General features: G+C 65.0%; 35 protein-coding genes and 1 tRNA gene. 14 read left to right on the top strand and 22 right to left on the bottom strand.

Features of this window, described 5'->3' with window-relative positions:
* Positions 1-171 precede the first annotated feature (171 nt).
* Positions 172-768 (top strand): MarC family protein, encoded by a 597-nt coding sequence (locus Q8R75_RS03495; protein WP_305615434.1) that lies wholly within the window; start codon positions 172-174, stop codon positions 766-768.
* A 13-nt stretch (positions 769-781) separates the two neighbouring features.
* On the opposite strand, the gene ybaL is transcribed toward Q8R75_RS03495, so the two are convergent.
* The 3 genes from ybaL to Q8R75_RS03510 form a co-directional block, all read right to left on the bottom strand.
* Positions 782-2,440 carry a YbaL family putative K(+) efflux transporter gene (gene ybaL / locus Q8R75_RS03500; protein ID WP_305615432.1) on the bottom strand — a complete coding sequence of 553 codons (1,659 nt, stop codon included), beginning with the start codon at positions 2,438-2,440 and terminating at the stop codon, positions 782-784.
* Positions 2,441-2,589: 149 nt separating this feature from the next.
* Positions 2,590-3,990, bottom strand: coding sequence for a FecR family protein (locus Q8R75_RS03505; RefSeq protein WP_305615430.1), 1,401 nt, complete (start codon positions 3,988-3,990; stop codon positions 2,590-2,592).
* A 9-nt stretch (positions 3,991-3,999) separates the two neighbouring features.
* A complete protein-coding gene (locus tag Q8R75_RS03510) occupies positions 4,000-5,373 on the bottom strand; it encodes a tetratricopeptide repeat protein (protein WP_305615428.1) in 1,374 nt (457 codons plus the stop codon).
* A 197-nt stretch (positions 5,374-5,570) separates the two neighbouring features.
* On the opposite strand from Q8R75_RS03510, the gene Q8R75_RS03515 reads away from it, so the two are divergent.
* A complete protein-coding gene (locus Q8R75_RS03515; RefSeq protein WP_305615426.1) occupies positions 5,571-6,155 on the top strand; it encodes a chalcone isomerase family protein in 585 nt (194 codons plus the stop codon).
* The gene (locus Q8R75_RS03520) at positions 6,152-6,697 is read left to right on the top strand and encodes a methylated-DNA--[protein]-cysteine S-methyltransferase (RefSeq protein ID WP_305615424.1); all 546 of its coding nucleotides are present in this window, start codon (positions 6,152-6,154) and stop codon (positions 6,695-6,697) included. Before Q8R75_RS03515 ends, Q8R75_RS03520 begins: the two co-directional genes overlap by 4 nt.
* Here Q8R75_RS03520 and Q8R75_RS03525 read toward each other — a convergent pair.
* On the bottom strand, positions 6,636-6,995 hold the full coding sequence (locus Q8R75_RS03525) for a dihydroneopterin aldolase (RefSeq protein WP_069039234.1): 360 nt from the start codon (positions 6,993-6,995) through the stop codon (positions 6,636-6,638). The genes Q8R75_RS03520 and Q8R75_RS03525 overlap by 62 nt on opposite strands.
* Before the next feature lie 63 nt (positions 6,996-7,058).
* Between Q8R75_RS03525 and plsY the strand changes: the two genes are divergently transcribed.
* Complete coding sequence (gene plsY, locus Q8R75_RS03530; RefSeq protein WP_305615422.1) at positions 7,059-7,673, top strand: glycerol-3-phosphate 1-O-acyltransferase PlsY; 615 nt, start codon at positions 7,059-7,061, stop codon at positions 7,671-7,673.
* A gap of 20 nt (positions 7,674-7,693) precedes the next feature.
* On the opposite strand, the gene tsaD is transcribed toward plsY, so the two are convergent.
* On the bottom strand, positions 7,694-8,704 hold the full coding sequence (gene tsaD / locus Q8R75_RS03535; RefSeq protein ID WP_305615436.1) for a tRNA (adenosine(37)-N6)-threonylcarbamoyltransferase complex transferase subunit TsaD: 1,011 nt from the start codon (positions 8,702-8,704) through the stop codon (positions 7,694-7,696).
* 129 nt (positions 8,705-8,833) lie between these two features.
* Between tsaD and rpsU the strand changes: the two genes are divergently transcribed.
* From rpsU to Q8R75_RS03560, 5 genes are all read left to right on the top strand, one after another.
* Positions 8,834-9,046, top strand: coding sequence for a 30S ribosomal protein S21 (gene rpsU, locus Q8R75_RS03540; RefSeq protein WP_008061479.1), 213 nt, complete (start codon positions 8,834-8,836; stop codon positions 9,044-9,046).
* Between the two features lie 118 nt (positions 9,047-9,164).
* Complete coding sequence (locus Q8R75_RS03545) at positions 9,165-9,620, top strand: GatB/YqeY domain-containing protein (RefSeq protein ID WP_305615420.1); 456 nt, start codon at positions 9,165-9,167, stop codon at positions 9,618-9,620.
* Positions 9,621-9,632: 12 nt separating this feature from the next.
* A complete protein-coding gene (gene dnaG, locus Q8R75_RS03550; RefSeq protein ID WP_305615418.1) occupies positions 9,633-11,399 on the top strand; it encodes a DNA primase in 1,767 nt (588 codons plus the stop codon).
* Between the two features lie 259 nt (positions 11,400-11,658).
* Positions 11,659-13,710, top strand: coding sequence for an RNA polymerase sigma factor RpoD (gene rpoD / locus Q8R75_RS03555; RefSeq protein WP_305615416.1), 2,052 nt, complete (start codon positions 11,659-11,661; stop codon positions 13,708-13,710).
* Between the two features lie 53 nt (positions 13,711-13,763).
* Entirely contained in the window at positions 13,764-14,195 is a 432-nt protein-coding gene (locus tag Q8R75_RS03560; protein ID WP_305615414.1) for a CBS domain-containing protein, read from the top strand.
* Here Q8R75_RS03560 and Q8R75_RS03565 read toward each other — a convergent pair.
* A complete protein-coding gene (locus Q8R75_RS03565; protein ID WP_305615412.1) occupies positions 14,180-15,349 on the bottom strand; it encodes an alkaline phosphatase family protein in 1,170 nt (389 codons plus the stop codon). The two genes, Q8R75_RS03560 and Q8R75_RS03565, sit on opposite strands and share 16 nt — an antisense overlap.
* 79 nt (positions 15,350-15,428) lie before the next feature.
* On the opposite strand from Q8R75_RS03565, the gene Q8R75_RS03570 reads away from it, so the two are divergent.
* Positions 15,429-15,507, top strand: a tRNA-Ile gene (locus Q8R75_RS03570).
* 446 nt (positions 15,508-15,953) lie between these two features.
* Positions 15,954-16,724 carry an MBL fold metallo-hydrolase gene (locus Q8R75_RS03575; protein ID WP_305615410.1) on the top strand — a complete coding sequence of 257 codons (771 nt, stop codon included), beginning with the start codon at positions 15,954-15,956 and terminating at the stop codon, positions 16,722-16,724.
* Here the strand turns inward: Q8R75_RS03575 and Q8R75_RS03580 are convergent.
* The 4 genes from Q8R75_RS03580 to Q8R75_RS03595 all read right to left on the bottom strand — a co-directional run bounded on the left by Q8R75_RS03580 (position 16,709) and on the right by Q8R75_RS03595 (position 20,505).
* Positions 16,709-17,086, bottom strand: coding sequence for a BON domain-containing protein (locus tag Q8R75_RS03580; RefSeq protein ID WP_305663508.1), 378 nt, complete (start codon positions 17,084-17,086; stop codon positions 16,709-16,711). The genes Q8R75_RS03575 and Q8R75_RS03580 overlap by 16 nt on opposite strands.
* A 158-nt stretch (positions 17,087-17,244) precedes the next feature.
* Positions 17,245-18,624, bottom strand: coding sequence for a sigma 54-interacting transcriptional regulator (locus tag Q8R75_RS03585; protein WP_305615406.1), 1,380 nt, complete (start codon positions 18,622-18,624; stop codon positions 17,245-17,247).
* Complete coding sequence (locus Q8R75_RS03590; protein ID WP_305615404.1) at positions 18,621-19,097, bottom strand: hypothetical protein; 477 nt, start codon at positions 19,095-19,097, stop codon at positions 18,621-18,623. The genes Q8R75_RS03585 and Q8R75_RS03590 overlap by 4 nt, the downstream gene beginning before the upstream one ends.
* Positions 19,078-20,505, bottom strand: coding sequence for a HAMP domain-containing sensor histidine kinase (locus tag Q8R75_RS03595; RefSeq protein ID WP_305663509.1), 1,428 nt, complete (start codon positions 20,503-20,505; stop codon positions 19,078-19,080). Before Q8R75_RS03595 ends, Q8R75_RS03590 begins: the two co-directional genes overlap by 20 nt.
* Before the next feature lie 271 nt (positions 20,506-20,776).
* Here Q8R75_RS03595 and Q8R75_RS03600 point away from each other — a divergent pair, with 271 nt between their 5' ends.
* Positions 20,777-21,382, top strand: a complete 606-nt coding sequence (locus Q8R75_RS03600; protein ID WP_305615401.1) for a polymer-forming cytoskeletal protein — start codon at positions 20,777-20,779, stop codon at positions 21,380-21,382.
* 25 nt (positions 21,383-21,407) lie between these two features.
* On the opposite strand, the gene Q8R75_RS03605 is transcribed toward Q8R75_RS03600, so the two are convergent.
* From Q8R75_RS03605 to Q8R75_RS03620, 4 genes are all read right to left on the bottom strand, one after another.
* Positions 21,408-22,847 (bottom strand): efflux transporter outer membrane subunit, encoded by a 1,440-nt coding sequence (locus tag Q8R75_RS03605; RefSeq protein WP_305663510.1) that lies wholly within the window; start codon positions 22,845-22,847, stop codon positions 21,408-21,410.
* Positions 22,844-25,954, bottom strand: coding sequence for a multidrug efflux RND transporter permease subunit (locus tag Q8R75_RS03610; protein WP_305615398.1), 3,111 nt, complete (start codon positions 25,952-25,954; stop codon positions 22,844-22,846). The genes Q8R75_RS03605 and Q8R75_RS03610 overlap by 4 nt, the downstream gene beginning before the upstream one ends.
* A gap of 14 nt (positions 25,955-25,968) precedes the next feature.
* Positions 25,969-27,195: an efflux RND transporter periplasmic adaptor subunit gene (locus Q8R75_RS03615; protein WP_305615396.1), complete on the bottom strand. Its 1,227-nt coding sequence runs from the start codon at positions 27,193-27,195 to the stop codon at positions 25,969-25,971.
* Positions 27,196-27,289: 94 nt separating this feature from the next.
* Positions 27,290-28,699, bottom strand: coding sequence for a TAXI family TRAP transporter solute-binding subunit (locus tag Q8R75_RS03620; RefSeq protein WP_305615394.1), 1,410 nt, complete (start codon positions 28,697-28,699; stop codon positions 27,290-27,292).
* 138 nt (positions 28,700-28,837) lie between these two features.
* Here Q8R75_RS03620 and Q8R75_RS03625 point away from each other — a divergent pair, with 138 nt between their 5' ends.
* Positions 28,838-29,875, top strand: coding sequence for an HD domain-containing phosphohydrolase (locus Q8R75_RS03625; protein ID WP_305615392.1), 1,038 nt, complete (start codon positions 28,838-28,840; stop codon positions 29,873-29,875).
* Between the two features lie 3 nt (positions 29,876-29,878).
* Positions 29,879-32,986, top strand: a complete 3,108-nt coding sequence (locus Q8R75_RS03630; protein ID WP_305615390.1) for a response regulator — start codon at positions 29,879-29,881, stop codon at positions 32,984-32,986.
* Between the two features lie 13 nt (positions 32,987-32,999).
* Here the strand turns inward: Q8R75_RS03630 and gloA are convergent, their stop codons facing one another.
* The 8 genes from gloA to Q8R75_RS03670 form a co-directional block, all read right to left on the bottom strand.
* Complete coding sequence (gene gloA / locus Q8R75_RS03635) at positions 33,000-33,398, bottom strand: lactoylglutathione lyase (RefSeq protein ID WP_305615388.1); 399 nt, start codon at positions 33,396-33,398, stop codon at positions 33,000-33,002.
* A gap of 25 nt (positions 33,399-33,423) precedes the next feature.
* The gene (locus Q8R75_RS03640) at positions 33,424-34,203 is read right to left on the bottom strand and encodes a SprT family zinc-dependent metalloprotease (RefSeq protein WP_305615386.1); all 780 of its coding nucleotides are present in this window, start codon (positions 34,201-34,203) and stop codon (positions 33,424-33,426) included.
* Positions 34,172-34,915 (bottom strand): lysophospholipid acyltransferase family protein, encoded by a 744-nt coding sequence (locus Q8R75_RS03645; protein WP_305615379.1) that lies wholly within the window; start codon positions 34,913-34,915, stop codon positions 34,172-34,174. The genes Q8R75_RS03640 and Q8R75_RS03645 overlap by 32 nt, the downstream gene beginning before the upstream one ends.
* A complete protein-coding gene (gmhB, locus tag Q8R75_RS03650) occupies positions 34,915-35,457 on the bottom strand; it encodes a D-glycero-beta-D-manno-heptose 1,7-bisphosphate 7-phosphatase (RefSeq protein ID WP_305615376.1) in 543 nt (180 codons plus the stop codon). The genes Q8R75_RS03645 and gmhB overlap by 1 nt, the downstream gene beginning before the upstream one ends.
* A gap of 3 nt (positions 35,458-35,460) precedes the next feature.
* The gene (glyS, locus tag Q8R75_RS03655) at positions 35,461-37,566 is read right to left on the bottom strand and encodes a glycine--tRNA ligase subunit beta (RefSeq protein ID WP_305615374.1); all 2,106 of its coding nucleotides are present in this window, start codon (positions 37,564-37,566) and stop codon (positions 35,461-35,463) included.
* A 51-nt stretch (positions 37,567-37,617) separates the two neighbouring features.
* On the bottom strand, positions 37,618-38,568 hold the full coding sequence (gene glyQ / locus Q8R75_RS03660; RefSeq protein WP_305615372.1) for a glycine--tRNA ligase subunit alpha: 951 nt from the start codon (positions 38,566-38,568) through the stop codon (positions 37,618-37,620).
* A 30-nt stretch (positions 38,569-38,598) separates the two neighbouring features.
* A complete protein-coding gene (gene lnt, locus Q8R75_RS03665; RefSeq protein WP_305627332.1) occupies positions 38,599-40,065 on the bottom strand; it encodes an apolipoprotein N-acyltransferase in 1,467 nt (488 codons plus the stop codon).
* The coding region (locus Q8R75_RS03670; RefSeq protein ID WP_305663511.1) for a transporter associated domain-containing protein at positions 40,062-40,611 on the bottom strand (550 nt) is incomplete at its 5' end. The genes Q8R75_RS03670 and lnt, both read right to left, overlap by 4 nt.

The following is a 40,611-nucleotide window of genomic DNA, read 5'->3' on the forward strand; positions in this document are numbered from 1 at the left end:
CGCCGTAGGTTGGGGTGAGCGTAGCGATGCCCGACAGCACCGTGTCACCCGGCATCGCCGTAGGTTGGGGTGAGCGTAGCGTTGCCCGACAGCACCGTCTCACCCGGCATCGCCGTAGGTTGGGGTGAGCGTAGCGATGCCCAACATCCACCCACGCACTGACTCCCGAAAATGTCCGATAGCTTCCTGTCCGCCAGCATCCTGCTCCTGCTGCTGTTCGATCCGTTCGGCAACGCACCGGTGATGACGGTGCTGATGAAGGACGTGCCGCCGGAGCGTCGACGGCGGGTCATCCTGCGCGAGTGCTTCGCGGCCTGGCTGGCGCTGGTGCTGTTCATGTATGCCGGCGAATCGGTCATGCGCGTGCTGCAGCTGTCGGAAACTTCGCTCGGCATCGCCGGAGGCGTGCTGCTGTTCCTGATCGCGCTGCGCATGATCTTTCACCAGCCGGATGGGGTGTTCGGCGAGTGGTCGGGTGGCGAGCCCTTCATCGTGCCGCTGGCGATTCCGCTGATCGCCGGCCCGTCGGCGATGGCCATGGTGATGCTGCTGGTGTCGCGCGAGCCGGAGCGCTTCTACACGTGGCTGGGCGCGATGAGCGCGGCAATGGCCATCACCACGGTCGTGCTGCTGGCCGCAGGTCCGCTGATCCGCCGGCTCGGCGAGCGCGGCACGGCCGCGCTGGAACGTCTGATGGGGCTGCTGCTGTGCGCGATTTCGATCGAAATGCTGCTGGCCGGCATCCGCAACTTCATCGACACTCTTTGAGACGCCCTGCGTCTCAGACCATCGCATCGATCACGCGCTGTGCCATGCCGCGCGCGATTTCGGTTTCACCGATGACAGTGTGGGTCGCGCCGTGCTTTTCGAGGTGCGCCAGTTCTGCGTCGGTGTAGGCACGCGCGATCACCTCGATGTCCGGGTTGATGCGCCGTGCGTGCTCGATGATCTGGCCGGCTTCCAACGCCCCCGGAATGGCCACCAGCAGGAAACGCGCGCTTTCGATGTGCGCCGCCTCCATCATTCCTGGAGCCGCACCATTGCCGTACAGCGCCGGAATGCCGTCACCGTTCAACGCCTCGACCACTTCCGCATGGTCTTCGATGACGACCACCTTGTGCCCGCTTTCCAGAAGCGCCATCACGATGCGGTGACCGACCTTGCCGAAGCCGACCAGCACGACATGACCTTCGATTGCGGTCGCAGCGGGGATGTCCGGCGCGACCGCGCTCGCGGTGCCTTCGCGCGCTTCCAGCCACGGCTTGAGCCTGTCAAGCGCAACGAACAGCAGAGGATTGAGCAGGATGGAGATGATCGCGCCGCCCAGAATCAGGTCGCGCCCGGTTTCCGGCAGCAGTCCGAGTGACAGACCCAGCGTGGCGAGGATGAACGAAAACTCGCCGATCTGGGCCAGACTGGCCGACACGGTCAGCGCCGTGCTCAGCGGATGGCCGAAGGCTCGCACGATGGCCGCCGCGGCAATCGACTTGCCGATGACGATGATGAAAACGGTGGCGAGCACCAGCAGCGGTTCGCGCACGATGATGGACGGATCGAACAGCATGCCGACCGACACGAAGAACAGCACGGCGAACGCGTCGCGCAGCGGTAGCGACTCCTCGGCCGCGCGATGCGACAGTTCGGATTCGCTGAGGATCATGCCGGCAAAGAAGGCTCCGAGCGCGAACGACACGCCGAACACATAGGCCGAGCCAAGTGCGAAGCCAAGTGCAATGGCCAGCACACCGAGCCGGAACAACTCGCGCGAGCCGGTATCGGCGATGCGTTCCAGCGTCCACGGAATCACCCGGCGTCCGACCACCAGCATGACGACGACGAAAGCGACCACCTTGCCCAGCGTGATGACGAGCGTCTTCAGCAGCGCATCGCCGCTCAACGCATCACCCTGGCCGCCGAGCAGGCCACTGAACGCGGGGATCAGCACCAGGGCCAGCACCATCGCGATGTCTTCGACAATGAGCCAGCCAATGGCGATGCGCCCGCGACGTGTGGTTTCGAGCCGACGCTCCTGCAGCGCAGTCAGCAGCACAACCGTGCTGGCGACCGACAGGGCCAGCCCGAACACGATGCCGGCCCCGACGGTCCAGTCCATTGCCCAGGCCAGTGCCATGCCGAGCAGCGTGGCGATGCCGATCTGCGCGATCGCCCCCGGAATGGCGATGCCCTTCACCGACATCAGGTCCTTCAGCGAAAAATGCAGACCGACCCCGAACATCAGCAGGATGACGCCGATTTCCGCCAGCTCCTGCGCCAGCGCCACATCGGCGACAAACCCGGGAGTGAATGGACCGACCGCGATGCCGGCGACGAGGTAGCCGACCAGCGGCGGCATGCGAAAGCGGTGCGCCAGCGAGCCGAAGATGAACGCCAGTACGAGACCTCCGACGATGGTCGTTATCAGCGGGGTGTGATGGGGCATTTTGCGTGGTGTCCGTTGTTTATCTGCCGACGGATCATGACCGCGCTGCGCATGGATCGTTCGCGCAGCGTTGGAACCAAACGCAAAACGCTAAGGCGACGCGACCCGGGTGCGACAGGCCGCCAAAAAAAATGCCGCGATGCGCGCCGTCAGTTGTCGAGCCCCGAACCGCCCCTGGCGAACACCGCGGCGCCCGTCACCTTGTCGATACCGTTGATGGCACTGTCGAAGGTGTACACCACCCCGGCCCGCTCGGCTGCAGGCCCGGCGAAGAAACCATGGAAGCTGCCGTTCGGTGTGCTGCCGCAGCCGCTGCAGCTGTCGAAGGAGCCGGCGAAGGCTGCCGTACCTGAATTGATGGACCCTGAGCCGGAAACATTGAACGTGACCGCGCTGACGGTGACGCCGAGATCCAGATCAGCCGTGTAGCTGGTGAAGTTGGCGAGCAGCGTACCGCTGACCGCGCCACCCGGCGCGCCTCCCGAAGCAGTCGGCGTCGTTGCACCACTGAGGCTGTAGGTCGCGCTGATGCCGCCGAGTGCTGCCAGATCCGGCGTGGCACGACCGGTGACGTAATGCAGGTCGACGATGGTGTCGCCATCGCACGAGAAACCGTCGCATGACGCGCTGGCCCAGCGGCCCCATCCGATGATGCCGTCCTGTGCTGACTGCGCGACGGTACCCGCAGTCAGCACGCCGCCCTCACCGCTGTCGGCTGACTTGAGTGCGCTTCCTTCGATGACCGTGGCGACACCGGTCAGTGTGACCAGGCCGCCATAGCCGCCGTACTGTTCGGTGTATTGCCCATACACGTAATAACCGTCTCCCGACTGCAGGTCGCCCTGCGGATCCAGCCCGTCCAGCGTGACCAGATCACCGTCGTCGTCGCGTTCTTCGCCGACGAGAAACACGTCGTTGCTCACCGGCGGCTCGACGCCGCCCGACGCGTTCGACGGCGGCGCCGGCGGCAGGTCTGTCTTGACCTCGATGATGATCGGCATCGTGTTCTGGTCGGCCACGTAAGCGCTCTGGCCGTCTTCGACCGTCAGGCATCCGGCTCCGTTGCAGACATCGACGGCGCCATCGCCGGTCGTGACATTGATGCTGTTGCCGTAGGCGACGGAGAATTCGGTGCCGCGGATGCCGATGGTGGCTACCGAGGTGGTGAGCTTGTAATTGCTGCGATTCGCCTTGCCGACCAGCCCGGTGATGGTGCGCAGACCGCCCTTGAGCAGATTGAAGAAGCCGCGGTCCTCCTCTGGCTTGCCGGCGAATGCGTACTGGTCGATACGGAACTGTGTCTGCGGCTGCAGCGATACCAGCGCACCGTCGGTGAAGCGCATCTGGGCACGCCCGCTGCCGGTGTCGATGGTGTCGCCGCTGCCCACCTGCGCCCCGCGCGTCAGCGCGCGGCTGCGTCCATCGGCTGCGACCGCGCGGACTTCGCCGGCGGTGAATTCGACGCGCGCCGCACTGTCGGCATTCACGGTGAGCGGAAATGCGGCCGCCATGGCGAGCACCAGCGGGACTGGCCTGAAAATCCGGTTCATGGCGATCTCCTAGAACGTACGGCGCACGGCGAACTGCGCAACGCCGCGGCGATAATCATTGACACTGAAACTGGAATCGTTGCGCATCAGTGTGACCGACGGCGTCAGCAGCCAGCGCTCGGTCAGCGCGTAGGTCGCGCCGAGCGACAGCGTGGTCAAGTTGTCGTCGCGCACGCGCAGGAACAGTGGATCGGCATTCTCGTAATCACGTGCTTCGTGAGCGAGCGCACCGAACAGCAGCCAGCGCGGATCGAGCGTGTGCTGGGCGCCGACCCGGAAGCCGATGACATCATTGCCGGCGATATTGACGCCGGAAGGCAGATCGTTGCGACCGTTCTCGCTGCCCAGATAGAAACTGCCGAACAGCATCGTCTTGCCACCCTGCAGCACATGGGCGTGGCCGACGCCATAGATGTTGCGATTGACGTCGCGCACGTCGTTGCTGTCATCGTAGCGCAGGCGTACATGCTGCATGAATGCGGTCGTCTGGTTGCGCGCATTGTGCGTGTGCTGCCACTGCAGGCTCAGGCCGGTGTAGTCGCGCAGCTTGTCGTTGTCGACCTCGAAGATGCCGCCCTGCAACGCAGCGGTGACGCGGTTGGCGCCACGCGTCCAGGCGACGCCTGCATTGCCGTCGACGGCCGTCGTGTCAAAGCGCGATTCACCACCATTGAATCGACCGGCCCCGGACACGCCACCCACCACCGCCCACTCGCGACCGACCGGAATGCGCGCATTGAAGCCGCCAGCAAGCGACGAGAACCAGGCGTCGCGGCTGCGGCTGTCGCCGGTCAGCGTGAAGTCGCCGATCAGTCCCGGAATCGCGATCGAGCCAGCCGACGTGGCACTGTTGACGTTGGTATCGCGTCCGACTGCCGCTTCGATGAAGCCGGCGAACGACGGCCTGGGCTCGGCCGGCGCGCGGTCGATTGCCGACAGCAGACGGTCGAGCGAGCGGGCGACCTCCGGCGGCACATTCTGTCCGCGCACGGCTTGCAGTTCGCGCCTCGCGCTCGCCGATTCGCCGAGCGCGAGATAGGCGCGGCCGATTTCAGCGCGGGCACGCGCGTTGTCCGGCTGCAGCGCCAGCACGCGTTCGAGTGCGAACACCGCCAGCGTATGACGTCCGGTCTCAACCGCCGCGACGCCGAGCAGCAGATCGAACTGCGGATCGCCGGCACGCTCGCTTTCCTGTGGCGCCAGCAGGGCGTAGGCCGCCGCGTGACGCCCTGCTTCGATGTGTGCCGCCGCTTGCTCGGTCACCGATTGCGCATGCGCCTGGCTACCCAGCCACAACACGACAGCCGGAAGGTACAGCCATCGTCGCAGACCCGAAGCGGACGTCCGACGGGTACGCCACGCTGACCTCTTCGTTGTTCTCATGTGCTCTCCCGGCCGCCGAAACATGCGGCAACTGAATATTCAGGCCCTCGATTTTTGCACCTCATGACAGGAAAAACAATATGTTGCGCATGATTTTTAAGGTTTTTTCCCTAACCGATATGTCATCTTCGCCATTTCAGCGTTGCCATCGCCCGGCTGCGCGGGATAATCGGCTGCTCGCCAAAACGGAGTTCCGCATGCCGTCACGCGTCCTCGCGCTGGTCATTTTCCTGTTGTGCCTGTCTGTTCCGCTGCATGCCGCAGAGCCCGCGACGCAGCGCTTCGAACCGGTCACCCGCGTCGCCGATGCGCCACTGAAGCTCAATGGCGAAGGCATTCGCAGCCTCTATTCGCTCAAGGCCTACGCCATCGGGCTCTACCTGGGCGGACCCGCAGACAGTCTCGACAGTGCCATGGCGGCGCCGGGTGCCAAGCGGATCGAAATCGTGTCGATGGTCGATGTGCCGGCCGAGCATTTCAACAAGCCGCTGATCCGCGGCATCAAGAAAAATCTGCCGCGCGACGAGTACGAAGCGATGCAGCCGCGCATCAAAGCGTTTTCGGAACAGGTGCTGGCGATCGGGTCGGTGAAATCGGGCAGCCGGCTGGCGCTGGACTGGATACCCGGGCGCGGCACGCGCATCGTGGTCGATGGTCAGCCTTCGACCACGCTGATCAAAGGCGAAGATTTCTATCGCGGCCTCCTCGCAGTGTGGATCGGCCCGGTGCCCACGCAGGACGATCTGAAGGTACAGCTTCTGGCGGGCCGTTCCGCACCATGAGCTCGACCGTCGACGACTGGGACGTCATTGTTGGCGCACCCGGCTTCGCACTGGGTGTGCGTCTGGCAGCCGATACAGTCGCCGGCATCGAATTTCTTCCCGCAGGGTCGGCGCGCGGTGCGCGCAGCGCCCTCGGCCGCGAGGCCGATGCCCAGCTCACCGCCTATCTGCGCGATCCGCTGACCCCATTCGATCTGCCGCTCGCCGCCGCCGGCACGGCACACCAGCGCGCGGTATGGCAGCTGATGCGGACGATCGCGCCGGGCTGCACACTGACCTATGGTGAAGTCGCTGCACAGATCGGCAGTTCGCCGCGGGCGATCGGCGGTGCTTGCGGCGCAAACCCGTTTCCCATCGTGATTCCCTGCCACCGCATCGTTGCGACCGGCGGCAGGCTGGGTGGCTTCGCGCATTCGACCGCCGGCTTCCTGCCCGGCATCAAACGCTGGCTTCTTGCGCACGAGGCCGCGGCGGGTGGCTTCAGGCTGTCGGCGAACGGCCCCGCTCAATTGTCACGCCGACCTGACGCACGTCTTTCATGATGCCGGTCTTGGCGATCGATATCTTCACCCATGGAGCCTTGAAGTCTTCGAGCATCATGTGGATGACGAATTCGCCCAGCGTTTCCAGCAGGTTGAAGTGGCGCTGGCCCAGTTCGGCACGGATGCGATTGACCACTTCGGCGTAGTCGATGGTGTCGTTGATGTCGTCGTTTTCGGCCGCGGCATCCGGCACGCCAAAGGTCATGCTGATTTCCAGCTGCTGCGTGTGCGCCTTTTCGCGCGCGTAGATGCCGACCGAAGCGGTCACCTTCATGCCTTCGATGAATATGCAGTCCATGTCTCGCGCGCTGCCCGTGTCGAACTAGAATGGTTGGATTCTACGTCGGGCCCGTCGCATATCGTGAATACCGCTTCAAGCATCGCCCTCGCTCTCGTCATCGGATACGCATTCGGGTGCATCCCCTTCGCCGTCATCACCAGCAGGATTTTCGGACTCGCCGATCCGCGCACCTACGGCTCGGGCAATCCCGGTGCCACCAACGTACTGCGCTCCGGCAACAAGCAAGCGGCAGCCCTCACCCTGCTCGGTGACGCGCTGAAGGGGTGCGTTGCCGTATGGGTGGTGCGCGCGCTGGGCATGGGCGACACCATGGCTCTGCTGGCCGGCGTCGCGGCCTTCGTCGGCCATGTCTTTCCCATCACGCTGGGTTTTCGCGGCGGCAAGGGCGTCGCGACGGCGGCCGGAGTCATGCTGGTAGCCGTACCCCCTGCAGGGCTGATCGCGCTCGGCATCTGGATATCGGTCGTCGCAATTACCCGCTACTCGTCACTCGCCGCACTGCTCGCCGCGTGCAGCGCACCCATCACCGGCCTGCTCTACACAAGCTCGGCCGTGGTGTGCGGTGCATTCGCCGCGATGGCCGGGCTGCTGATCTGGCGCCACGCCGAAAACATCCGTCGCCTGATGAATGGCAGCGAAAGCCGCATCGGTCGGAAGAAAACCGCCGCCGGCTGATGCGATGCGATGCGATGCGATCAGATCGTGTCGAGCGCCCAGCGCGGCCGAACGGCGATTTCGCCGCTCGCTGGGGTTTGCGTGAGGCCGGCTGCCAACCGCAACGCGCCTGCGAAGGCAATCATCGCGCCGTTGTCGGTACATAACTCCAGTTCCGGGTAGAACACGCGGCCGCGACGTTGCGCGAGCTCGACATCGAGCCGGCTGCGCAGGCGCCGGTTTGCACCGACGCCGCCGGCCACGACCAGCTGGTTCAGGCGGGTGTGGCGCAGCGCGGCAAGACATTTTGCGACCAGCACGTCGACCACCGCCTCCTGGAATTCGGCCGCGAGGTCTGCCCGGGCAGCGTCTTCGACACCCTTGTTGACCGTGTTGAGAACCGCTGTCTTCAAGCCTGAAAAGCTGAAATCGAGATCCCCGCTGCCCAGCATCGGACGCGGCAGCTTGATCCGGCCAGCTACCCCTCCTTCAGCCAGTGCAGCGAGTGCCGGACCACCCGGGTAGGGCAGGCCGAGCAGCTTCGCGGTTTTGTCGAACGCCTCACCTGCCGCGTCGTCCAGCGTTTCGCCAAGCAACTCATACGCACCGACACCGGTCACCCGCATCAGCTGCGTATGGCCGCCCGACACCAGCAGTGCAACGAACGGAAACGCCGGCGGGTCGGCCGACAGCAGTGGCGACAGCAGATGTCCTTCAAGGTGATGGATGGGGATCGCGGGCCGCCCGAGCGACAGCGCAAGCGACTCCGCAAATGCCGCACCGACCAGCAATGCCCCGGCCAGTCCCGGTCCGGCGGTGTAGGCCACCGCATCGATGTCACCTGCGGCGATCCCCGCCTCGGCGAGCACCTGACGGTACAGCGGCACAATGCGCCGCACGTGGTCGCGTGACGCCAGTTCGGGCACCACGCCGCCATAGGCCTGATGCAGGTCGATCTGCGAATGCACGGCGTGCGCCGCCAGCCCGCGCACGTCGTGGTAGAGCGCCAGACCGGTTTCGTCGCACGACGATTCGATGCCAAGTATCCACATGACCAATATTGTACGGGGCGTAACGTGGGTCATGCTTGGCACACCGCCAACTAGGCGATATACTCATCGGCTTTCCGTTATGCGTTCGCTTTCATCCAGAGAAGTGGGCGCGCCATTGAGGGCTGTTGCATGCCGGGTATTCGCGTCAAGGAAAACGAACCGTTCGAAGTGGCAATCCGTCGCTTCAAGCGCACCATCGAAAAAGCAGGCACGCTGACCGAACTGCGCTCACGCGAGTTCTACGAGAAGCCCACCGCCGAGCGCAAGCGCAAGCTGGCTGCCGCGGTCAAGCGCCATCACAAGCGGCTGCGCAGCCAGACCCTGCCGCCGAAGTTGTACTGATCGCCGCGCCCTGCAAGGCTGCAGGGCTTGAACCGAAAAGCCGGATGCGCTCCACAGCGCCTTCGGCTTTTTGTGTTTGTTGCGCCCTATCCACCTTTTTTGCCGTGAGCACCCGACCATGAGCCTGAAGGACCTGATCACCGAAGACATGAAATCGGCGATGCGCGCGAAGGAAAGTGCGCGTCTGGGCACGATTCGCCTGCTGCTCGCGGCAATCAAGCAGAAGGAAGTCGATGAACGGATCGTCCTCGACGACGCGCAGGTCACCGCAGTCATCGACAAGATGCTCAAACAGCGACGCGACTCGATCAACCAGTTTGAAAGCGCAGGCCGCCAGGATCTGGTCGACGCGGAAAAGGCCGAGCTCGAAATCCTGACCGCCTACATGCCGCAGCAACTCGGCGCCGACGAGGTTCGCGCAGTCATCGCCGAAGTAATCGCCGCTGTCGGCGCGATCGGTCCGGCAGACATGGGCAAGGTCATGGGTCCGCTGAAGGCGAAGCTCGCCGGCAAAACCGACATGGCCGCTGCGTCGGCGCTCGTGAAAGCCGCACTCGGCGGCGCCGGCGACTGACCGGGCGCGGGCATGATCCCGCAGTCCTTCATCCAGGAACTGCTCAACCGGGTCGACATTGTCGATGTGGTGGAGCGCCATGTGCCGCTGAAGAAGGCTGGTGCCAACTACCAGGCCTGCTGCCCCTTCCACAGCGAAAAGTCGCCGTCATTCACGGTCAGCCCGACCAAGCAGTTCTATCACTGCTTCGGCTGCGGTGCGCACGGCAGTGCCATCGGTTTCCTGATGGAGTATTCCGGCCTGCCCTATCCGGAAGCGATAGAGGAACTGGCGCGCCAGGCCGGCATGGCCGTGCCGCGCGAGGATTTCACCCCGGAGATGGCGCAGCGCCGTCAGCAAGCCGCTTCGCTGACAGAACTGATGTCACGTGCCGCGAATCACTACAAGCAGCAGCTCAAGAAGACGCCGCGCGCCATCGAATACCTGAAGCGACGCGGCCTGTCGGGCGAGGTCGCTGCACGTTTCGGCATCGGTTACGCACCGGATGGCTGGCAAGGTCTGCGCGACGCCTTCGATGATTACGAGGCGCCCGGGCTGAACGAATGCGGTCTGGTCATCGACGCCGAGGCGTCCGACGGTCAGGAAAAGGGACGGCGCTACGACCGCTTCCGCGACCGCATCATGTTTCCCATCTTCGACGCGCGCAACAACGTCATCGGCTTCGGCGGCCGCGTGCTCGACAAGGGGGATCCGAAGTACCTGAATTCCCCGGAAACCCCCCTGTTCTCGAAAGGCCGCGAGTTGTACGGCCTGACGCAGGCGCGCACGGCGATTCGCGACGACGGCTTCGTGCTGGTGGTCGAGGGCTATATGGATGTGGTGGCGCTGGCGCAGTTCGGCGTCGGCAATGCGGTTGCCACGCTCGGTACCGCCACCACAGCCGACCATATCCACAAGCTGTTCCGCCAGACCGATCGCATCGTGTTCTGCTTCGATGGTGATCGCGCCGGTCGCAAGGCCGCCTGGCGTGCGCTCGAATCAGCGCTGACCGAACTCGCCGACGGTCGATCCGCATCCTTTCTGTTCCTGCCGCCGGAGCACGATCCGGACAGCTTCGTGCGCGAACAGGGAGCCGACCGCTTCCGCCAGCTTGCGCTGTCGGCACAGCCGCTGAGCGAATATCTGCTGCACGAACTCGCGGCGCGCTGCGACACGCGCAGCGCCGAAGGACGCGCGCAGCTCGTGACGGAGGCGAAACCGCTGGTGACTCAGGTGCCGGCCGGCGCACTGCGCACCCAGTTGCTCCATCTGCTGGCGCCGGCGGTCGGCCTCTCGGCGGCCGAACTGGCCGAGGCCTGCGGGCTGCGCATGCCGCGCCGCGGTAGCTATCCGGCGCGCGCGCCGGCAGCGGCACCGCGCACCGCGCCGTCGTCGCCCGCCCGCAAGCTGCTGTGCATCGTGATGCAGCGCCCCGACCTGAGCCTTCGGCTGGGCCATCTGGAATTCGCGGAGGACGACGGTTGGTTGCAGGCGGTGCAGGCCGTGGCCGACTGCCTGGAACATGGCGACATCGAATCACCGAATGCCGCTGCACTGATGGAATTTTTCCGGGAGAGCCCGCACGGGGCGCTGATGACCGAAGCCGCAGCCAGCTCGCTGGAAGATATAGCGGATGAAGGCGCACTGCCGCATATGTTCGACGACACCATCCAGCATCTGCGGCGTGCCGGAATATCGAATTCGATCAAGCGCTTGACCGAGCTGAGCCGGCAATCCGGGCTGACCCCCGCACAGCAGGAAGAGCTGCACCGCCTGTTGAAGGAGAAGGCCGGCACTTGAAACAGGCCGATACGCACCCTAAAACACGTATAATGATGGGTTCCCCTATTGAACGTTCGGCCGGCTGCGCTGCTGCCTCTCGGGCACTGCCGAACTCGTCGGACGCAACATACGCGAATCGTAGAACGAATCGTAAAACGTTAGCCGGATGCCTTTGCAGCATTCCGGGCCGCCACATCGCGGGGTGTCACATCGATGCCGGCGGACGGTCTTCCGATAGTCGGAAGGCTGTCGGTAACACGCAGATCTGAGGAATTACATGGTCGCCAAGGACAAGTCGAAGGATACACGCAAGCAGGAAGCGGTCGAAGAAACACCTGTTGCCGCCCCCAACCCGACTGAAGCAGCCGCATCGAAGCCCGCCACAGCACGCGCCAAGCCTACGAAGGCCGCCACGGCCGCCAGCAAGGCGAAGGAGCTTAAAGCTGCCAAGGCAGCCGGCGCCGTCGCAAATGCACTGCCGATGGACGCCGACCAGCGCCGCCTCCGCCTGAAGACGCTGATTGCGCTCGGCAAGGAGCGTGGTTACCTGACCTACGCCGAAATCAACGACCACCTGCCGGACGACATTGTCGACGCCGAGCAGATTGAGTCGATCATTTCGACCTTCAACGACATGGGCATCCGTGTCTTCGACGAAGCCCCCGCATCGGAAGACCTGCTGATGGGCGAGAACGCCCCGGCCGTGGTCGATGCGTCGGAAGTCGAGGAAGAAGCCGAACAGGCGCTGTCTACGGTCGAATCGGAATTCGGCCGCACGACCGACCCGGTGCGCATGTACATGCGCGAAATGGGTACGGTCGAACTGCTGACGCGCGAGGGCGAGATCGAAATCGCCAAGCGCATCGAAGACGGCCTGCGTCACATGATTCAGGCCATCTCCGCCTGCCCGACGACGATTGCCGAAATCCTCGACATGGCCGACAAGGTGGCACGCGAGGAAATGCGCATTGACGAGCTGATCGACGGCCTGATCGACCCGAACGCGGTCGAGGAAGAAGCGGCTGCGGCACCGGAGCCGACTGTTGATGAAGACAGCGACGAAGACGATGAGGAAGAGGAAGACGAAGCCGGTGCGATGAGCGCCTCGCTTATCCAGCTCAAGGCCGACGCGCTCGAACGCTTCGAGAACATCCGCGCCTTCTATACCAAGATGCAGGCGACGCTGGACAAGAAGGGCTCGCAGGACAAGATCTATCTGAAGCTGCAGAAGCAGTTGTCCGACGAGCTGATGAACATCCGCTTCACTGCCCGCATGATCGAAAAGCTGTGCGATTCGGTGCGTGGCATGGTCGAGTCGGCGCGCAAGCACGAACGCAAGATCCTGGAACTGTGCGTGGACAAGGGCAATATGCCGCGTTCGCACTTCATCAAGGTGTTCCCGGGCAACGAGGTGAATATCGACTGGCTCAAGGGAGAGATCACCGCTGCCAAGTCGAATGGCGCGCAGTTGCTGCGCGCTGCGCCTGCCATCATCGAGGAACAGGGCAAGCTGATCGACATCCAGGACCGCATCGGTCTGCCGCTGAAGGAACTGAAGGACATCAACAAGCAGATGTCCACCGGCGAAGCGAAGATGCGCCGTGCCAAGCGCGAAATGACAGAAGCCAACCTGCGTCTGGTCATTTCGATCGCGAAGAAGTACACCAACCGCGGCCTGCAGTTCCTCGATCTGATCCAGGAAGGCAACATCGGCCTGATGAAAGCGGTGGACAAGTTCGAGTATCGTCGCGGCTACAAATTCTCGACCTATGCGACCTGGTGGATCCGTCAGGCCATCACGCGTTCCATCGCCGATCAGGCGCGCACCATCCGCATTCCGGTGCACATGATCGAAACGATCAACAAGATGAACCGCATTTCGCGCCAGATCCTGCAGGAAACCGGCGCCGAGCCGGACCCGGCGACGCTGGCCATCCGCATGGAAATGCCGGAAGAGAAGATCCGGAAAATCCTGAAGATCAGCAAGGAACCGATCTCGATGGAAACGCCGATCGGCGACGACGACGATTCCCATCTGGGCGACTTCATCGAAGACACTGCGACGCTGGCACCGACCGACGCTGCACTCTTCGCCAGCCTGCGCGACATCACGAAGGAAGTGCTGGACAGCCTGACACCGCGCGAAGCCAAGGTACTGCGCATGCGCTTCGGCATCGAAATGAATACCGACCATACTCTGGAAGAGGTTGGCAAGCAGTTCGACGTAACGCGCGAACGCATCCGCCAGATCGAAGCCAAGGCGCTGCGCAAGTTGCGCCATCCGTCGCGTTCGGAGAAGCTGCGCAGCTTCCTCGACACGGAGACCTGATTTCGGGTTGAATCCTCATCCGGAGTCTTGATAGACAACAGGGAGGATGCACCATGAAAACGATAGCCCAGGTACTCGAAGGCAAGACCGCCCCGATCGCAAAGATGGAGGCGGATTGCACAGTGCTGGACGCACTGCGCCTTCTTGCGGAGCACGGCATCGGCGCCGTGCTGGTGACCGATGCCGGCAAGCTTGCCGGCATCTTTTCGGAACGCGACTACGCCAGACGTGTGGTTCTGGAAGGCAAGAGTTCGTCGTCGACACCGCTGCGCGAGGTGATGACAAGCAAGCTCATCCATGTGACGCCGGCCAATACGGTGGATGACGCCATGCAGCTGATGACAGACAAGCGCATCCGCCACCTGCCGGTGCTTGATGAAACCGGCGCACTGGTCGGCGTCGTCTCCATTGGCGACATGGTCAAGGAAACCATCGCCTACCAGCAGTTCCTGATCCGGCAGCTCGAAAGCTATATCACCAGCTGAACCAGCGGCACCCGCATTTCGTCGGCGTGCGTCCCGCCGTGGACGCCGACGAGGCGGTGCCCACGCTCGCCCGGCATCGTATCGCGCAAGGTCCAGTTGTCACGCATTTCCAGCGTGAAGTCGCCAATGCGCGACAGCAGCTTCGGATGCGGCGTGCCTGGTCCGAACCGCCCGGCCGCCTGCAGATCGGCCGATCGCCACACGGTGCAGGCGTGGTCGAGTGTCTGCAACGCCCGCTCGAAATCGCGCACGCGTCCGGGCTTCACGTGACAGAACACCGCCCTTCGCTCGCCGGACAGCGGACCGGCGAGACAATCTGCGAGCAGCGGAAAATCTTCCATTTCGATCAGGCGCTGCGGCGGCCCGTCGATGAAGCCGTGGTCGGCGGTCACCAGCAGCAAGGTGTCGCGTCGTGACTGCGCCTGTACCCAGCAGCCCAGTGCAACATCGGCTGCACGCAGCAGTGCCCGTGCTTCGTCAGACGCCGCGCCTCGCTGATGGGCGCAATGATCGAAATCCGGCCAGTAGCCATAAAGGTAGGACGGCGGGGACGGCGCTCGCAGTGCGCGGCCGATCTGGTCCAGCATGTCAGGCAAACCGTCGTGGCCGATGCGGCGTGCCCCCGCGCTGTGCCGCAGGTTGAACGGCGAATCGACGATGTCGATCGGGGAAACGACGTAACTGTCGCCCGGCAGCGACGCGAACATCGAGGGTGTGCGGCACACCCTTTCCAGCACGTCGTCGGGCGCCAGCGTCAGTTCCGACGCGTCACGCAAACCGCGTGGCGTGACCGGCAGGATGGCCAGCACCCGGCCATCGAGCCCGGGTTCATCGAAACGCACGTGCCAGCCGGTCAATCCATGCACCGCCGGCGCGCGCGCCGTCATGAAGGTGGTGATTGCAGCGGCGGTGGTGGACGGGAAAACCGACGTCAGTACGTGCGCGCAATGGCGCCGCAGAAAACTGTCTTCTGGTAACAGGTCAAGCTGCGCCATGCCGACACCGTCGAGCACCAGAAGCACCACGGTGCGCGCCTCGTGCCAGCCCGACACGTCCACATCGCACAGCCCCGCACCCGCTGCATGCCCGCCACGCGAGCGCAGCACGCTGTCCATCAGATCGACAATCGATCCGCCATCAAAATCCGGCCACATCCCGCGCTGACTCCCCGGCTGACCGGCCGGTCCCGATGACCGAACCGCGCAGTGCTTTGTTATAGTACGCGCCCTTGCCGGGCCTCTAGCTCATGCTTGGTTAGAGCAGCGGACTCATAATCCGTTGGTGCCGAGTTCGACTCTCGGGGGGCCCACCAGAACACAGCCCCAGCCGCCGACGGCTGGGGCTTTTCATGTGGGCAGCGGATAGCAAACCCCGCTTTCGTCTACCCGCATCGACTGCAACCGTCTGCTGCCGGCTGGGCCGCCCGGGCCCATGGGTTTCGTCGACGACTGAGCCCCGATCAGACGCATTCGATGCCAGTGAAGCCCTGGCAAACGCCTCGAACTCTGCCCTGTCTGCCGTCCTGGAACACCCGAATGCCGCCTGCACCGGTCGCGGCAGATTCTTCTTGCGCGGTGTCGACCCGCAATCATTTTCCTGATCCCGCAAGCGCCACGCCGCAGCTAATCGGACCTGTCCGCACGCGGGCGAACGTGACACGATCGTCGTCAGGCTTGTTCGATCAAATGCGAAGCGTTGGTCGCTGTTGCGGCAAAATGGTGGAGCTTCGGATGACGAAGCTCCAGACGAAGGTAACCAATGGCCGTCGAACTCTACAACGATGGAAAGCATGTCTGCCTTGCCTTTTACGACCTGGTCGATGAGGACGCAGACCACGCTGTCCAGTGCAACCAGTTCCTGATCGCGAACAACGGGCACGGTGCGCTGATCGATCCCGGCGGCAACATGACCTACAGCGGCCTGATCATGGCGATGCAGCGCTATTTTCCGTCTAAGGATCTGGATCTCATCCTCGCTTCGCATGCCGACCCGGACATCATTGCGTCGATGAACAAGTGGATGGTCAGCACTTCATGCAAGGTGATGATTTCAAGCATCTGGGCGCGTTTTCTGCCGCACTTCACGAGCGGTCGCGACTATACGTCGCGCATCATTCCGATTCCGGATGCAGGCATGCACATCGCACTCGGCGACTGCAGACTGATCGCGCTGCCAGCGCACTTCCTGCACTCGGAAGGCAACTTCCAGTTCTACGATCCAGTATCGAAAATCCTGTTCTCGGGTGACATGGGCGCCTCGATGCTCGACCATCGCGAGGCGCTGCATGCGGTCAGCGATTTCGACGCGCATGTACCGCATATGGTCGGCTTTCATCGCCGCTACATGGTCGCCAACAAGGTCTGTCGCTACTGGGCGAACATGGTGCGTACATTGGAAATCGACATGATCGTTCCGCAGCACGGGGCGCGCTTCGAGGGGCCAGCCATGGTGAAACGGTTTGTGGACTGGATTGAGGACCTGCCGTGCGGCACCGACCTGATGACGCAGGCCAGCTATCGGGTGCCGTGAACCGAGGCCGACAATATAGATGGATCGCCGACTTCAAGCGCATTGTCGATGTGCCGAACGCCCGACACGGACATCGCCGTCTGCAGCACGCGGGCCAGTTGTACGGCGTCGCGCACGCTCCCCGACAGCGTGACTTGCCCACTGCGCGAAGACACCGCGACGGAGCAGCCGTCCAGTGCCGGGTCAGCACCCAGAGCGGCCCCGATGTCGTTCTGCAGGCTGTGGTCGAGGTCGTTTGCGACCGGCTCGCGCGATTTGGACTGCGCGACGCCGACCAGATTGGCGGCCTGGGTCGGCGAGCAGATGGAATAGGCAATGGCGGTCGTGGTCAACACGGTAACAATGCGCTGTCTGCAAATCATGGGTTGTCTCCTCCGGGTGATCGGGTCGCGCTGGTCAGATTACCTTTGCAGGTGTCGTGCCAGAACGCCTTTTTCTTGATAATCAATAACCTGCTCAAAGTTTCCGCAGGCTGCGTGTCGTGCCGCAGCAACACCCCAGCGGCGAAACGCCGGCCCGGTCAGGTCTGCCGGCTGACTCCCGCATCCGTTGCATCGCCCCTGAACAGCACCGGGTCGAGGCCGCAGCGCTGCAACAGCCGGTAGAACTCGGTACGGTTGCGCCCGGCGATGCGCGCCGCATCGCTCACGTTGCCGGCCGTGAGCTTGAGCAACTGCACGAGATAGTTGCGTTCGAACCGTTGTTTGGCTTCGGCGTAGCCAAGCGCTTCCATCGGCTTCACACGCAACGCCCGGTCGACCAGCGCGCGCGGCACAAGTGCCGTGGTGGTCAGTGCGCACGCCTGTTCGACGACGTTCTGCAGCTGACGCACGTTGCCGGCCCAGCTCGCGGTGGCCAGCGCTTCGAGCGCATCGGGTGCAAAGCCGGTCAGATGCTTGCCGTACTTCTTCGCCAGCGTGCGCAGAAAGTGATCGGCCAGCAGCGGAATGTCTTCCCGACGCTCGTCCAGTGACGGCAGCACAAGGCTGACGACGTTGATGCGGTAATACAGATCTTCGCGGAACTGGCCCCGATCGAGCGCGGTATCGAGGTCGCAATGGGTGGCCGACACGATGCGCACGTCGATCGGCTCGGCCAGCGTGGCGCCGACCGGGCGCACCGCGCGCTCCTGCAACACGCGCAGCAGCTTCACCTGCAGCGCAAGTGGCATGTCGCCGATTTCGTCGAGAAACAGCGTGCCGCCGTGCGCCGCACGGAACAGGCCGGTATGGCGCATGGTTGCGCCGGTGAAGGCGCCCCGCTCGTGGCCGAACAGTTCGGATTCGAGCAGCGCCTCCGGAATCGCGCCACAGTTGATCGCGACGAAGGGCGCGGCCGCACGCGGGCTGGCGCGATGGATGGCGCGTGCCAGCAACTCCTTGCCGGTCCCGCTCTGACCGCGGATCAGCACGCTGGCGTCGGACGCCGCGATCAGACGTGCTTCGTCGAGCAGCGTGTTCATGCGCGCGCTGTGGCTGATCAGATCGGCGCGCCATGCCTCGTCGATGGTAGCGCCCGCGCCGGGCGGCGCCGCATGCTCGAGTGCGCGCGAAATCTGCGCCAGCAGCACCGCGCTGTCGAAAGGTTTGGTCAGATAGCCGGCGACGCCTTGCGAGGTCGCTTCGACCGCATCCGGGATCGTACCGTGCGCGGTCAGCAGGATGACCGGCAGCGCCGGATGCTGCTGGCGGATGTCGCCGAACAGCGACAGGCCATCGCGGTCCGGCAGACGCACATCGCACACCACGAGACTGAAGCGTTCGACCGCCAGCCGCAACAGCGCAGACTCTGCGGTTTCCGCGGAGCTGACCGCGTAGCCGCTGGCCTTGAGCCGCATCGACAACAGCCGCAGCAGATCCGTATCGTCGTCGACCAGCAGCAAGCGGTGCGCGCCGCTCATCGGGCCAGCGCTCGCTTCGGTGTGCGGACCGGCGGCATGCGCTCAATGTCGGCCAGCGCGTCGATCTTGCGCTGCAGCTCGTCGTTGCGCAGCTGGCTGTCCTTCAGCTGCTGGCTCGTGCGCTCCGCCTGCTGGACGAGTCGCTGCCGCTCGTTGATCTGGTCGAGCAGGCTGCGCGCATACGGATGCTGCGCGCGCGACGCATCGTCGGTGGTCGCGAGCAGCGTTTCGAGCAGCGCCTTCGCGCGCGCCACGTTGCCGGTGCGCGGGTGCGCCGCTTTCATGGCCTGCTGCAGCGGAGACGGCTCGACCGGGTTCACGACCACTTCAGGCGATGCCGGCGCCGGGTCGGTTACTTCGGTGATGGGCGGTGACCGTGTCGCCGCACAACCGCCCAGCAGCGCGGCGAGTATCAGCAGGTATGCACATGGAAACGCGGAACCGCGGGCGGGGTCAGACGGCTTGAGGTGCATGAGGCAGTTCTATCCTGAAATGGGCGCCACGTTCGGCCGGCATTACGCGCGCCGTGCCGCCGTGGGCGGCGATGAACTCGCGCACGATGGCCAGGCCGAGGCCGTTGCCCTTGTCCGGTCGCGGTGCGCGGCGGGTGCCGCGGAAAAACGGTTCAAAGATGCGATCGACCTCGTCCGGCGCGACACCCGGCCCTTCATCAATGCAGTCGATGCGGGCGGTCCGTTCATCGGCGCTCAACTCAAGGCGAACCGTACCGCCATGCGGGCTGAACGCGATGCCGTTGCTGACCAGGTTGCTCAGCGCGATGCGCAGCTTGGCGGCGTCGCCGCGCACCGGCGGCGCATAGCCCGACACGTTGATCTGCACGTCCTTCACCTTGGCCTGCAATTTCAGGTCGGCGGTGACGTCGCGCACCAGCGCACGCAATGCGGTTGGCCGCAGGTCGAGGTGCTGCGCATCGAATTGCGTGGCGTTGTAGCCGATCAGCTGCTCGATGCGTTCCTGCAGCGCGCGCGCATTGGTGTCGAGGATGCGGCTCACTTCCAGCTGTTCCACGTTCAGACCGCCGAGTACGCCGTCCTGCATCAGTGCGATGCCCTCGCGCAGCGATGCGAGCGGCGTCTTCAGTTCGTGAGAGACATGGCGCAGTACCCGGTTGCGGTGCGTTTCGAGCTCGGCCATGCGCTGGCGCAGCCATTCCAGCCGGTCTCCGAGCTGACGCAGGTCGGCCGGTCCACCGACCGCCACCGGTAGCGCAAAGCTGCCTTCGCCCAGTCGCGTGATCGCCCGTTCGACGTGTTTGAGCGGTCGCAATATCCACCAGCCGATGGCCAGCGCCAGCAGCACCGCGAGCACCACGGCAGCCAGCACCTGCAGCGCGAGCCGGTCGCGACTGCGTTCCAGCGTATCGAGCAGCGTGGTGTTGCGCTGGTCGATGTGGCTGCGGACTGCGGCCGCCAGCCTGTCGTTGAAGCTGGCCAGATCCGGTTCGGCGTCGACCACGTCCGCAGGGGGGGCCGATAGATTGAATCCGGGTGCGAGCAGGGTGGCACGTTCGCGCCACTGCGTCGTGGCGGCTGCACCCGGCAATTCGGCTTCGATATCGACCAGGGCGATCTGCGCCTGCTCGTAGGCCTCATCGAAGCGTTCGCGCAGCGCCGGTGCCTGCAGCACCGCGTACTGACGCGCACTGCGCTCCATGTCGGCGCTGCGTTCGTCGATCTGCTGCATCGCTGCCGATAGCTTGAGCGCACTGGCACCGGCCTGCCGGCTTGCGAGCGCGAAGTCCTGCAGCATCACCCAACCGCTGCCGGCCGCTGCGCCGAGCGCACCGGCGATCAGCAGTACGGTAATGAGAAGGGTGCTGCGGAAGGAAAGGTGCGGCATGCGCGGGCGGAGTACGGCCAAGATGGAGTCGCGAGTCTAGGGAGGGTGCAAAGTCCGCGCGGTAAGCCGTCGTAAGCAAATGCAAAATAAAGTAAATGTCAAACGCATGGATCGACATCCGGTTCAACACAGGCATGTCGTGCCTGAGCGACATCCGGATGATGGTTCCGGACTTCCGTCATCCATGAATCCTTGCAAGCCAATGAAAGAAAAAGGTTTATAGCTTCGGGCACAAGCATTGCTGAATGCTGTCGGGCACCGCTTCGATGGCCCGATCATTCAAGGAGAACGCATGTTCAACAGCAAACCCGGTCCGTTTCCGAAACCCGCCGAAAACCAGACTGGCCGTACCTTGCGGCCAGGTGGTCAATCTTCCCTCCCAGGTGGCTTGCCGGCCGCGCAACCGCCCAGCACACCACCGGTGTCGCTCTCCGGCGACACACCGCCCTCACTCACCACCACGCCGGCCGCCCGTGATGCGGCGAGTGCGGGTTCGACCGAACAGGGCAGCCGCCTCATCGTGGGACCGGACGTGAAGCTCAAGGGCGCGGAAATTCTCGACTGCGACACGCTGGTGGTGGAAGGCCGCGTCGAGGCAACCATGGACAGCCGGGTCATCCGCATCGCCGAGCATGGCGCGTACTCCGGTACGGTGGGCATCGACATCGCGGAGATCCGCGGTCACTTCGATGGCGAACTGACCGCACGCCAGCGGCTCATCGTCCATGCGACCGGCCGGGTCAGCGGCAAGATCCGCTACGGCTCCATCCTGATCGAGGAGGGCGGAGAGATATCGGGCGACGTGAAGTCGCTGACCGCCGCAGGCAAGGACGCCTCGCGGCCGGCGAAGGAACAGCCGGCGGACGAGCGTCGTGTACTGAGCGCGCTCGCCAGCTGAAACGGCTCGCGGGACTGGCTGGAGATCAGGGCGCGGCCGCTGCGCCCGCGCCCTGCCCCGCAGCCGCGTCGGCCCATCCGCCTCCGAGCGCGACATACAGGTTCACCACTTCGGCCAGCTGCGACTGGCGCGCCCGCACCAGCGCGAGCGAAGCGTCGTTCGCGCCACGCTGCGCGTCGAGCACTTCGAGATAGCGCGAATAGCCCGCGTCGTAGCGCTTCTGGGCCAGTTCGAGGCTGCGTGCGGCGGCGTCGAACTGTGCTTGCAGCGCAACCACGCTCTGCGCGTACTGCTCGCCCGCCACCAGCGCATCGCGCACATCGGTGAAGGCACTGCGCACCGCCGACACATAGCTGGCCAGCGCCTGCTTCTGCTGCGCACTGGCCTGATCGACGCGCGCGCTGCGGCGACCGGCGTCGAACAGCGGCAGATCCAGCCCGACGCCGAGCGACCAGATATTGGCCGGGCCGCTGAACAGGTCGGACAGTTCCCGGCTTTGAGAGCCATAGTTGCCGGTCAGCGAAATCGACGGGTACAGCGCCGCCTTCGCCACGCCGATCTGCGCATTGGCTGCGGCCAGTTCGGCTTCGGCCTGACGGATGTCCGGCCGCGCGTCGAGCAGCGACGACGGCAGTCCGGCCGGCGGCTGCAGCGGCAGGGGCAGCGTGCGCAGGTCACCCGGTGCAATCCTCAGATCGAGCTGACCGCTGAGCAGACCGAGCTGGTTTTCAGCAATCGCACGACTGCGCGTCAGATCGGCGATCTGCGCATCGATGGCCGACACCGCGCCGAGCGCCTGCTGCAGTTCGAGATCATTGGTCAGCCCGCGCTCGGCGCGCGTGCGCAGGATGGCGGCGTTGTCGCGCCGCGTCGTCAGCGTGTCGCGCGACAGCGCGAGCTGGGCATCGAGCGCACGCAGGTTCAGGTAGCTGCCGACCAGCTGGCTCACCAGTGTCAGCTCCACCGTGTCCTTTGCGTAGCGGGTGCCGAGCGCCTGCGCGCGCGCCGCCTCGCTGGCGCGGCGCAGCTTGCCCCAGAAGTCGATTTCGAAAGAGGTCGAGATCGCCGTCTGGAAGTTGTTGCGGTACAGCGGTGCCCCGGCAGGGATCGGTGTCGCCACGCCGCTGATGCGTGAGCGGCTCGCGTTCGCACCCACACCCACGTCGGGAAACAGCGCCGCACCGACTTCGCGCAGCACCGCGTCAGCCTGTTCGATGCGCGCGACAGCACGCTGCACGTCGCTGTTGTCGGTCAGCGCACGGTCGACCAGCGCGTTCAGCGTGTCGTCGTTGAACAGCTTCCACCAGCCGCGCGCCACCGCAACCTGGGACTGACCGTCGGCCGACGCCGCAAAACGCACGGGCAACGGCAGTTCGGGACGTACATAGTCCGGGCCCACCATGCAGCCGGACAGCAGCAACGCTGCGAGCGCAGTCAGGGCCGGCATGCGGAATGCAGGCTTCATTGCGTCGCCTCCGGGGTGACTGTGTTGCGTGTTGCCGCCTTGCGGCCGCTCAGCCAGCTGTAGAACAGTGGAATGAAGATCGTCGCGACGAACGTTGCGGCCAGCATGCCGCCGAACACGCCGGTACCCATCGAACGGCGCGCCGACGCACCGGCGCCCGTGGCGATCACCAGCGGCACCACGCCGAGGATGAAAGCGAGCGCAGTCATGCAGATCGGGCGGAAGCGCAGCCGCGCAGCCTCGAGTGAGGCCTCGATGGCGCTCATGCCCTCGGCCTGCTTCTGCGCAGCGAATTCGACGATCAGGATGGCGTTCTTCGCCGCCAGTCCGACCAGCACCACGAGACCGATCTGGAAGTAGATGTCGTTCGGCATGCCGCGCACCCACACCGCCAGCAGCGCCCCCAGGATGGCGAACGGAATCGCGAGGATGACCGCCAGCGGCAGCGACCAGCGCTCGTACTGCGCAGCGAGGATCAGGAACACCATGATGATGCCGAAGCCCATTGCAATGACCGAGGTCAGGCCGGTGCGCTTTTCCTGATACGCCTGACCGGTCCACTCGAGTGAGTAGCCCGCCGGCAGGACGTCGCGCGCCACCTCTTCGACGATCTGGATCGCCTCGCCCGAACTGCGGCCCGGCGCCGAATTGCCGAGGATCTTGGCGGCGATGAAGCCATTGAAGCGCTCGACCATTTCCGGACCGACGACAGACTTCACGGTGATCACCGCAGACAGCGGGATCATTGCGCCGGTACTCGCCCGCACATACGGTTTGCCCAGATCTTCCGGTTTCATGCGGTAGGCGGCATCGGCGCCGAGCTGCACCTTGTAGGTCTTGCCCGAGCGATTGAAGTCATTCACGTACAGCGTGCCCATCGTCGCCTGCAGCGTCGAATACAGCGCGTCGATCGGAATGCCGAGTGCGATCGCCTTGGCCTCGTCCACCTCGACGCTCAGCTGCGGCGAGGACACGCGAAAGAAGCTGTTCATGCCGGTCAGTTCGGAGCGCGCCTTCAGAGCATCGAGCAACTGCGTGGTGATGGCTGCAAGCTTGCGCGGGTCGGCTTCTTCGCGCGCCTGGACGTAGGCTTCGAAGCCACCCGCCGTACCCAGGCCCTGGATCGGCGGAGGATTGAAGATCAGTCCCATGCCGTCGCTGAGTTTCATGCCTGCTGCGGCAATCTTTTTCTGCAGGTCGTCGGCGGTTTCGGTGCGCTGGTCCCACGGACGCAGCACGACGAACATCATGGCGACGCTCGACCGGTTGTTGCCGGTGATGAAATCGATGCCGCGCACCATGAACAGGTTTTCCACCGCCGGCTCGTCGTTGATCACCTTGCGCAGCTTTTCAAACGACTGTTCGGTGCGCTCGGCCGACGCGCCGTCGGGCAGCGTGACGAAACCGAACAGATAGCCCTGGTCTTCCGACGGCACGAAGGCGCCCGGCACGACGCGGAACATGAACCCCGCGCCGGCGAACAGCAGGCCGACCACCAGCACGCTGATCAGGCCGTGACGCAGCGTTAGCGCCACCGTGCCGGTGTAGACCCGGGTGAGCCAGTCAAAGCCGCGGTTGAACGGCCGGAACAATTTCGATTCACCCTCGTGCGGCTTGAGCATCAGCGCGCACAGGGCAGGCGTCAGCGTCAGCGCGACGATGCCGGAAATGGTGACCGACACCGCCACGGTGGCGGCGAACTGCTGGTAAAGCTTGCCGGCGATGCCGCCCAGGAAGGCGACCGGCACGAATACCGCGACCAGCACCAGCACCATGGCGACCAGCGCGCCGGACACCTCGCGCATCGCTTCCAGTGCTGCGTCCTTCGGCGTACGGCCGAATTCACGCATCTGCCGTTCGACGTTCTCCAGCACCACGATGGCATCGTCCACGACGATGCCGATCGACAGCACCATGGCGAACAGCGTCAGCGTATTGATCGAAAAGCCGAACATCCACAGCCCGGCGAAGGTACCGACCAGCGACACCGGCACCGCAATCAGCGGGATCAGCGTGGCGCGCCAGTTCTGCAGGAAAACGAACACCACCAGCACGACCAGCACGGTGGCTTCGAGCAGCGTCGTCGCCACCGCCTTGATCGATTCGCGGATGAAGCGCGTGGTGTCGTTCGGAATGATGAATTCGAGCCCGTCCGGCAGCCGCACCGACAGTTCGTCCAGCTTGGCGCGCACCATATTCGCCGCCTCCAGTGCATTGGCGCCGGACTGCAGGTAGATGCCCATGCCGGACACCGGCGTGCCATTCACCTTGGTCGTGCGGTCATAGTTTTCCGCGCCCAGCTCGATGCGCGCGACATCCTTCAGCCGCACCACACCGCCCGGGCCATCGGCGCGCAGCAGGATGTTCTCGAACTCCTCGATGCTCAGCAAACGACCCTTGGCACTGACCGTGTAAGTGAGCTGCTGACCGTTGAGCACCGGCTCCTGGCCGATGCGACCGGCCGCGTTCTGCGCGTTCTGCACGCGGATCGCCGCCGCTACATCGGAGGTGGCGATACCCAGCCGCGCCATCACGTCCGGCTTGAGCCACACGCGCATCGCGTACGGCGCGTCGAAGGCGATCGCGTCGCCGACGCCACGCAGGCGACGCAGTTCGTCGAGCACGTTCACCGCGACGTAATTGGTCAGGAACAGGGTATCGCGCTGCCCATCGGTCGACTTCAGCGCAGCGATCATCAATAGATTGTTCGAACGCTTGCGCACCACCAGACCATTGCGCCGCACGTCTTCCGGCAAGCGTGATTCGGCCACCGAAATGCGGTTGTTCACCGCGATCAGCGCGGTGTCGGGGTCGGTGCCGACCTCGAAGGTGAGCGTGATGCTGACCGTGCCATTCGACGTCGACGTCGAGTTGAAGTACAGCAGGCCCTCGACGCCGGATAACTGTTCCTCGATCGGTGCCGCAACCGTGCGCGACAGCGTTTCGGCATTGGCACCCGGATAGGTCGCCGTGACGATGACCGTCGGCGGGGAGATTTCCGGGTATTGCGCGACCGGCAGCGACAGCGACGCCACCAGACCGGCAATCATGATCACGATCGAAATGACGCCCGAAAAGATCGGGCGCGTGATGAAGAAGCGGGCCATGGCTGTGCGCTCCGTCAGGTCTTGGGCTGCGCGGCGGCAACCGGCGGCGCAGTGGCCGGCCCCTCGCCGGGCGCACGCGGGGCAACCGGTGCGCCCGGGCGCAGCTTGATCAGGTTGTCGACGATGACGCGCTCGCCGGACTTCAGTCCGTCGGTGACCACCCAGTTCTTGCCCTGCCAGTCACCCAGCTTGACCGGGCGTGGCTCCACCTTGTCATCGGCCCCCACCAGCATGAGCACCGGACCGTTCTCCGTCTGCGTCACGGCAGCCTGCGGTACCAGGAACACGTTGTCCTGTTCGCCGACGATCACGCGGGCGCGCACGAACTGGCCGGGCAGGATGCGGGCGTCGGCGTTGGCGAACTCGGCGCGCATTTCCATCGTGCCGAGCAACGCATCGATGCGGCTGGCCGAAAAGTTGATCTGCCCGCGCAGCGGGTAGATGCTGCCATCGGGCAGCTGCAGTTCGACGTCGCGCAGGTTGCGTGCGGCGGCGCGGCCACCCGGCAGCTTCTGCAGGTCGCCATCGGACAGGCTGAAGCGGATCCAGATCGGATTGATCTGCGAAATCGAGGTGAGCAGGCTGTCGGTGCCGGCATTGACCAGCGACCCTTCGGAACGCTGCGCCCGGCCGGACATGCCGGACACCGGCGCCGTCACATTCGTATAGGAGAGGTTCAGTTCGGCCTGGCGCACCGCCGCTTCGGCCGATTTCATCGCCGCCTTCGACACCGCACTGGCCGATTTCGTATCGTCGAATTCCTTCTGGCTGATCGCCCGCTCGGCCACCAGGCCCTGCAGACGCTGCAGCTCGCGCGCAGTCTGTTCATCAAGCGCCTGCGCTTCGGCCAGCTGAGCGCGTGCCTGGGCAAGCGCGATTTCGAATGGCGCGCGCTCGATGCGGAACAGCGGCTGACCCGCCTTCACCGCTTCACCTTCGCCATACAGCCGCTTTTCGATGATGCCGGTCACGCGCGCCCTGACTTCAACCTCGCGTGCCCCTTCCGCCTGCGCGACCGATTCGATCAGCAGCGGCGCTCGCGTGCTCTCGGCCACCACGATGGATACCGGCAGCGGTCTGGGTGCGGCGGCCGCGGCGGGCTGATCACCGGAACATGCGCTCAGGAAGGTCGCCGCAATCAGCAGCGGTACGATGAACAGGGAAAAACGCAGGGCGGCGGGAGAACGAGGCAGGAGCGCCGGCGACATGGCGGCGGACGGAACTGCGGGGCGGGCGGGCATCAATGCTCTCCAGATCTCGGCCTGCAATTATATACACGCACGAATGTTTGTAAATTACATGGGGTTGGTCACGCCGCTGGACGGCCCGCAAAGGTCAGGCCTGCAGGGTGGCGGGGTCGCCGGCAGCAGCACCGGAGGTCGACAGGTCTGCCGGCACGACGTTCTCCGCCAGCCCCTGTATGCGACGGCGCACCATGTGGATGTGCGCGCGCAGCTGATAGTGATAGTCGGCGTGCGACAGCGGCACGCCGATGCGCGCGACGGCCGTTTCAATGCGGTCGAGGTCGTGCAGCCATTCGGCGCGCGGGCGTGTGGTGTCTTCCTGCAGCGCCTGGCGTTCCAGATCCTTCAGCTCGCCGTACCAGCGGTACAGCTTGCTGCGCACGCGCCAGACATACAGTTGCGGCAGGATGCGGAACAGCGGCACGGCCAGGGCGAGCAGCGGTACCAGCAGCACGATCATCCGGTCGAGCAGATTGGCGATCGAAAACGGCAGGTAGCGCTGCAGGAAAGGCGGGCCGACCTCGTAGAAGCGCGCCGCGCGCGGATGCAGTTCGAAGTCGCCGCCGTCGGACTGCGGAAACTCGCCTGGATGCTGAAAAACTGTGGCCTCGGCGTGCGCCGGCTTCAGGGCACCCAGCATCAGGTCGATAAGCGCCGGATGCGTGTCCTCGCGCGCCACGACGTAGGCGCGGGTCGCCACCATCGAAATGTCGCGCGACGGAATGTCGCGCACGAAGTCGATCGCACCGCGCGGCAATGTCAATTCATTCAGGTGGGGAAAGCGACGCGCGTAAGCCGGCGCCTGCGCCATGCTCATGAGCGAGATACCGTCGGCGTACAACAGCGACCATACGCTGGCCGAATTGACCGCGCCGACCACGATCAGCGCATCAATCTTGCGCGTCAGCAGCGCGGCCACGCCGGCAGTCCCGCCGAGCGGCTGCAGCAGCTTTGCATCACCGACGAGTGCATGCGCCTCCAGCAATTGCAGCGCCAGATGACGCGTGCCACTGCCCTCGGCGCCGACGCCGATGCGTAGCCCCTTCAACTGATCAAGCCGGTCCAGCCCCGGCCGGCCTCGATAGAACACCCATACCGGCTCGTAATACGCAGCACCGAGCGACAGCAAGCCGGGCGGATGGTCTTCCGCGCTACCACCCTGGACGAAGGCAAAATCAACCGACTGCCCCGCGTCCATCAGCCGCTGCAGGTTCTCGATCGATCCGGCGCTCTGCCGGACAACGACGCGCACGCCGAACGGCTCGATCAGCGGTTTGTAGCGTGCGCAGTAGGTTTCGTAGGCTGAGCCTTCGGCGCCACACGAGACCGTCGTGAAATCAGGTGGTGCAGGCTTGATATAGCGCCCGGCGAACCAGAAGCCGGCGCTGACAATGAGCAGCGCCGGCAGGACGAGCACGAACATGTCCCGGAAGGACAGCTGGCGCAGCCAGTTGCGCAGCGCGGATGCGCGCAAGGTGTAGGGCGGGGGTGGCGAAGTCATGCGGATAGGATCACGGCGAAGGTTGCGGCGGGCTCAAGTGTGCGACGGGTGCGCCCGTTAATCGAACACGTTGAAACATATTGAATGTATGGGCGAGCCGCAAGCTGCCACAAAAGACACTGACCAGAGGTTTGTCCGATGAATGTTGTGGTGATCGACGATGCCCAGGTGAACCTGGTGCTCATGGCCGCGCTGCTGGGCAAGCTGCCCGACTGCACGGCGACCTGCTTCCTGTCGCCCGCCGAGGCGCTCGAGCACTCCATGCGCGAAGATCCCGATCTGGTGATAGTCGATTACATGATGCCTGACATGGATGGCATCGAGTTCATCCGCCGCTTCCGCAGCCACCCTGCCCGCTCGCAAACACCGCTGCTGATGGTGACCGCCGATCACGAACGCGAGGTGCGCTACCGGGCACTCGAATCGGGCGCCAACGATTTTCTGAACAAGCCGCTGGATCGCATCGAATTCACCTCGCGTGTGAAGAACATGCTGTTCCTGCGACGCAGCCAGGTGGCGCTGGCAAACCACGCGCGCACGCTGGCCGACGAGGTGCGCCGCGCCACCGCCGAAATTTACGGGCGCGAGCGCGAAACGCTGAACAAGCTGGCGCGCGCGGCCGAGTTCCGCGACCCGGAAACCGGCGCCCACATCCTGCGCATGGCGCACTACTCGGCACTGATTGCGCGCGCCATGGGGCTGGATGCCGACATGGAAGAATCGCTGTTGATCGCAGCGCCGATGCACGACGTCGGCAAGCTCGGCACACCTGATCACATCCTGCTCAAGCCAGGCCGGCTCGATCCGGACGAACTGGTGATCATGCGCAGGCACGCATCGATCGGCCATGAAATCCTCAAGGATTCGGCATCCCCCTACATGCAGCTCGCGGCGACAATCGCCCTGACCCATCACGAAAAGTTCGACGGCAGCGGCTATCCGAACGGACTGGCCGGGGAGAACATTCCACTGGTCGGCCGCATCGTGGCCGTGGCCGACGTGTTCGACGCGCTGACCTCGCCGCGCCCCTACAAACCAGCCTGGGGCCTTGATCAGGCGCAGGCCTTCCTGGTCGAGGGCCGCAACAGCCATTTCGATTCCGTCTGCGTGGATGCGCTGCTTGGCCAGTGGGATCAGGTACTGGGCATTCGCGCCCGATTTCAGGACGAGCCCTGAGCCGTGGACGACGCTCTGACTCCGGGCGGCGGACGTCTGCTGCAGCGCATCGCCGGGCTGTTCGCGCTGGTGTTCTGCATCAGCGTCGTGGGCAATGCCCTGTACACCGCTTACGAACAGTCCCAACACACACTGGAGCAGTTACACCGCAATGCGCTGGCCGAAACACGCGTGATCGGCGAAAGGATCCATCAGGCCACCCGTCTCGATCAGGACAACCTGCGGCGGCTGCTGCCCGGCGACACCCGCCTGCAGGGCACGGCACTGATCGGCAAGGATGGCACCACGCTGGCGGCATTCCGGCATGACGCCGGACCCGGCTGGGTGCAAACCGCTCCGATCCAGTTCGAAGCGCCACCGGCGACACGGCAACCCGAAGTCCGCACCCTGTCGGTCAGCGGAAGCCGCACCGGTGCTGGCCGCCAGACGCGCGTTGTCAGCTGGGTTCCACTGGCTGGCGAAGGCGGGCTGCGCTGGCTGCGCACGGAAACGGACAACGCTGAAGCACATGAGGTGTGGGAGCATATTCTGGCCGACAGCCTGCTGCACGGCCTGATCGCCATGCTGATCGGCATCGTTGCACTGTACGCGCTGCTGCGCCGCCCGCTGGCCGCATTGCAGCAGTGCACCGACTTTGCCGAGCGACTCGACCGTTCGACGGGTGAAACTCTGCCGACAGGCACGGGTTCGCACGAAACCGACCGGCTGGCACAGGCGCTGAACTGGGCATCGCTGAGCCTGTACGACCAGCGCAGCGCGCTGGCCGAAAGCGAGGCACACACCGGCGCCATCATGAGTGCCGCGATCGACGCGGTGATCACCTTCGACACCTTCGGCAACGTCATCGAGTACAACCCGGCGGCAGAGCGCATGTTCGGCTGGACGGCCGCTGCCGCGATGCAGCGACCTGTGATCGAGCTGCTGGTCAAACGCAGCCAGCGCGATCGCGATGAGACGGACCTGTTGCAGTGGCTGGGTCGGCGCTTCGATGCCGTCATCGGACATCACCTCCAGATTGATCTGTGCCGTAGGGACGGCAGCCAGTTTCCAGCCGAGCTGGCGATCACCGCAACGCAGATGAAGGGGCGCGCGCTGTACACCGCTTTCGTGTGCGACATCAGCGAACGCAAGGCAATCCAGGAACAGATCATGCACGCGCGCGACGCCGCAGAAGCGGCCAACCGCGCCAAAAGCGACTTCCTCGCAAACATGAGCCACGAAATCCGCACGCCGATGAACGCCATCATGGGCATGACGGAACTGGCGCTCGACACCGACCTGACCGCCGAACAGCGGGAATACCTCGGCCTGGTGAAACAGTCCTCGGACGCATTGCTGACGCTGATCGACGACATCCTCGACTTTTCGAAGATCGAAGCCGGCCATCTGGACTTCGAACACATACCGTTCAGCCTGCGCGACGTCATCGGCGGCGTTGTGCGCACGCTGCGACCGAAAGCTGGCAAGCCGGTCGAATTGCGCTGCCATATCGATCCTGCGGTGGCTGACGCCGTGCTGGGCGACCCGATGCGGCTGCGTCAGGTGCTGACCAACCTGCTGTCGAACGCGCTGAAGTTCACCGAACGCGGACACGTAGAGGTCTCCGTCACGCTGGACGAGCTGACGCCCGACGCACAGGGCCTGCGCTTTGCCGTTCGCGACACCGGCATCGGCATTCCTCTCGACAAGCAGACGCTGATATTCGACGTGTTCTCGCAGGCCGATACCTCGACGACACGCCGGTTCGGCGGCACCGGCCTCGGGCTCGCCATCTGCACGCGCCTGGTGCAGTGCATGGATGGAATGATCAGCGTCACGAGCACGCCCGGCGAAGGCTCGACCTTCCATTTCACCGTGCGCTTCCCGCGCGCCGTCGGCAGCGAGCTGGCGCAATCCGACACCCGCTCGCTCGACAACATGGCCGTGCTGGTGATCGAACCGGACGCAGCAGCGCGCGACGATCTGGCGACCAGACTGGCGCACTGGCATGTCGTGCCGAAGCTGTGCGCCGACCTCGACGCCGGCATCGGCGCCATCGTGTCGGCGGAAACCGAGGCGCGCTGCTTCCAGGCACTGCTGGTCGACCTGGACATCGCCCGTCGTGACGAATGGGCGCTGGTGCATACGCTGGGCAGTGAATACAGCCCGGACCTGCCGATCATCGTGCTGCACGACGGCACAGCGCCCGAAGCGAAGACCGTGCCGGCCGGCGTGAGCGGCCTGATCGCGCGGCCGGTTCAGTCCGCGCAGCTGCTCGATGCACTGATGGCCGCGCTCGGCATGCACCCCGATGCGTCCGCAGGATCGCCGTCCGATACGCAGTCCCCGCTGCGCGACAACCGACCGCTGAACATCCTGCTGGCCGAAGACAACCCGATCAACCAGACGCTCGCGCTGCGTCTGCTGGAACGACTCGGCCATCACGTCGAACTGGCCAGCAATGGCATCGAAGCGGTGGCGCTGGCAGCCCGGCAGCGCTTCGACGTGATCCTGATGGATGTGCAGATGCCGCAGATGGGCGGCTTCGAGGCGACGCGGCGCATCCGCGCCCAGGACGGCCAGCGGCACACGCCCATCGTCGCGATGACTGCTCACGCGATGGCCGGCGACCGCGAGAAATGCATCGAGGCGGGCATGGACGGCTATGTATCGAAACCGGTGCAGGTACCGGCGCTGCTGCGCGCACTGGACGAGGCACTCGGTCCGTCCGTCGCCCCGCCGGTCAGCCGCCCGCCCGACACGCCAGCGGTCGAGGCAAGGTTCGACCGCCAGTTCATGCTCGGCAACCTTGGCGGCGACGAGGTGCTGATGCACGACATCATCACACTGTTCCTGCGCGACTACCGCAGCACGCTGGACGCGCTGGTGCAGGCCTTTGCCGGCGGCACGCGGGAAGAACTGGCGACGCAGGCGCACACGCTGAAGGGAATTGTGCGCAACTTCGGCGCCAGCCGGGGCGCCGGCATTGCAGCGCAACTGGAACGCGGGGGCGGCGGTACGCCGACGGAAGACCCGCAGTGCGCCGCCTGGGTGGAGCAGCTGGTCGACGAGACCGAGGCGCTGGCGACCGAGCTGCGTGCCGCGCAGCAGGCAGCGCGCAAGGTCGCGTGAGCGACGCTTGCGGTCAACTGGCGCCCGACGTGCCGCGCTGGATGAATTCGATCTTGTAGCCGTCCGGATCTTCGACGAAAGCAATGACGGTCGTGCCGTGTTTCATCGGACCGGCGTCGCGCACCACGCGACCACCCAGCGCCCGGACCTGATCACAGGTTGCGTAGGCGTCATCGACTTCCAGCGCGATGTGGCCGTAGGCATTGCCCATTTCATAGGCGTCGGTGTCCCAGTTGTGCGTCAGTTCGAGCACGGCGCCTTCCGATTCGTCCTGATAGCCGATGAAAGCGAGCGTGAACTTGCCGTCCGGATAGTCTTGCCGGCGCAGCAGGCGCATCCCGAGTACTTTGGTATAGAACTCGATCGAGCGGTCGAGCTGGCCGACGCGCAGCATGGTGTGCAGGATTCTCACGGTGTGACCTCGCAGTGTGGTGGATTCAGTGGGCGACGATGCGACCCGGATGCTGGGTGCGCAACTCGCGTCGCGCGGCTTCGAAGCCGGGCAGGATCAACGCCACGGTATCCCAGAAGGCGCGCGAGTGATTCAGTTCCTTCAGGTGCGCCAGCTCGTGGGCGATCACATAGTCGATCATCGCCTGCGAGAAGTGGATCAGTCGCCAGTTGAGCCGGATCACGCCCTGCGCAGTGCAGGTGCCCCACAGCGTATTGGCCGAACTGAGCATGACGCGCGACGGCGACACGCCGATACGCTCGCCCAGTTCGGTCGCACGATGCGTGAAGCGCGTGAGCGCCTCGCGCTGCAGGAAGGCGCACACCGCATCGCGCACGCGGTCGTGGTCGGCATCGGCCGGCAGTGGCAGGCGCAGCATGTCATCGTCAATCATCGGCCGCGCGCAGGTGTCGCCGAGCCGCAGCGTCACGTGGCCGCCCAGCCAGGGCAGTCGGGCGCCATCGCGCCAGTCGGTGCGCACCGGCGCACGGCGCGCGCGGACTTCGCCCAGCTTGGTGAAGATCCAGCGCTGCTTCTCGCGCAGCGCCTCCTCGATCTGCGGCAGCGTCACCCAGTGCGGCGCGGTGACGCGCAGCCCTGATTCGCCGATCGAGAAACCGATCGAGCGGCGGCGCGAACGACGCAGCGCGTACTCGACGATCTGCTGCCCAAGCACGATGTGACGCCCGCGCAGCGGCGGCGGCGCGGTGTGTTCCGGCGTATCGAGGGCCAACTCAAGCTGCTGCGGACAGGTGTTCGGCTTCATAGTGATGCGGAAAAAGTCGACGCATTTCACTTTCGATCCAGGCCTGAGCGTGCCCGTTGATCTGTTCGGTCGTCAAGCCCTGTGTCGCAATCGGGGGGCCGATACTCACGACGATCTCGCCCGGATACTTCAGGAAGGCGTTGCGCTTCCAGTAGTCACCTGCGTTGTGCGCGATCGGCACCACGGGCGCACCGGTCACCTGCGCGAGCCGCGCGCCGCCGACCTTGTAGCGTCGCGTCTGCCCGGGTGGCATGCGCGTGCCCTCCGGAAACACGGTCACCCAGAAACCCTGTTCGAGCAATATGCGGCCCTGCTCTTCCACCTGCACCAGCGCGTCCTTCCCGGCCGAACGATCGATCGCGATCATCGGCATGCAGCCCAGTCCCCAGCCGAAGAAAGGAATGCGCAGCAGCTCTTTCTTGAACACGAAGGCGACGCGCGGCAGGATCACCTGCAGGCTCAATGTCTCCCACGCCGACTGGTGCTTGCACAGCACGACCGCACTGTGCGACGGCAGGTTCTCACGGCCGATGACGCGGAAATGCAGGCCGACGATGAAACGCAGCGCGAGCATCGCAAGCCGCGTCCAGACGCCGATGATGCGGTAGCGTACGCGCGGCGGCAGCGGCCGCACGAGAATGGCGATCAGCGAGAACGGCGGCGTGATGACGGCGAGGAACAGGAAGAACAGAACGGAGCGAATGAAGGTCATCAGTCGGAAGTCACCGTAAGTGCGCGCACCATGGCGGCCAGGTTGTCATAGATCCGGGCGCCGCGCGGCAGCGCCGGATCGGCTTCGGTCTTCGCGCCCTTGCCGGTACGCACCAGCACAGGCTGCGCGCCCGCCGCATCGGCCGCCTGCAGGTCGCGCAGACTGTCGCCGACCACCGGCACGTCCGCCAGATCGACGTTGAAGCGACTCGCGATCTCCAGCAGCATGCCCGGCTTGGGCTTGCGGCAGGCGCATTTCGAATCGGCCGCATGCGGACAGAAGAAGATGGCGTCGATGCGCCCGCCGGTCTGGGCAAGCGAGCGGTGCATCTTGTCGTGGATCGCGGCCAGCGTGTCCATGTCGAACAGTCCGCGACCGACGCCCGATTGGTTGGTCGCCACCACGACGCGCCAGCCGAACTGGTTCAGCAGCGCGATCGCTTCGAGCGACCCTTCTATCGGTCGCCACTCCTGCGGCGACTTGATGAACTGGTCGGAGTCGTAATTGATGACGCCGTCGCGGTCGAGGATGATCAGTTTCATCCGTCAGTCTTTCAGTTCGAGCCGCGAAATATCCGCCACGGCATTCATCGCTGCGGCCAGCTGACCAAGCAGCGCCAGCCGGTTGGCACGCACGGCCGCATCGTCGGCGTTCACCATGACGTCGTCGAAAAAGCGATCAACCGGCGCGCGCAGCATGGCAAGAGCGCTCAGTGCGCCGGCATAGTTGCCGCGTTCGATATGCTGATGCGTCATCATGTTTGCGGTGCTCAGCGCGTGGTTCAGTTCGACCTCCGCATCTTCCGCGAACAACGCGGGATCGATGACGTCGCCGACTTCACCCGCCTTCTTCAGGATGTTCACGATGCGCTTGTTGGCCGCAGCAAGCGACTGCGCCTCGGCCAGTTCGGAGAACGCGACCACGGCTGCGAGCTTGGCCGGCACCAGATCGACGCGCACGGGCCCGAGCGCCAGCACGGCGTCGATCGCGCGCGCGTCGGAACCGCCATCCTTCAGCAGGTTGCGCAGGCGCTCCTGCATGAAATCGAGCAGTTGTGCGGCGAACCCTGCGGTTTCGCCGGCACCGATCTGGCCGGCGCGAAAACCACCGGCGGCGATCTGCACCAGTTGACCGAGATCGAGCGGAAGCGACGCTTCCATCAGGATGCGCAGCACGCCGAGTGCGGCGCGTCGCAGCGCGAATGGATCCTTGTCGCCGGTCGGAATCTGGCCGATGCCGAAGAAGCCGACCAGCGCGTCGATCTTGTCGGCCAGCGATACCGCGCAGGCGACATCGCCCTGCGGCAGCGCATCGCCGGCAAAGCGCGGACGATAGTGCTGTTCGACCGCCGCCGCCACGACATCGGTCTCGCCGTCATGCTGCGCGTAGTAGCGCCCCATGACGCCCTGCAGCTCCGGAAACTCGCCCACCATGTCGGTCATCAGGTCGGCCTTGGCCAGCAGCGCCGCGCGCGCCGTCGCCAGTACATCCGCATCGAGCAGATGCGCGATTTCCGTCGCCAGCCGCTGGATGCGCATGACGCGGTCGAACTGGCTGCCGAGGCGGTTGTGATAGACCACCGATTCCATCTTCGTGATGCGTCCGGCCAGCGGTGTTTTCTTGTCCTGCTCGAAGAAGAAGCGCGCATCGGACAGGCGGGCGCGCACTACGCGTTCGTTGCCGGACACGATGTTGTGCGCATCGGCCACCTGCATGTTGGACACGACAAGGAAGCGATGTAGCAGCTTGCCCGAGGCGTCGAGCAGCGGGAAGTACTTCTGGTTCGCCTTCATCGTCAGGATGAGGCACTCCTGCGGCACGGCCAGGAATTCCGGTTCGAACTGCGCGACATACACGACCGGGAATTCGACGAGCGCCGTCACTTCGTCGACCAGCGCAGCGTCATCGACATGGTGCACGCCATCGCCCAGCGCGGTGCAGGCCTGGGCCAGCTTCTGCGTGATGAGCGCGCGACGCGCCTCGAATGAGGCCATGACCGAACCGCGCTCGTACAGCGTGCGGGCGTACTCGTCAGCGCTGGCCAGCGTCACCTCGCCCTCGCCCATGAAGCGGTGACCGCGGGTGCTGCGGCCCGACGCATGCCCGAACGCCATGCCCGGCACGATGCGATCGCCATGCAGCATGACCAGCCCGTGCACCGGACGCACGAACTGGAAGTCGCAGTCGGACCAGCGCATCAGCTTCGGAATCGGCAGCTTCTTCAAGGCGTCGAGCACGATACCGGCGAGCACGTCATCGAGCGCCGCGCCCGGGACGGTCATCGCAAAAAACAGGGTTTCACTCTTGCCATCCATCCGGCGCGTGAACTGCGGCAGCGCCTCGGCCGGGATGTTTTTCGCCTGCAGCTTCTTCAGCAATGCCGGCGTCGGCTGACCGTCGGCATCGAGCGCGACGGCAACCGGCATCAGCTTTTCGTCGACCACGGCATCGGGCGCACGGTCGGTCACGTTCTGCACTGTGAGGGCAAGGCGGCGCGGACTGGCGTAGCGGTCCATGCGCGCATCGGCGGCGACCAGCTTGTGCTCGACCAGCGCCTTGAACACACCGTCGGCGAACACTTCGCCCAGTCGCGACAGCGCTTTCGGCGGCAACTCTTCGGTCAGCAGTTCGACCAGTAATGTGGCGTGCATAGTCAGTCCAGAATCAGCCGCCGTGACCGGCGGTGTCGAAGCAATCGGTAATCAGGCGGCGCGCAGCGCTTCGATGCGGCTGCACTCTTCTTCGCCCAGCAGCGCACGCAGGCGCGGGCTCGACAGGTCGGCCATCGGAAAGCCGCGCTGCTCGCGCGACGCGTAGTAGGCCTGCGCCACCAGTCGCGCCAGTGCGCGCACGCGACCGATGTAGGCGGCGCGCTCGGTGACCGAAATCGCACCGCGCGCATCGAGCAGGTTGAAGCTGTGCGACGCCTTCATGACCATTTCGTAACCGGGCAGCGGCAGGCCGACTTCGATCAGGCGCTTCGCCTCCGACTCGTAGTCACCGAACTGCCTGAACAGCCACTCGACGTTCGAATGCTCGAAGTTATAGGTCGACTGCTCGACCTCGTTCTGGTGATAGACGTCACCGTAACGGATGCCCGGCGCCCACACCAGGTCATACACGTTCTCGACGCCCTGCAGATACATCGCCAGCCGTTCCGCGCCGTAGGTGATTTCACCGAGCACCGGCTTGCAGGGGATCGAACCGACCTCCTGGAAGTAGGTGAATTGGGTCACTTCCATGCCGTCCAGCCACACCTCCCAACCCAGGCCCCAGGCGCCGAGCGTCGGCGACTCCCAGTCGTCCTCGACGAAGCGGATATCGTGCTGTGACGGGTCCAGCCCCAGCGCACGCAGGCTGTCGATGTACAGCTCCTGGATATTCGGTGGCGACGGCTTCAGCGCGACCTGGAACTGGTAGTAGTGCTGCAGCCGGTTCGGGTTCTCGCCATAGCGCCCGTCCTTCGGGCGGCGCGATGGCTGCACGTAGGCGGCGCGCCAGGGCTCGGGGCCGATGGCGCGCAGGAAGGTGGCGGTGTGGAAGGTGCCGGCACCAACCTCAATGTCATAGGGCTGCAGCAGGGCGCAGTTCTGGTCGCCCCAGAAGCGGGACAGACGCAGCAGGACTTCCTGGAACGTGGGTGCGACGGACATGGGCGCTGGACGAATCGGAAAGCGCGGATTCTACCGGCTCGCCTTGCGCCGCACCATCGCCGCCCCGATCAGCAGCAACGCGCTGATCACCACCGGCGCGTTACCCCAGCGCATGAAGGGCGTCAGGCCCTGATTTCCGGACAGTTCGACGCGCAGTCCGGCGCGCTGGAACGGCGGCAGCGCGGCGATGACGCGACCGTCCGCGCCGATCGCTGCCGTCATGCCGGTATTGGTGGCGCGCAGCATCGGCCGGCCCATTTCCAGCGCACGCAGCTGCGCGATCTGCAGATGCTGTGGCTGTGCCAGCGAATCGCCGAACCAGGCCGTATTGGACACATTGACCAGCAGCGTCGCATCGCGCGCAGCAGCGATCAGTTCCTCGCCGAAAACGTCTTCGTAGCAAATGTTTACCGCGACCTTCTCGCCGGCCAGATCGAGCGGTGGCTGCACCGCCGCACCGCGGCCGAAGTCGGACATCGGGATGGACAGCAGCGACAGCGTCCATGCGAACAGCGGCGGCGTGAATTCGCCGAACGCCACCAGATGCGACTTGCTGTAGCGCGCATCGTCACGACCCAGTGCGACCGCACTGTTGAAGTAGCGGGCGGTACCGTCACCGTCGCGACCGATGGTGATCGCGCCCATCAGCACATCGGCGCCGGTGCGCCGCACTTCCGCCAGCCAGGCAGGATCGATCTCGTCGTACGGCACCGGTATCGCGGTTTCCGGCAGCACGACCAGATCGGCGGGCCAGGCGCGCGCGAGGTCGAGATAGGTCTGCATCGAATCGGGCAGACGTTCCGGCACCCACTTCAGGCTTTGCGGCACATTGCCCTGCAGCAGGCTCACGGTCAGCGTGCGACCCGTGGGTTCGGTCCAGCGCACGGCGCCGAGCAGCGCGCCACCGGCCAGCAGTGCGACCAGCGACAGGATGGCCGGCCGCCAGGTCATCCGCTGCAGCACTGCCGCGGCAAGCAGGGCGGCGATCAGGGCGGCGACCCAGCCTGCGCCGTGCACACCGAACACGGGCACATATCCGGCCAGCGGGCTGGGCGGTGCGTGCGCATAGCCGCTGGCCAGCCATGGGAAACCGGTCAGCAGCGTGCCGCGCAGCCATTCGGTCAGCGCCCACAAACCGGCAAACAGCGGCGCATACAGCACGCGACCGGGGCGCAGCCAGCACTGTGCTGCGCAGGCCGCCGCAGGGAAGAAGGACAGGTACACGCAGAACAGGAAGGTCGCGAGCAGTGAAATCGCCATCGGCATGCCGCCGAAATCGTGCAGGCTGACATGCACCCAGGACACGCCGCCGAGGAACCAGCCCAGGCCGAACACGAAACCGGTCAGCGCCGCGGCACGCGGATTGCAGCGGTCGATCAGCCACAGCAGCGTGGCCAGCGACAGCAGCGGGAGCGCAAACAGGCCGAGCGGCGCGAATCCGGCAACCGCCAGCAGACCGGCCGCACCGGCTGCGGCCAGCCTGACCGCAGGCTTCATTCGACCGGCGCTGCGGCGACCGGCGTGGCCGGCTTGATGCGATCCACCATCAGCGTATGCACGCGACGACTGTCGGCGCGCAGCACGGTGAAGCGCAGATCCCCGAGCTGGATGACTTCGCCGCGTTTGGGCAGGCGGCCGAGCTGGTGGATGACCAGACCGCCGACCGTATCGAAGGCGTCGTCTTCGAACCCGGTCGCGAAAACCTCGTTGAAATCCTCGATCTCGGTCGCTGCCTTGACGCGATAGCGCCCCGCCTGGTCGATGCGGATGTTGTCGGCCGACTCGTCGAAGTCGTACTCGTCCTCGATGTCGCCGACGATCTGTTCCAGCACGTCCTCGATAGTGACCAGTCCGGCAACGCCGCCATATTCATTGACGACGATGGCCATGTGGTTGCGCGAGACGCGGAATTCACGCAGCAGCACGTTCAGGCGTTTCGATTCGGGAATGAACACCGCCGGGCGCAGCCAGTCGCGCAGGTCGAATTCCGGTTCGATCTGGACGCGCAGCAGATCCTTGGCGAGCAGGATGCCGATGACGTCA

Origin of the sequence: Methyloversatilis sp. (genome assembly GCF_030696805.1) — a bacterium.
GTDB lineage: Bacteria > Pseudomonadota > Gammaproteobacteria > Burkholderiales > Rhodocyclaceae > Methyloversatilis.

Excerpts from the sequence above, each read along its gene's own strand:
- glyS (WP_305615374.1), bottom strand. The coding sequence starts at position 37,566 with ATGCACGCCACATTACTGGTCGAACTGCTGACCGAAGAGTTGCCGCCG.
- Q8R75_RS03560 (WP_305615414.1), top strand. The coding sequence starts at position 13,764 with ATGAAAACGATAGCCCAGGTACTCGAAGGCAAGACCGCCCCGATCGCA.
- lnt (WP_305627332.1), bottom strand. The coding sequence starts at position 40,065 with ATGAAGCCTGCGGTCAGGCTGGCCGCAGCCGGTGCGGCCGGTCTGCTG.
- tsaD (WP_305615436.1), bottom strand. The coding sequence starts at position 8,704 with ATGTGGATACTTGGCATCGAATCGTCGTGCGACGAAACCGGTCTGGCG.
- dnaG (WP_305615418.1), top strand. The coding sequence starts at position 9,633 with ATGATCCCGCAGTCCTTCATCCAGGAACTGCTCAACCGGGTCGACATT.
- Q8R75_RS03605 (WP_305663510.1), bottom strand. The coding sequence starts at position 22,847 with ATGAAGCCTGCATTCCGCATGCCGGCCCTGACTGCGCTCGCAGCGTTG.
- Q8R75_RS03545 (WP_305615420.1), top strand. The coding sequence starts at position 9,165 with ATGAGCCTGAAGGACCTGATCACCGAAGACATGAAATCGGCGATGCGC.
- Q8R75_RS03495 (WP_305615434.1), top strand. The coding sequence starts at position 172 with ATGTCCGATAGCTTCCTGTCCGCCAGCATCCTGCTCCTGCTGCTGTTC.
- Q8R75_RS03625 (WP_305615392.1), top strand. The coding sequence starts at position 28,838 with ATGAATGTTGTGGTGATCGACGATGCCCAGGTGAACCTGGTGCTCATG.
- Q8R75_RS03640 (WP_305615386.1), bottom strand. The coding sequence starts at position 34,203 with ATGAAGCCGAACACCTGTCCGCAGCAGCTTGAGTTGGCCCTCGATACG.
- glyQ (WP_305615372.1), bottom strand. The coding sequence starts at position 38,568 with ATGTCCGTCGCACCCACGTTCCAGGAAGTCCTGCTGCGTCTGTCCCGC.
- gmhB (WP_305615376.1), bottom strand. The coding sequence starts at position 35,457 with ATGAAACTGATCATCCTCGACCGCGACGGCGTCATCAATTACGACTCC.
- Q8R75_RS03520 (WP_305615424.1), top strand. The coding sequence starts at position 6,152 with ATGAGCTCGACCGTCGACGACTGGGACGTCATTGTTGGCGCACCCGGC.
- rpsU (WP_008061479.1), top strand. The coding sequence starts at position 8,834 with ATGCCGGGTATTCGCGTCAAGGAAAACGAACCGTTCGAAGTGGCAATC.
- Q8R75_RS03610 (WP_305615398.1), bottom strand. The coding sequence starts at position 25,954 with ATGGCCCGCTTCTTCATCACGCGCCCGATCTTTTCGGGCGTCATTTCG.
- Q8R75_RS03645 (WP_305615379.1), bottom strand. The coding sequence starts at position 34,915 with ATGACCTTCATTCGCTCCGTTCTGTTCTTCCTGTTCCTCGCCGTCATC.
- Q8R75_RS03585 (WP_305615406.1), bottom strand. The coding sequence starts at position 18,624 with ATGAGCGGCGCGCACCGCTTGCTGCTGGTCGACGACGATACGGATCTG.
- Q8R75_RS03505 (WP_305615430.1), bottom strand. The coding sequence starts at position 3,990 with ATGAACCGGATTTTCAGGCCAGTCCCGCTGGTGCTCGCCATGGCGGCC.
- ybaL (WP_305615432.1), bottom strand. The coding sequence starts at position 2,440 with ATGCCCCATCACACCCCGCTGATAACGACCATCGTCGGAGGTCTCGTA.
- Q8R75_RS03575 (WP_305615410.1), top strand. The coding sequence starts at position 15,954 with ATGGCCGTCGAACTCTACAACGATGGAAAGCATGTCTGCCTTGCCTTT.
- Q8R75_RS03615 (WP_305615396.1), bottom strand. The coding sequence starts at position 27,195 with ATGCCCGCCCGCCCCGCAGTTCCGTCCGCCGCCATGTCGCCGGCGCTC.
- Q8R75_RS03510 (WP_305615428.1), bottom strand. The coding sequence starts at position 5,373 with ATGAGAACAACGAAGAGGTCAGCGTGGCGTACCCGTCGGACGTCCGCT.
- Q8R75_RS03620 (WP_305615394.1), bottom strand. The coding sequence starts at position 28,699 with ATGACTTCGCCACCCCCGCCCTACACCTTGCGCGCATCCGCGCTGCGC.
- rpoD (WP_305615416.1), top strand. The coding sequence starts at position 11,659 with ATGGTCGCCAAGGACAAGTCGAAGGATACACGCAAGCAGGAAGCGGTC.
- Q8R75_RS03525 (WP_069039234.1), bottom strand. The coding sequence starts at position 6,995 with ATGGACTGCATATTCATCGAAGGCATGAAGGTGACCGCTTCGGTCGGC.
- Q8R75_RS03515 (WP_305615426.1), top strand. The coding sequence starts at position 5,571 with ATGCCGTCACGCGTCCTCGCGCTGGTCATTTTCCTGTTGTGCCTGTCT.
- Q8R75_RS03580 (WP_305663508.1), bottom strand. The coding sequence starts at position 17,086 with ATGATTTGCAGACAGCGCATTGTTACCGTGTTGACCACGACCGCCATT.
- Q8R75_RS03600 (WP_305615401.1), top strand. The coding sequence starts at position 20,777 with ATGTTCAACAGCAAACCCGGTCCGTTTCCGAAACCCGCCGAAAACCAG.
- Q8R75_RS03590 (WP_305615404.1), bottom strand. The coding sequence starts at position 19,097 with ATGCACCTCAAGCCGTCTGACCCCGCCCGCGGTTCCGCGTTTCCATGT.
- Q8R75_RS03565 (WP_305615412.1), bottom strand. The coding sequence starts at position 15,349 with ATGTGGCCGGATTTTGATGGCGGATCGATTGTCGATCTGATGGACAGC.